This is a genomic window from Butyrivibrio sp. MB2005 (genome assembly GCF_000424285.1).
Lineage (GTDB): Bacteria > Bacillota > Clostridia > Lachnospirales > Lachnospiraceae > Butyrivibrio.
In genome coordinates this window covers 57,672-115,342 of the sequence record NZ_KE384157.1, presented here as the reverse complement: position 1 = coordinate 115,342, position 57,671 = coordinate 57,672, and the positions used below count along the sequence as shown (strand labels likewise).

Annotated in this window: 38 protein-coding genes, 1 tRNA gene, 1 pseudogene and 2 riboswitches (2 of these 42 cut by a window edge); of the genes and pseudogenes, 33 read left to right on the top strand and 7 right to left on the bottom strand. The window is 40.7% G+C overall.

All coding sequences use genetic code 11. The features are described 5' to 3' along the window. The 13 genes from rpmI to malQ form a co-directional block, all read left to right on the top strand. Positions 1–32: the 3' end of a 50S ribosomal protein L35 gene (gene rpmI / locus G610_RS0115600; RefSeq protein WP_026494948.1), read on the top strand. Its footprint begins 169 nt before the window's first position; the window shows 32 of its 201 coding nt (coding positions 170–201); the start codon falls outside the window, past its left edge; its stop codon occupies positions 30–32. A 53-nt stretch (positions 33–85) separates the two neighbouring features. Further along, entirely contained in the window at positions 86–442 is a 357-nt protein-coding gene (gene rplT, locus G610_RS0115595) for a 50S ribosomal protein L20 (protein WP_026494947.1), read from the top strand. 424 nt (positions 443–866) lie between these two features. Next, a riboswitch (cyclic di-GMP riboswitch) is annotated at positions 867–947 on the top strand. 110 nt (positions 948–1,057) lie between these two features. Beyond that, on the top strand, positions 1,058–6,865 hold the full coding sequence (locus tag G610_RS21290) for a SpaA isopeptide-forming pilin-related protein (RefSeq protein WP_035797765.1): 5,808 nt from the start codon (positions 1,058–1,060) through the stop codon (positions 6,863–6,865). Between the two features lie 130 nt (positions 6,866–6,995). After that, positions 6,996–7,082, top strand: a riboswitch (cyclic di-GMP riboswitch). Positions 7,083–7,197: 115 nt separating this feature from the next. Beyond that, complete coding sequence (locus tag G610_RS0115585; RefSeq protein ID WP_026525505.1) at positions 7,198–7,752, top strand: hypothetical protein; 555 nt, start codon at positions 7,198–7,200, stop codon at positions 7,750–7,752. A gap of 133 nt (positions 7,753–7,885) precedes the next feature. Then, on the top strand, positions 7,886–8,566 hold the full coding sequence (lepB, locus tag G610_RS0115580) for a signal peptidase I (protein ID WP_081667537.1): 681 nt from the start codon (positions 7,886–7,888) through the stop codon (positions 8,564–8,566). Between the two features lie 98 nt (positions 8,567–8,664). After that, a complete protein-coding gene (locus tag G610_RS0115575; protein WP_026525503.1) occupies positions 8,665–13,932 on the top strand; it encodes a SpaA isopeptide-forming pilin-related protein in 5,268 nt (1,755 codons plus the stop codon). A gap of 162 nt (positions 13,933–14,094) precedes the next feature. After that, on the top strand, positions 14,095–15,708 hold the full coding sequence (locus tag G610_RS0115570) for an isopeptide-forming domain-containing fimbrial protein (RefSeq protein ID WP_026525502.1): 1,614 nt from the start codon (positions 14,095–14,097) through the stop codon (positions 15,706–15,708). A gap of 200 nt (positions 15,709–15,908) precedes the next feature. Then, positions 15,909–16,781, top strand: a complete 873-nt coding sequence (locus G610_RS0115565; protein ID WP_026525501.1) for a class C sortase — start codon at positions 15,909–15,911, stop codon at positions 16,779–16,781. Between the two features lie 10 nt (positions 16,782–16,791). Next, on the top strand, positions 16,792–17,994 hold the full coding sequence (locus G610_RS0115560) for a Cna B-type domain-containing protein (RefSeq protein ID WP_026525500.1): 1,203 nt from the start codon (positions 16,792–16,794) through the stop codon (positions 17,992–17,994). Positions 17,995–18,118: 124 nt separating this feature from the next. Continuing rightward, positions 18,119–18,760: a sortase gene (locus G610_RS22405; RefSeq protein WP_051198053.1), complete on the top strand. Its 642-nt coding sequence runs from the start codon at positions 18,119–18,121 to the stop codon at positions 18,758–18,760. Positions 18,761–18,962: 202 nt separating this feature from the next. Further along, positions 18,963–20,615, top strand: coding sequence for an aminoacyl-histidine dipeptidase (locus G610_RS0115550; protein ID WP_026525499.1), 1,653 nt, complete (start codon positions 18,963–18,965; stop codon positions 20,613–20,615). A 226-nt stretch (positions 20,616–20,841) separates the two neighbouring features. Then, entirely contained in the window at positions 20,842–26,034 is a 5,193-nt protein-coding gene (locus G610_RS22400; protein WP_026525498.1) for a hypothetical protein, read from the top strand. 193 nt (positions 26,035–26,227) lie between these two features. Beyond that, positions 26,228–27,742: a 4-alpha-glucanotransferase gene (gene malQ, locus G610_RS0115540; RefSeq protein WP_035797764.1), complete on the top strand. Its 1,515-nt coding sequence runs from the start codon at positions 26,228–26,230 to the stop codon at positions 27,740–27,742. Positions 27,743–27,761: 19 nt separating this feature from the next. On the opposite strand, the gene hflX is transcribed toward malQ, so the two are convergent. Continuing rightward, entirely contained in the window at positions 27,762–29,087 is a 1,326-nt protein-coding gene (gene hflX, locus G610_RS21275) for a GTPase HflX (protein ID WP_051198052.1), read from the bottom strand. A gap of 246 nt (positions 29,088–29,333) precedes the next feature. On the opposite strand from hflX, the gene G610_RS0115530 reads away from it, so the two are divergent. From G610_RS0115530 to G610_RS0115515, 5 genes and pseudogenes are all read left to right on the top strand, one after another. Beyond that, complete coding sequence (locus G610_RS0115530; protein WP_026525496.1) at positions 29,334–29,696, top strand: hypothetical protein; 363 nt, start codon at positions 29,334–29,336, stop codon at positions 29,694–29,696. Between the two features lie 178 nt (positions 29,697–29,874). Beyond that, positions 29,875–30,372, top strand: a pseudogene (locus G610_RS23975) (macro domain-containing protein); the annotation flags it as partial. 177 nt (positions 30,373–30,549) lie between these two features. Beyond that, on the top strand, positions 30,550–31,296 hold the full coding sequence (locus G610_RS23970; protein ID WP_242829672.1) for an NADAR family protein: 747 nt from the start codon (positions 30,550–30,552) through the stop codon (positions 31,294–31,296). 45 nt (positions 31,297–31,341) lie between these two features. Then, positions 31,342–33,030 carry a GGDEF domain-containing protein gene (locus G610_RS0115520; RefSeq protein ID WP_196808026.1) on the top strand — a complete coding sequence of 563 codons (1,689 nt, stop codon included), beginning with the start codon at positions 31,342–31,344 and terminating at the stop codon, positions 33,028–33,030. Beyond that, the gene (locus tag G610_RS0115515; protein ID WP_026525494.1) at positions 33,023–34,702 is read left to right on the top strand and encodes a GGDEF domain-containing protein; all 1,680 of its coding nucleotides are present in this window, start codon (positions 33,023–33,025) and stop codon (positions 34,700–34,702) included. Before G610_RS0115520 ends, G610_RS0115515 begins: the two co-directional genes overlap by 8 nt. Positions 34,703–34,763: 61 nt before the next feature. Here the strand turns inward: G610_RS0115515 and G610_RS0115510 are convergent, their stop codons facing one another. After that, positions 34,764–35,948 (bottom strand): acyltransferase family protein, encoded by a 1,185-nt coding sequence (locus G610_RS0115510; protein ID WP_026525493.1) that lies wholly within the window; start codon positions 35,946–35,948, stop codon positions 34,764–34,766. A 207-nt stretch (positions 35,949–36,155) separates the two neighbouring features. Beyond that, complete coding sequence (locus G610_RS0115505) at positions 36,156–37,298, bottom strand: putative glycoside hydrolase (RefSeq protein ID WP_026525492.1); 1,143 nt, start codon at positions 37,296–37,298, stop codon at positions 36,156–36,158. A 158-nt stretch (positions 37,299–37,456) separates the two neighbouring features. Between G610_RS0115505 and G610_RS0115500 the strand changes: the two genes are divergently transcribed. Further along, positions 37,457–38,152, top strand: coding sequence for a metallophosphoesterase (locus G610_RS0115500; protein ID WP_026525491.1), 696 nt, complete (start codon positions 37,457–37,459; stop codon positions 38,150–38,152). A gap of 82 nt (positions 38,153–38,234) precedes the next feature. Next, a tRNA-Trp gene (locus tag G610_RS23200) sits at positions 38,235–38,306 on the top strand. A 50-nt stretch (positions 38,307–38,356) separates the two neighbouring features. On the opposite strand, the gene G610_RS22395 is transcribed toward G610_RS23200, so the two are convergent. Beyond that, on the bottom strand, positions 38,357–39,637 hold the full coding sequence (locus tag G610_RS22395) for a sensor domain-containing diguanylate cyclase (RefSeq protein ID WP_026525490.1): 1,281 nt from the start codon (positions 39,635–39,637) through the stop codon (positions 38,357–38,359). 234 nt (positions 39,638–39,871) lie between these two features. Here G610_RS22395 and G610_RS0115490 point away from each other — a divergent pair, with 234 nt between their 5' ends. The 10 genes from G610_RS0115490 to G610_RS0115425 all read left to right on the top strand — a co-directional run bounded on the left by G610_RS0115490 (position 39,872) and on the right by G610_RS0115425 (position 50,482). After that, the gene (locus G610_RS0115490) at positions 39,872–40,396 is read left to right on the top strand and encodes a hypothetical protein (RefSeq protein WP_026525489.1); all 525 of its coding nucleotides are present in this window, start codon (positions 39,872–39,874) and stop codon (positions 40,394–40,396) included. Beyond that, positions 40,397–41,161 carry a YdcF family protein gene (locus G610_RS0115485; protein WP_026525488.1) on the top strand — a complete coding sequence of 255 codons (765 nt, stop codon included), beginning with the start codon at positions 40,397–40,399 and terminating at the stop codon, positions 41,159–41,161. A 412-nt stretch (positions 41,162–41,573) separates the two neighbouring features. Beyond that, positions 41,574–42,902, top strand: a complete 1,329-nt coding sequence (locus G610_RS0115475) for an IS30 family transposase (protein WP_026525487.1) — start codon at positions 41,574–41,576, stop codon at positions 42,900–42,902. 330 nt (positions 42,903–43,232) lie between these two features. Then, a complete protein-coding gene (locus G610_RS0115470) occupies positions 43,233–44,501 on the top strand; it encodes an AAA family ATPase (RefSeq protein WP_026525486.1) in 1,269 nt (422 codons plus the stop codon). Between the two features lie 65 nt (positions 44,502–44,566). Next, on the top strand, positions 44,567–45,943 hold the full coding sequence (locus G610_RS22390) for a hypothetical protein (RefSeq protein WP_051198051.1): 1,377 nt from the start codon (positions 44,567–44,569) through the stop codon (positions 45,941–45,943). Positions 45,944–45,964: 21 nt separating this feature from the next. Next, positions 45,965–46,954, top strand: a complete 990-nt coding sequence (locus G610_RS0115460; RefSeq protein ID WP_026525485.1) for a helix-turn-helix transcriptional regulator — start codon at positions 45,965–45,967, stop codon at positions 46,952–46,954. Between the two features lie 45 nt (positions 46,955–46,999). Further along, positions 47,000–47,641 carry a 3'-5' exonuclease gene (locus G610_RS0115455; RefSeq protein ID WP_242829667.1) on the top strand — a complete coding sequence of 214 codons (642 nt, stop codon included), beginning with the start codon at positions 47,000–47,002 and terminating at the stop codon, positions 47,639–47,641. Positions 47,642–48,174: 533 nt separating this feature from the next. Then, positions 48,175–49,134 carry a cell division protein FtsZ gene (ftsZ, locus tag G610_RS21255; protein ID WP_051198050.1) on the top strand — a complete coding sequence of 320 codons (960 nt, stop codon included), beginning with the start codon at positions 48,175–48,177 and terminating at the stop codon, positions 49,132–49,134. 273 nt (positions 49,135–49,407) lie between these two features. Continuing rightward, positions 49,408–49,647 carry a hypothetical protein gene (locus G610_RS23350; RefSeq protein WP_026525482.1) on the top strand — a complete coding sequence of 80 codons (240 nt, stop codon included), beginning with the start codon at positions 49,408–49,410 and terminating at the stop codon, positions 49,645–49,647. Then, the gene (locus G610_RS0115425) at positions 49,640–50,482 is read left to right on the top strand and encodes a metal ABC transporter permease (protein ID WP_026525481.1); all 843 of its coding nucleotides are present in this window, start codon (positions 49,640–49,642) and stop codon (positions 50,480–50,482) included. Before G610_RS23350 ends, G610_RS0115425 begins: the two co-directional genes overlap by 8 nt. A 167-nt stretch (positions 50,483–50,649) precedes the next feature. Here G610_RS0115425 and G610_RS0115415 read toward each other — a convergent pair whose 3' ends face one another. Continuing rightward, positions 50,650–51,594 (bottom strand): radical SAM protein, encoded by a 945-nt coding sequence (locus G610_RS0115415; RefSeq protein ID WP_026525480.1) that lies wholly within the window; start codon positions 51,592–51,594, stop codon positions 50,650–50,652. 99 nt (positions 51,595–51,693) lie between these two features. After that, positions 51,694–53,244 (bottom strand): AmmeMemoRadiSam system protein A, encoded by a 1,551-nt coding sequence (amrA, locus tag G610_RS0115410; RefSeq protein WP_026525479.1) that lies wholly within the window; start codon positions 53,242–53,244, stop codon positions 51,694–51,696. A 336-nt stretch (positions 53,245–53,580) separates the two neighbouring features. Between amrA and G610_RS0115405 the strand changes: the two genes are divergently transcribed. Further along, positions 53,581–53,847 (top strand): hypothetical protein, encoded by a 267-nt coding sequence (locus tag G610_RS0115405; protein ID WP_155831049.1) that lies wholly within the window; start codon positions 53,581–53,583, stop codon positions 53,845–53,847. Positions 53,848–54,341: 494 nt separating this feature from the next. Then, positions 54,342–56,237: an alpha-amylase family glycosyl hydrolase gene (locus G610_RS21250; protein ID WP_035797761.1), complete on the top strand. Its 1,896-nt coding sequence runs from the start codon at positions 54,342–54,344 to the stop codon at positions 56,235–56,237. An 87-nt stretch (positions 56,238–56,324) separates the two neighbouring features. Here G610_RS21250 and G610_RS0115395 read toward each other — a convergent pair whose 3' ends face one another. Next, the gene (locus G610_RS0115395; protein WP_026525477.1) at positions 56,325–56,867 is read right to left on the bottom strand and encodes a VanZ family protein; all 543 of its coding nucleotides are present in this window, start codon (positions 56,865–56,867) and stop codon (positions 56,325–56,327) included. Positions 56,868–57,081: 214 nt separating this feature from the next. Between G610_RS0115395 and G610_RS0115390 the strand changes: the two genes are divergently transcribed. Then, positions 57,082–57,671, top strand: the beginning of a protein-coding gene (locus tag G610_RS0115390) for an InlB B-repeat-containing protein (protein WP_026525476.1). It continues 3,334 nt past the right edge of the window; only the first 590 of its 3,924 coding nucleotides appear in the window; its start codon is at positions 57,082–57,084; the stop codon falls past the right edge of the window.

The following is a 57,671-nucleotide window of genomic DNA, read 5'->3' as shown; positions in this document are numbered from 1 at the left end:
AGAACATGAAGAAGATTCTGCCTTACGTTTAATCCAAGTATTATCGTTTAAGAGCAGTACCAGAATAATTTAGGAGGAAACAAAAATGGCAAGAATTAAAGGTGGCATGAACGCCAAGAAAAAGCATAAGAGAGTTTTAAAGCTCGCAAAGGGCTATAGAGGCGCTAGATCAAAGCAGTACAGAGTAGCTAAGCAGTCAGTTATGAGAGCACTTACATCTGCATTCGCTGGACGTAAGCAGAAGAAGAGAGATATGAGATCTCTTTGGATCACACGTATCAATGCAGCAGCTCGTCTTAACGGTATGTCTTACTCAAACCTTATGCATGGTCTTAAGCTTGCAGGTGTTGATATCAACCGCAAGATGCTCGCTGAGATGGCAGTTAACGATGCAGAAGGCTTCAAGACTCTTACAGAGATCGCTAAGCAGAAGATTGCATAACTTTCACTTATTATGTGAATTAGACGCATTATCCCGTATAGGGATGATGCGTTTTTTATCTTAAAGGAATTTCTTCATAATTCCCTGTTAAAAAATATTTCTTTCATTTCCTAGTTTCTATTTTCAAAATTCCCGGAAATTGAAATTCTTATAATGTAATTATAAAAAGTATAAACAAGCATAAATTCTTTAGGAAAAAAGTCTGTAATCTATTGAAAATAGGGCGTTTTCATTATACTGTAGTATTGTAAGGGAAAACTTGTAAATTTACACTTGTAATCACAAATGAAAAAATATTTGATTATTAAAAATAAAACTTGATTTTTCTTTTCAAATGTTTTATCATAATTTTAAGAGTAAGTGTGAAAAATAATTTCAAATGTGATTTATAGGCAGTATGTCACATTTGACAACTTAATAAATTTGTTATTCAGGGCAAAACTATCGCAAGATAGTGACGCAAAGCTACAGGGTCTGCTTGCCTGGCAGACAGCCAGCTGCCTGCACGTTGTGGTGCAGTTAACGACTTGATTATTATGTGCCTTGTTTGACGCGGTTTCGGACAGGGCACTTTTTAATGCCTAAGGCGCCCTGGTAGTAAGAGAGGAACCTGATATGGCAAGAAAGAATTCAGGACAGAGAAAAGCAGAAGAGTATATTAAGAGACATGCTTTCGCAAGAAGGTGGGGCTCTGTGATGCTCGTAATGGCGATGCTGGTTACCACAGTAACGCTTTATGCTATGAATAGAGCAGCATCTGCGGTTACAGAAGAAGGCGCTGATGAAATTGGAATGATTCTTGAGAATGATGATCTTGAGATGGCCGGTCTGAACAGCGATGGCGGTGAAGAAGAGACTGTAGAAGACACTGAAGAAACATCAGACAGTGAAGATGAGTATACAGAAGAAGCTTCTGAGGATGAAGAAAGCTCTGATGATACTTACGAGGAAGAAGAGTACACTGAAGAGACTTCAGAAGCGAACTACGAAGATAATTCAGATGAGTCAAACGAAGATGCATCCGAGGAAGAGGCAAGCACAGAGGATTCTGATGATGCTGCAGAAGATTTCTCCGAAGAAGCCGAAGAAGGAACTTCAGATGATTCAGAAAACGCAGAAGGCTCAGAAGATTCAGAAGAAAGCTTTGATGAAGAACTTAACGAGGAAACTCTTGCAGGAGCCCTTGAAGATGAGCTTATGCAGGATGTGGTGCTTACTGTTTCCTATGTTGATGGTGAAGGCGAGCTTATCGTAGATGAAGCCGGCGAAGCTTTAGCTGATGAGAAGAAGATCAGTCTTATGGACAGCATGATCTTCGAAGATGATGCCAGAACAATCGATGGTTACAATTTCAAGGAAGTAATCTACGAGTACTATGATGAAGATAAAGAAGAAACAGAGAAGATCGCTATCGAGAAGATAACGGTTATGATTTACACTGCTTCTGATGATAATGGCTATAAATACTACGAAGTAGTTCCTAAGGATGATCCTGAGACTGAAGAGGATGAATCCGAAGATGTTATGGAGATCAAACTCGACACTAACCTTACATTCGTTTATGAGAAGGTAGAGGAAGAGGTTTCTGAGGAAGAAGAACAGACTGAGGAGTCCGGTTCTGAAGAAAATACAGAAAGCAGTGAGAACAGCGAAAACACTGAAAACAGCGACAATGACAGCGAGACAGGTAAGAGCGATAAGAGCGATAAGACCACAGATGCAGAAGTACCTGAGTCCGTAAATCTTGCTGAATACATAACTGAGACAGTTATCGAGAGAGAAAACGCTGACGGCACCTGGGAAGTGATCGATGAGAAAGAAATCAAAATCGGCGATCACCTCAGAATTACTGTTAACTACGTGCTCCCTGAAAAAGCAGCAGCAAGCGATGATATTTATTACAATGTTCCTGAGCAGTACGGAAATGTAATTTCCAAAGAAGAAAAGCTTAAGGAAGGTAATGGCAACTACGAAGTATCAGAAGATAACAAGATTAAGATCAATTATAGTGATGAATATAAAAAGGTAGTAACCGGCGAATCAGATGATAGTGATACCACTGATGAAAACGTTACAACTGATGATGCAACATCAGGTAACACTACATCTGAGAACGCAACATCAGATAACACTACATCCAAGAAAACTACACAGACAAATAAGGACCTTGGTAAGGCAACAGGCAGAGACGGCAAAAGGGCTGGCTCTGCATTTGCTCTATCTGGGGCAATAAACTATATTTTTGGTGGTGGTTTCCTCAAAAGCTTTGTAATAACTGCTCATGCTGCAGATGGACAGGGAACCAGCGGAAGTGTATCAGTTGAGACAATCGTTGATTCTACAGTTACAGGATCAATGGTTGTAAATGGGGCTACGCTTACTAAGAGGCCTAGTATTACATATAACAGTGACGGCACTGTTTCATATTCTGGTGGCGTTCAGATTCAGTCAGGCGCACAGGTAAGTAGCGGCGACGGAATACTGTTCCGGCTCTCATACTATGTGCCCATTGGTAAAGTTACTGAAGATAATTCAATTACCTATGAACTTAAAAAGCGCGGAGTCGTACCTGATGCATTTACTACAGGACCTGTTTATAACAACCTGAATGAAGAGGTTGGAGTTTTTGAGATAGATACTGATGGTAAGACAACCATTACTTTTTTTAAAGAATTTGCTGCGAAAAATAAAGACCAGGTCATATATGGCGACTTTTATTTCTATGCAACAGCAAATGCTGAAGGTGATCAGGAAACAACAGAGAAGACCTACGACTTTGGCGATAACTTCAAATTCAATATTACTATTATAAAGAATAAAACTAACGATCTTACTTTAGATAAGAAAGAAACAAAATATGAAAAGGCAGATGACGGTAGTGCGCTTATATCTTATTTGATCACTGTAACGACAAATAATGGTACAGGTGGCGATTTCTACATGAATGACTGGCTTGAGGCATATTGTAAGACCCAAAACGGCGATGTCTTTTCACAGGAAATAGCAGATAAAATAAATCAATCGCAAGAAACACTCGTAGAATTCAGTGTTGTTAAAAAGGATAAAAACGGGAATACTTCCAATCTAAACCTTAATCCTACAGATGGTAGCCTTGAGTATGACAGGACGGATAATAGAGGCTATAAGATATCCGGTCTTGAGGCTGGTGAGAGTTATGCGATCACATATACCTTGCGTTTTAGTAGTGATATAGTTTCACCTACAGCTCAGACAACTGTCAAGAATGTCTGCAAGGTTACTTTTGGAGAGTATAATGAAGAAAGATATGCCTATGCAAATCATACCTTTGAGGGAAAAGAACCAAAAGTAGAGAAGTATGGCGAAAAAGTAAAAGGCCAGAACAGCATTAAGTGGACTGTAAAACTTAACCAGAATCATCAGAATTTGAAGGACTTTGTTTTTACAGATGCGATTCTCAGATATTACAGCCAGGGATGGTCAAAAAGGGATATACCTTACACCGGTGTGATTACCGTATCAGCAGTAAATCCTGATGGAACACATTCAGGTGCTACATTTACGCAAAATCAGACCTTTACCATACCTGATGGCGGATACAAATTCACCGTTGATGACTACAATGCCTATGAGTTCACATATACCTATGACTTTGTATCAGCAGATCTCCTTTATGGAAGCGTATATAATGAGGCAAGAATCTACTTAGAAAACAGCACTATAGGTAACACTGCACAGTCATCTGTATGGGCAGGCGGAATTAAGCTGATTGAGAAAAAAGCCGAGGGCTTGGAAAAGGATTCAAACGACAACTATAAGGCTAGGTGGAATATAACACTTCATGCTCCTATTACACGTAATGCTGGCAAGAACCTTAATGAATACTTTATGTTGTATGAGAACGTTATTGATAGCTTTGAAGTATTCACAGATGAGGATATCAGGGCATTTAGTACAGCTTTTGATGCTGTTTACGATGGTGAGTTCTCTATAGATAAGAGCGAGCCTGCTACAGTAAACGGAATAAGTGGTTACAAGAAACTTTCTGTTAAGTGCAAAGCAGACCTTACAAAGGATATATCATTCTCCTTTACATCTACTGCAAGCATTGGCGATGGTAAAGGAACCGTAATCTATAACAACAGAGCAGCGGTATACAATCTGAATACTTACGGAAAGGATGCTACACAGTACTTTAATCCACTTGTTACAAAGTATGACGGCGAGAACCGCAGTGGCGATTCTGAATACGAATACTATTCAAAAGATCTGTACAAATGCGGAATCCTTACCTGGATAATAAGGGTAATGGTACCTGATAGCTGTAATTATGAGAACTTGTACATCATCGATGAGATACCTGAGGGACTTAATCTCATAAGCAGTGGCAAATACAATGACAGGCAGGTAAACTGGCTTGAAGTATCTTCAGATGACAAGTTCAGCAATCCTGTAGCGTTTGAAGGTGGCAGCGCAGTTCTTGATGGTGTGACTTACAGCCAAACTACTTCAGGAAATAAGGTAATTATCAGTTTTGACCCGAAGCAGGCAGCAGGTAGGAAGGTATACTTCAGGATTCATGCGCAGATACCAAGCGACTACGACTATTCAGATATTCAGAAAGCTGAGTTTGAGAATGTAGTAGTAGTAAGTAGTGACAGTAACGGAGAGGTCGAACTTGACAGATCCTCACAGAAACAGTTCGTTACTAAAACCGATACTACTGTAAGAAAGAAAGGAGAATATGCATCAGGTACCACAGATACTATTGAGTATACTCTGGACATAAATGAAAATGCAGCAGATCTTCTTCAGGAGGGTGATACCCTTACACTTACAGATGAACTTAGTGCTACATGCCCGACAGACTTTAGTATGTCCCTGGTGCCCGGATCAATTCATGTATATGAAGTTATAAGAGATGCAGCCCAGAATGAAACAGTAAAAGAGCTTGTAAACGGTACAGATTTTACATACACAGCATCTATGTATGATGTGGTTGATATCCAATATCCAAAGTATCATTCATACGGCACAATAGTATTTAAGATACCGGATAAAAAGTTCATTCGAGTTAAATACAGATACATGTATTCCGGTGATTTGAGTTCATATATAAATCTTGATAATAAGGCAAAGCTTGAAGGTATAGTTGTAGAGAATGATAATGCAAGACATGAGACGTCAGTTCAGGTTAAGGATGCAGGAGCAAGAGCTCAGATAAAGGGTATTGATCTATACAAAGTAGATGCTGAGAATAACGGTACTCTTTTACAGGGAGCTGAATTCGAACTCAGCTATTGGGATACTGGCAAAAATGACTGGACAACAGAGAATAATCCTACGTTCACATCAGATGCAGACGGACATATCCTGATATCGCCACTTGTTTACAATAGGGCATATAAACTAAAAGAGACAAATGCACCGAAGGGTTATCTGCTAAATGAGACTCCGATTATATTCTATATAGCTTCATCTGATACCAACACTTACCGAATGGAAGTGCCGGATGATTTCACATCGAAGCTTAACGGAGTAATACTTACAGCAGGACAGCCCATTTACTTCCCCAATACTAAGGAGAAGACACAGATTACAGTAAACAAGACTTGGGTTAATCCGGACAGCGCAACAAAACCCGGATCCATCACGGTTAAGATAGGAAGACGACTTGGCGCTGAGACCGATAGTTCTACTGAAGGATTCTATACGGTAAATATTGAAAGGAGAATGCCTAACGGAAAATTAGAACAAGTAAAGAGCTTTCCGTCAGTTGCCGGTGGTTCGATTTTGGAATATTCCTTCTATACATACAAACATCCAGGCTATACAAGTGCTGCAACTATTAGTATAAATGGGCAGGAGGTTGACTATTTGGACGAACTTGATGAAAGCGGATTTCAGCTTATTACCAAAAAAGTCACTATTACCGGAGATACTCAGATTGACATAAAGGATGGATGGGAAGTTCCTAAAATGGGTGATGCAGGTAATACAACGGCAACTATTTATCCTGCATCCACCGGAAGCTCGGATTCAGAAGGAACACGCGCAGCAAAGAATGCGTCAGCTGACGAAGTTCAGGACTTCATGGAAATAACACTTACTGAGGCGGATCACTGGACCAAGACAGTAACCGATCTTGACAGATTCTGCACAAAGAAAGTTGATGGTGTGGATAAGAGATATCAGTGGTTGTATTTCGTATCAGAGGTTTCAAATATGTATTATGAACCTTCATATTCTGAAAACAACAAAACAGGAATCACTTCCGGTGAGATAACGATTACAAACACCAGAAATCAGGTTCAGCCATACTCACTGCCATCAACTGGCGGATCTGGAAGACTTCCTTTCACAATCGGCGGAATCGCCCTGGTTACACTGGCACTTGTTGGAGAAGAGATTGTAAGAAAGAAAAGGCGGAAATACAATAAATAAAATTTACGTAAAATTTTCGTAAATAAAATATGTTTTAAGTTACGGCGATGTATTGATTTTTATTTTCAAAAGTTCTACTATGATTATACAAAGCATTAATCATAGTAATAGAACTTTTTGATAATAAGTGAAGAATGCAGGGCAAAGCTACCGCAAGGTAGTGACGCAAAGCTAAAGGGTCTGTTTCCGTTTTGGGAATAGATAGCCAGTTGCTGGTGCGCTTAGAATCTTAGAGATAAGAGGGCGCATCATGCATTCCTTGGCGATGCGTAGCCCTGTTTGGCCACAAACGGGCTATTTTTGTACCCTGATTTGTATTAAAGAGAGTATTTATGGCACAGAAAGAACTTAGAAAACTTAATAGAAAAGAACTACTTCAAATGATGGTTGAGTACTCCGAAGAGACTGAGGCAGCCAAAGAGCATGTAAAAGAGATGCAGGAACTCTTTGACAGGGAGAGAGAACAGCTTATAGCTCAGATGGCTGATGAGAGAGCAGAACTTCTTGCCAAATTTGATGAAGAAAAGGCAGAGATGCGTGCGAAGTTTAACCAGCAGCGTGAAGAGTATGAAGCTAAATGCAATGGCGATATTGCAGGCCTCAAGGCAAGACAGGAGAGAGAGATAAACGGCATTAAGGGTCGTTTTGAACGTGAGATAAAAGAGATCAATGAGCAGCATGAGAAAGAGTTTGAGGGCTTCAGGGCTCGCCTTGAGAGAGAGAAGGCAGCCATTAGGGCTGAAGTCGATGATAAGCTTGCCAAAATTGAGAACTCCGGATCTTTAGCTGAAGCGCTTTTGTCAATAAATGGGGTTTTTGACGGAGCGAAGAAGGCAGCGGAAGAGTTTGCAAATATCACTGAGAAAAAAGGCGGCAAGCATAAGTGATTGGCTATGTCAAGTACGAATTATGAATGAAAGTTTTCATTTTCAGTACTTTTGATGCTTGGTCATTTTGGTATAATTAGAGAGCTCGCGTCTGTGCGTGCGTACATGTTAACACATAGAAATAGTGGAGCGTATGAGTACAGAAGAAAAGATTGATCAGATAGAGATCGAAAAAGAGGAACTAAATAATTCAGATAATGTGACAGTAGAGGTCGAGGCAGAAGCAAGGCGGGACAGTAAGCCCACACTTGATGAACTCAGGGCAGAGCTGAACAGAGAGTACAGAAAGCACGATTACACAAGGACATTAAGGAATACACTGATAGTCATAGTAGTGGTTGCAGCACTTTCCGTTCTTATCTCAAGCTTTTTCATCACAGTGCTTAAAGTTACGGGAGACAGCATGACTCCTACACTGGAGACCGGACAGCTGGTTATAGCTTATAACTACAGCACCTTCGAACCGGGAGAATTGATTGCTTTCTACTACAACAACAAGGTTCTTGTTAAGCGAGTTGTAGGAAGCCCCGGGGACTGGATAAACATCGATGATGCCGGCCGCGTTTATGTAAACGGCGTTGAGCTTGATGAGCCTTATGTATCGAATCCCAGTACATACGCTAACGGAGTAGGCGAGGGCGACAAGATAGAGTTCCCTTATCAGGTGCCTGAGAACAGATATTTTGTACTTGGCGATCACAGAACGGAATCAATTGATTCCCGTTCAAGCACAGTAGGATGTGTAACTGCTGAACAGCTTATCGGACAGGTAGTATTCAGAATTTATCCGTTTGGTGTATTCGGAAAATTGTGATTTCAGATAAGACAGAGTAAGAAAAAGATTAAGAAGAATAATTTAGAAGAGTAGTGTGTAACTGTTATGTTTAAAAGATTTATGGGTGGTATGAAGTAATGTGGGGTAAAAACAATATTAAAGCTGACAAATACTTGAGAAGGCATGATACCAGAAAGAAGTGGTTGTCCGTAATGTTATGCGTGGCACTTCTCACAGGAACATTATCAATGTACATTCTCAATAAGCCTGCAACAGCTATGACTGAGGAGGGCGCCGAGAGTATCGGTGTAGTCATGGATACAGCTAACGCAGGTGGTGAAGATACAAAAGCTGATACCGGCTCAAGCTTTTGGGAGCCTATCCCGGAGGAAGAGTTACCTGCATCAGATACTGAAGCTGATAGCAGCGAGAATGCAGATGCTGAGAATACTGACAATGCCGGCGAAGCATCAGATAATGAAGATGCCACAGCAGCTGATAGCTCAGAGGCAGCTTCAGATGCAGTAGCTGCAGAGGGCAGTGAAAGCGCCGATGCAACTACAACAAGCGAAGATGCAGCAGCTGCAGAGGGCAGTGAAAGTGCTGATGCTTCTGAGGCAGCAGGTGAAGAAACATCCGATAATGGCGATGTTGCGCAGGAAGGTACTTCCGATGATTCCGAAATCGGTGCATCAGATGCAGCTCAGGATGGCATTTCAGATGCTGCGGATACTTTATCTTCAGATGCTGAGGTTAAAGAATCCGAAAAAAAAGCTTCCGATATTACAACTGAGATTCCTGAATCTGTTGATCTTGCAGAGTATGTAACAGAGACTATCATCGAGAGACTTAATGAAGATGGTGAGTGGGAAGTAATTGATAAGGAAGACATCGTAGAGGGCGATCAGCTTAGAATAACAATCAATTACGTATTACCGGCACAGGCAGCAGCCAGCGAAGACATCCATTATGATCTTCCTAAAATGTATGGAACAGCTGATGAACAGAAGTCAGAGCTCGAAGATGGCAATGGTAATTACGAAGTAAAAGAAGATAACCAGATAACTGTAGAGTATAACGAAGAATACATCAAGGAAGTTACAGAGTCTGAAAGTACTGATACTAATGACAATGCAGACACTAATGAGAGTGCCGATGCAGTAAATGATGCAGCAAATGATTCTGCAGCTTTATCAGGAGTAAGCGGTTTTTTTCAGGCATTTATCGGAGGATTTTCGATAGTAGCTCACGCGGCCTCTGAAAATGATAGTCAACAGATGATACCCGGCCAACTCAGACTTACTGCTACAGTAACCAACATGGTTGTTGATAGCGCTGATGTATATAAGGCAGAGTATAAATGGTACGATGATGGACAGTATTTACTTAAGCCTGTTGATGAACTTGAGAAAGTAGCACCACCCAACGATGTTGTAAATAAAGGACAGAAGCTTTATTTCTTGTTGAAGTTCCACGTGCCGGAAAATACTCTTAATGATGGTAACAAGACCATAACCTATGATCTTGGTAAGGCAGGCTTCGACAATGTTGAACCTGAGATTGACAGACCGATAAAGGATTCTGAAGGAAATACCATCGGTACATATACTATCGCGGAAGACGGCAAAGTTACTTTCTATCCGAATGATGAATATATTGCCAAGAATAAGACTGGTACTTTGTTAAAGGGTGAATTTGATTTTATTACACAGGCCAATTCATCGAGCGAAAAAGAAGAAGATACAAAAGAATATACATTTAATGAAAATATAAAGGTTACGGTAAGGATACTTAATAAAGTAAGCTACACCGCAAATGTTTATAAGCAGGAAAACAGATATGATCCTGCTACTGGAAAGATATCTTACGTAGTAAGAATAAGCACAGGAGAAAACGGAACCGGTGGACCGATCAATTTCAAGGATGAGATAAAAGTCCTTAAGCCGAATCAAAGTGAAGATTCAGAACTTTCAGAAAATCTGAATTTTGATGACAGCTCACTTACAGAATTTAGTCTTGTAAAGAAAAATGAATCCGGAGCAAGTGAGACAATTAACGGTTATGCGCCTGTAAAGAATGGTAAAGAATTTACAATAAACAACTTACCGGCTCTTAACAAGGGTGAATATTATGAGATGGTTTACTCATATACAGTGCCCGATAAGATAAGAACTTCAATTAAGTCAGTTCTTGCCAATAAAGCTTCAATAGAAGTTGAAAATGTTGAGACACAGCCGTTTACAGTTACTCATGAATTTGACAGCATACCTAAAATAGACAAGTCAGGTACAGCTGATACTACGAACAAAACGGTAACTTGGACCATAACTCTTAATGAGAATCATCAGGACCTTGGCGGATATATTTTATCAGATGAAAAGATATCCAGGGGTGCTAATGGCTGGGAAATCATTAAGACTCCTGAAAAAGAAGAGATGTCATACATAAAGTATGATGCGGCAGGTAATGAGACCGGAAGAGGAACCTTTAAGCTGGAACTTCAAAGCGATGGAACCTATGGCAAGAGATTTAGTTCAGGTGATACTGACAAGTACGTAATCACATATACAAGAGATTATTCTGTACTTGATGTGGAATACAACGGCCTTAAGAACCATGCGGAGATTAAGCTTGCTACGGATCCACAGTATAAAAACGAAAAAGATGCAAATGTTCCTATTGAGAAATATGACGTTGTTGAGAAGAAGTCAGATGGATACACTACATCGGGTTCGACCGCTACGATTACTTGGATAGTCACATTTAAGCCTAATATCTTAAGAAATGAAGGCAAAGATAATAGTGAATATTGGAAGTATGTAGATACCATAAAAGATGAAAATCAGGTCATAACAGATTCTCAGCAAAGGGCAATAAAGTCTGCGCTTTCTAGAAAGTTTGTTGGTGACTATGAGATAACATTTACTGGTTCAAGGACAGTTGGTTCCGGGAGGAATGCTATCTCTGGGGCTACAGGATTTGAACTCAAAGTAAAGCGTGACTTAAAGGAAGAATATACATTAACCTATACTACTAGTGCTCATATAGATGATGCGAATGCTGCAGTTACATATAAGAACGCAGGATATGTATATCGAGATGAATTCTCAAGTGAGGACAGCACCGGACAGGATCCATTGGTTGTTAAGATGGATGGTAATGGTACGGAAGGTCCTACTACTCATAACTATTATGAGGATGATTTAATTAGCAACGGAATCCTTACCTGGAGAATAAAGGTAACTGTTCCTAAGAACTATAACTACCAGTATTTATACGTTACTGACACCTTGCCTGAAAACATGACATTTTCACCTACATACAATGTAGATGGTAAAACAATTTATGGTTTGGAAATTGCCGATAATGACAGCTTTAATAACTCGAAACCCTTTGAGGTTAAGAGCGGTTGGTTTTCGTCAAGTTATGAGGCAACAGTGAGAATTAAAAATAGGGATGTTGAATTTTCTGCGGACTACTATCCAAATTCAGTAACTATAGATTGTGATTCCAGAAATTTGCTTAGCGTTAGTCAGATAAAGGATACGACCTTTTATATAAGAATAAGAGCTAAGATTAATGACAGAGTATTTACTGATGCGAAGTCTACGGAAACATTTGATAATACGGTAAAAATAAGCTCTCTTTTAAATAGTTCGATTGCTACCGATTCGCAGGCTCAGACCATAAATAAGGTTGAAGAGGTTATTGATAAGACAGGACATCCTACTTCAGTGGACACAGATATCACTGATGGATATCAGTATGAGGTGGATATAAATGAACATGCAGAAGATCTGCTTCAAAATGGAGATGTCCTGACATTACGAGATACGCTCCACTCATATTCACAAAATCAGTTTCAGGTAAATCTGCTACTTGATTCCGTGAAGGTATATGAGATAGGAGAGGATAACAGTCAGACAGAGCTGTCTACGGATGAGTATTCGTACATAATCGATGATTATTACTCTGATTATGAGTACTCAACCCAGAACTATAAGGTGAATCATTATTCTGTAATAGAGATGAAGATACCTGATGAAAAACATCTAAAGGTAGTGTATATCTACAGATTTACAGGATCTAAGGGTGTTCAGATTCATCTTGATAACAGTGCTGTGCTTAAGGGTGTATCTTCTGAAAATGCTGCAAGTCATAAAGAAGAAAACTTTAAGATTCAGGAAGACAGCGCACATCTTACAGCTGAAATAGAGATGTTTAAGGTAGCTGCTGAGAATACTTCTAGGAAACTGGCAGGTGCAAAGTTCAAGCTCTATAAATATACTGTTAAATCAGGTGATGGAACAGCAGATTACAGCGCAGTGTCTGATAAAGATTTCGATTATGTAACCGGTGAAGATGGCAAAATCAGCGTAAGCAATCTTACCCCGAATGTGGCATATATGCTTAAGGAAGTTGGCGAGCCGGATGGATACATGGCAGAGAACAAGGACACATACTTCCTGATAAAAGACAAGGGAACTGCATTAAAACCTGATGATTTTGCTAGAAAAGGCGGTGTCGAATATGCTGAAGGATCTGTAGTATTTATCCGAAATACAAAGAATAATACTTCAGTTAACATCGAGAAGAAATGGGAAGGCGACCTTACGAATATGCCTCAATCCATTGAGCTTATTGTAAAGAGAAAGCTGATTCCTGTGGATGCAGGTTCTGTTCAAACTTATCATAAGGTTAAGATACTGAGGAAAGACCGCAATAATCACATACAGGAATTTATTGGCCTTCCTGCAGTCGAGACAGGATCGAAGCTAACATTTAAGCTTGGCGGAATAAGACAACCGGGACCTAATGGTTATAAAGAAATTCCGGGGCTTGAGATTAACGGTGCAAGCATAGATCTTACGGATAAATTTAAAGAATCATATAGTAAACAGACTATTTATTACACAATTGAAAACATAAACTCTGACATAACTATTATGGTAAGTGGATGTAATAGCTCGCAAAATGATGTAATGCTTGATTATGTACTTGAAGAGCCTACTAATACAGGTAGTTCACAGTCCGGTGGAACTACTCAGTCAGATGACAGTCAGTTCGAAATGAAGATTACTATGACAGGTGATAAGGTTACAACCTGGAATCATGAAATAACCGGACTGAAGAAATATGTCAATATCGATGGCATCATTTATGAGTGCAAGTATTACATCGAGAGAGAAATAAAGAACCTGTATTACGATCCGGAAATCACGTTGGAAATGACAAATGACGGAACTCTGCATATTAAAAACAAAAGAAATCAAATGCAGAGTTACACGCTTCCATCCACCGGTTCCACAGGGACGATGCCATTCACAGTAGGCGGACTAGTAATGCTTGGTACAGCAGTCATCGGTAGTGGATTAGTAAATCGCAGAAAACGCGAAGAAGAATAACATTTTTAACAACACGATACTGTGGGGATAGTAATTATCCCCACAAAACCAAAAGGTTTTTGATGCCGAAAGGCATATAAAACAAAGTGCTCATTTGCACTTATAAAGAAACTCTAAACGTCTAGAACAGACAAGATTCAATCGAAAAGGAGAGAGGGATAAATGAAAGGATTTAAGAAACTATTAACAGGAATTCTTGCTGCAACTCTTATTATGGGTTCCAGCATGACAGCGTTTGCAGATGAAACTCCTGCAGCAAACGGAACCATTACTATCGAAGCACAGAAAAATGCTGATGGAACTGCTAAGGATGTGGACGTATCTAAGCAGGTTTATCATGCATGGCGTGTTTTTGACTATGTACCCGTGAATAAAGAGAACATGGCAGCTGGTGGTATATACAAACTTTCAGATAAATTCAAGAATTTTTCTGATTCATCATTCACTATCGTAAATGATGTTGTTTCCGGTACAATTACAGAAGCAGATGAGAAGGGTAATCCTACACAAGCAGCTCAGGAAGCAGCTAAGAAACTTGGTGAAGCAGCGGTAGCTTATGCTAAGGCAAATAGTATTGCTCCCGATGGAAGTAATGAAAAAGCAGACGGAACACTAGATATTACAATAACAGGACTTGCTTATGGTTACTATGTTGTAGACTCATCTCTTGGTGTTGCAGTTTCAATCAACACAACACTTCCTAATGCTCAGATTTATGAGAAGAATGATATACCTTCAACTCATAAGCAGGTTAACGAAGGCTCAGCATGGGGCGATACAAGTGATGCAAATATCGGTGATACAGTTAATTACCGCAGTTATGTAACCATTCCTAAGGGCGGTGTTCATAAAGTTACTTTCACTGATGAAATGACACTATCTCTTACTCCCCCCACGGAAGACGCTATCATGGTTGATGGTGTTGCAGCTAAATCACATAAAGCAGTTGAAGACGTTGTAGTAACAAATACAGATACAGAACACAAATTTGTTATCAAGTTTAAAGATGAGGTTACTTCTGCATTAGCTGACGGAAAAACGTATGAAATCACATATTCAGCTACACTTAATAAAGATGCGGTAATCAAGGGTAGTGAGTCTTCAGGTGCGTTTAATGGTGGTAACGACAACCGTTCAAAGATTACTTATGGTAATAATGTAGATACTGATTGGGATTTCACAAGAACTTATACTTATCCTGTAAAAATCGTAAAGATCAACAACAAGAAAGATCCACTTGAAGGCGCTGAGTTTACACTTGCAAAGACATCAGCTCCGAACACACTTATTAGTTTTGTTGCAACAAATGATGGATACAGAGTAGCTACAACAGGAGACGAGAATACTACTACAACTCTTGAAGTAGGCAAGGCTGGAATCATTATTTCAGGTCTTGATCGTGACGTATACAGACTTACAGAGACAAAAGCACCTGAAGGATACAAGCTTCTTACACCTACAAGCGACACAAACATTCATTATGTTGACTTTACTGTAGATGCCAGCCCTGTATGTACAACTGATACAAAGGCTCTTCAGGCATTAGAAGTAGGTCAGGTACCTACAGTTACTTATACAAGTGAGTATCTTATCTCTAAAGAGAATACTACCGGTTCATTTGGTCTTGAGGATGGTCTTGCCATTGTAAATACAACAGGTGCTACACTTCCTTCAACAGGTGGAATCGGTACAACAATCTTCTACATCGTTGGTGGACTTCTCATCGTTGCCGGAGTTGCATTCTTTATCGTACGCAGAAAAGGCGATGCAGAATAATATTAAAAGAGTTTGAAGAAAACAAATACAAAACATAATTACTTGAATTGAATCTTGTTTCTGAGGACTATATATAGAAACAAAAATTATTCTCGGGCAGGCTCATCTGCCTGCCCGGGTATTTTGTAAAAGCGATTAAAGCATTTAGAATAAGATTTAGACTTAGTATTTTGATTTAGAAAGATATATGGACGAAACGGATGAAGAAAAAGAAGAGGTGGTTTCACAATTTAACAAACCTCATATTCCTGGCAATTTTCATTGCAGGGCTTGCTATTTTTTTCTACCCGTCAGCAAGTAATTACATTAATTCGAAGAGTCAGTCGAAAGCGATTTCGACCTATGATGAAGCCCTCGCCAATATGTCGAAGGAAGATTATGAGCGATACTGGCAGGCAGCTTATCAGTACAATGAGAACCTTTATCAGAAGGGATCAAATTTTGCCTTATCTGATGAAGAGATGAAGGAATACTATGAAGTGCTTGATCCTACAGGGACAGGCATCATGGGACATATTGAGATTGAAAACATCGGAGTGGATTTGCCTATATACCACGGTGTCGATGAGACAGTTTTACAGGTTGGTATAGGTCATCTGCCGGGAACATCGCTTCCTGTAGGTACCACGAATTCACATGCCGTTTTATCGGGACACAGAGGACTACCGTCTTCTAAGTTGTTTTCCGACCTCGATCAGATGATAGTCGGGGATACATTTTTATTACATATAATGGATCAGACATTTGCATACGAAGTTGACCAGATCAATATAGTTTTGCCGGAGGAGACCGGAGGACTTGGAATTACATCGGGAGAAGATTATGTGACGCTGGTTACCTGTACTCCGTATGGTGTTAATACACACAGACTTCTGGTTCGTGCCAGACGTGTTGATTATAACGAAGAAACAAAGCTTATCGTGCCTGCTGATGCAACAAGATATAATTATCTTGTGGTTGCGCCTTTTATAGCAGCGCCGATGATACTGATTCTGTTTATTTGGTTCATGGTAAGCACTTCCAAGCCTAGGAAGAAGCCGGCCAAGGGGAAGAAGAGTAAGGGAAGTAATTGAGGTATTAAGTATGAAAACGACAAAGAAGCTTAAGAAAATATTATGCAGCATTGCGGCTGTCAGTACCGTTGCTATGTTGCTATTGCCTACCGGGGTAAAGGCTGAAAGCGAAGTGGAGTCAGAGACTTCAACTGAGAACGCAGGTGGATATCTTGATCCCGATAAGAAGGGAACCCTAAGCGTTTATTATGAGTATGAGGGTTACGGCAAGATGGCAGGCGTTAAGGCGCATGTATTTAAGCTTGCTTCCATAGATAAGTTTGGCAGTTTTACTGTAGAAGAGCCTTTTACTACTCTTGGACTTGAAATCGAGGACATGACGTCAATTTCAACCCATGATCAGTGGGAAGTTATTACAGACAAGGTTCTTAAGTATGTTAAGGAGAACAACGTAACACCTTATGCAGAAGCTACTTCATCAGATGACGGCTTTGCTAAGGTTGGTACTGTTGATACAGGTCTTTATTATGGATACAGTGATCCTGTAGAGATAGATGGTGTCCGTTATGTATATTACGATGTTCTTGCAGCTGTTCCCGGTCCTGTTATGCTGGATGAGAAGGGAAGCAATGATTGGGACGGCACCTGGCAGAATGCTTCTTATGACGTTGTTGTAATTCCTAAGCGTGAAGCAAGTAAGCTGGAAAGTGATCCTGAGGAATTTAAGGTTTACAAGCAGTGGGTTGACGCGGGATCAGTTATGAAGAGACCTAAGTCAATCAAAGTAAAGATTTATCGTGACGGCGAGTTGTATGAGACAGTAACTCTTGATAATAGTAACAACTGGCAGTATGAATGGAAATGTGAGAAGGGTCACAAGTTCACTGTAGAAGAGGAAGTTGACGAGAAGAATTATTCAGTATCCTATTCACAGAATGAGACAAGCTTTGTAATTGTTAACACCAAAAAAGATGAAGAAGGTGGCGGTGGAGACGAGGAAGGTGAACACGTCGACGGACATAAGGATGAGATTGAGAGCGGTGGCGGCGGTAATTCCGAAAGCGGTCAGGTAGAAGGCACAAACAGGAGCGGTGAGACTCCTTCAGTTCTTGGAGCAGTAAGAGAGTTCCTTGGAGAGCTTCCTGCGGTTCTTGGTGCAAGAAGACTTCCTCAGACAGGTCAGCTTTGGTGGCCGATACCGGTACTTGCTATTCTTGGACTGATACTTGTAATCCACGGAATAAGAAGTGAGAAGAGAAGAAAAGAGAGATAAGTTATCAGGCTCTTATTTGAAGTGTATAGAATTTAACGTGTTGTGATGAGAAGAGGGGATAGAGTTTTTGGGGGACCTGTATTGAATTATTTCGGGTTGAAGTTTACCCGGGAAGGCGGTCTTAATGATTACCAGAGGTAAGGTTTCCATATTGCTTGGCATCGTATGCTTTGCGCTTGCTTTTTATATATTCGCATATAACCGGGATGAAGATGTTTCAGCCGGTGTAAGTGCAGCGACTCTTCTTGAGGGCGTTGATGCGCAGATAACGAATGTTCCCACGGAGATGCCTCCTACCGGAGAGATGAAAGCTGTGGATGTTAACGGACAGTCCTTTATCGGTATCATAACGATACCTGCAATTGATATCAGACTTCCAATCCAAAGTGAGTGGTCATCTGAGAATGCAAGGACTTCACCCTGTAGATATAAAGGGTCTGTTTATACCAATGACCTTATAGTTGCAGGCCACAATTACCAGAGACATTTTGGTAAGCTTAATCAGTTAAACAGTGGTGACACAGTCATTGTGACTGACATTGATGGCAGAGAGTATTACTACGAAGTTACCTACACTGAGACAATCGGAACCTACGAAGTAGACAAAATGGACGAAGGTGAGTGGGATTTCACACTATTTACCTGTACCATTGGCGGTGCTAGCCGTGTAACGGTTCGCTGCGAATTTGTTAAGATAGTAGAGCCCGGTTCCGGGGATTCTGTTATCGACGAGATTGAGAATGCAATCTCAGAAGATGGCAAATAAGTTTTGAGCTTTTGAAACTGTTTGTTTTATAAATATAAAAACATAAATATATAGGCGGTACATATCATTTTGAAGATATGTACCGTTTTTTTGATTAGAGCACAGGGTGAGTTTTTTACGAGCTTAGTTGAGCTTGAACATAAATGTGGTAGAATGTATTTGATTAAATGATGGCTAATCTTTATATAGAAAGGACATAAATATGGCACTTGAAAAATTAAAACCCGCAGAAGTATTTAAATGGTTTGAGGAGATATGTAATATTCCCCATGGATCATATAACGTTAAGAAAATCAGTAATTTCCTGGTTAAGTTTGCAAAGGACAGGAACCTCTATGTGCGCCAGGACAAGGAATACAATGTAGTGATCAAAAAGCCCGGCACAAAAGGCTATGAGGATCATGAGCCCGTTATCCTTCAGGGACATATGGATATGGTCGCTGTTAAGGAAAAGGGGGCGAAGATCGATATGACCAAGGATCCCCTTAAGCTTAAGACTGACGGAGAGTTTATCTGGGCTGAGGGAACAAGCCTTGGCGGTGATGATGGAATAGCTGTTGCTTACTGCCTTGCAATTCTTGATAGCAATAAGATTCCACATCCGCCCCTTGAAGTGATCATTACAACCAACGAGGAAGTTGGTATGGACGGTGCTTTTGCCCTTAATTGTGGCGATATCGAAGGCAAGAGACTTATCAATATTGATAACGAAGAAGAAGGTGCAATGATTGTCAGCTGCGCAGGCGGCGCACGTTTCCATGGATATCTTCCTCTTACAAGAGAGAACAGAAGTGGTATTAAGGTTAAAATCCATGTAAAAGGTCTTAAGGGCGGTCATTCCGGTGAGATGATAGTCAAGGGCAGAGGTAATGCCAATAACATCATGGGAAGACTTCTTCTTGAGATCACAGATACCCTTGAAATCGGACTTATAAGCTTAAATGGTGGTGTTGCAGACAATGCTATCGCAACAGACTGCGAAGCTGAGCTTTTGCTTATGGGCCTTGCATCACAGACCCATGGAAATATAGTTGGACCGGATGTTTCATTTTTCTCACTTTACGGAAAGCTTTCTCATATAGCATATAAAGTAGAAGAAGATCTGAAAAAAGAACTTGGAAGCAGAGATCCTGATCTTTCAATTGTGGTAGAGGAAGTGTTTGACAGCAGTCTTCCGCCTGAAAAGACAGATGTTGCGCACATGGCTTCAGTAAACCTTGATTCCAGCGTGGATGCATACACTGAGGTTCATGAAAAGAGAGAAGTTATCTCAGGAATCATTCCATGCACTCAGGTTATTGAACTCGCAAGATGTATTTGTGCAATGCCTTTTGGAGTTCAGGCCATGAGCGATTCTATCGATGGACTTGTTGAGACATCACTTAATCTTGGAATTCTCAAGATTGTTGCAAATAAATCAGGAGCGGTTGAAGGAAAAGATGCTGCAAGCACCGGTGCCGGCGTCGTAGATGAGGCATTCCTTCTGGATTACTCGGTCAGAAGTTCAATCGCACCTGCAAAAGAAGCGCTTCTTCGTAAAATGGAGATCATCATCGAAAGCTTTGATGGAATCCACGAGACTTCAGGAGAGTATCCGGGATGGGCTTATCGCAAGGATTCTGTTCTTCGCGACAAGATGGTGGATGTATATAAGAAGCTCTATAAAAAGGACATGAAAGTAGAAGCGATTCATGCCGGATTAGAGTGCGGATTATTCTCTGAAAAGATTGAAAATCTTGATTGTGTATCCATCGGACCGGACATGCAGGACATTCATTCTACCGGTGAAAAATTAAGTGTGGCATCCGCCGGAAGGACTTTTGAGTATCTTTGTGCTGTACTTAAGGAATTGTAAGAAAAAAATAACAAAATTTAACAAAAGTTAGACAAATAAAATTTTATGACCGCCTGTGCTGCAAAGCCAGGCGGTTTCTGTGTTTCATGGAAATTATTACTTGTCAAGTACGAATTTTGAAGAAATTTCTTCATTTTTGGTAGTGCAAAATGAAAAATTAATTCATATACTTATAAGGTAAGTTTGTCAAAAATTTTATAATTTTTTAATATTTTATGGAGGGAATATGAGGAAGAGTATTGCAAGAAAACTCGCCGGACTGCTCGCAGCTGTTGTTCTTACATCAACATTTGCGTCCGATTACAACAGTATCGGTGCCAGAGCTTCTGAAGTAACTGAGATTACTGAAGAGACTCTTGAAGCAGAAGGCACAAACGAAGAGGCTGTTGAAGAAACAGTTCCGTCTGAACTTGAGGCAGAGACACCTGCTGAAGAGGAGAAGGAAGAGGAGACAGTTGTAGAAGAGGCTGCAGAAGCAGTAGAGGAGACACCTGCTGACGAAACACCTGCAGATGAGACTCCAGCAACTGAGGAAGCTGTAGATACAGCAGATGAGGGCTCAACTGAGGAAGCTTCTGATGCTGCAGGCGAAGGCTCCACAGAAGAGACAGGTGATGCTCAGGAAGAGACACCTGCTGAGGAGACACCTGCAGATGAGACTCCTGCAGAGGAGACACCTACAGAGGAGAATCCCGATGCAGAGCTTCCCACAGAAGAGATCGCATCTAACGCAGCAGACACATCTTCTACAGAAGAGGCACCTGCTGAGGAAGTAAGAGAAAAGGAATTCAAGGCTTCAAAGGAGATAGATGGTATTCTCGTATCTCTTTATGCTGATCCTGAAGTTCTTCCTGATGATGCTGTCCTTGATATCAAGAAGGTTGAAGATTCTGTTGAGGAACAGATCAAGGATAAGATTGATGATGATATGGGTGAGGATGTAGAGGTAGCACAGACATTCTCTTATGATATCAATATCTATTCAGAGAGCTATGATGGCTATGTACAGCCTGAGGATGGTACTGTAGAAGTTAGATTCTCTAAGATTGAAGAAGCAGCAGATAAGGATGTTGATCTTGCTGTTTATCACGTAGAGGATGATCTTTCTAATGTTGAACCCATTAAAGAGATTACAGACAGTACAGCTCAGGAAATCAAAATTGATGCAGAGCACTTCTCAATTTATTCAGTTGTATTATATGGTACATGGGGAACAAGCTATAGCTTTGATATTCAAACTGTTACCAAAGAGAATGGCGAGAACAAATCTATTGGTAATGATGGCATCAGAAAAGTAAACATTGATTGGGTATTGTTTGGTGATAGTGTTTCTGCAGAAGAAGTAGCACCTAAGATCAGTGATTATGCTTTTGATTATGCTGTAGTAGAGGTTAAAGGTAAGGAGACAAAGTTTGAGTGCTTCCGCAGACCTACACTATCAAATGAGCTTATTGTAGGCGATTGGAAGATAGCTTTTTTGTATTTTAAAGATATCGCAAGTGTTGGAAAAGATACAGTTATCAGATTCTACTATAAAAAGACGAATTTTGATAAATATGAGACATATGATCACATTGATGTTGGATTCACAGGCACAAAATTTGATGAGCTTGTAGAAAAAAGTGCTTCTGTAAGTGTTAGCATTACTCCTGAAGGAAGTGAAAATACTGCAACTTATTGCATGGAACCATTAAAGGATGCGGATCATGATCTTGGAGTTCATGAGTATCGTCTCCAGCTTGGACGTTGGGGCACACCTTATAAAGTTACTACAAAAGATAAAATTGTCTTCAATGTAGTATATGGTGACAAGAGTTACACAAATGCCAAGATCGCTTCTGAGGCTCTTAACAGAGAGGCTTATGAGAGATGTTATAACTCTCATCAGTATAGACAGGGCGTATTTGGCTTTGACTATACATTCCAGTTTACAGAGGATCAGTTCGACATACCTGAGGATGAAGAGGCTGAGTATACAATAAATTGCTTCATGGGAATTGCCGGAAAATATCCTTCCACACCTGTATTAACTCTTTCCTCTGAAAATACAGACAAGGTTAAGGTACTCGGTGATAAGACTGTAAAAGAAAAGTTTGGTACAGCTATAGTAGGTAAGAAATTTGAGCCGGTTATTGAAGAGTCAATAAATGACGGCGGTGTAGAGTACGAACTTGATAAAACAGCAAGTGGAAGTAAGTTAGTACTTGATCCTGCCGATGCGGATAAGACAAAGAATGTACTTAATGTTTATTATGCAGCAAAGGATAATCTTGCAAGCGTAGCTTTTTATGTACTCCTTCCCAATAAAACAATTCCTGAAGATTCTACTGAACAGGATGTAAGGAATTACTTCCCTAGCAAGAATAGTACAGATTACACTTATGAGAAGTGGAAGGGAACAGCTGTAGATCTATATGCTCTTGATACACTTCCAAACTATGAGTCTGATATCAAGTCTAAGATTGATAAGCATCACAACTTATGGGATCGTTCCATGAGTGGTATTATCAATACACTTATCAAGTCTATTGATAGCACAACAATAAATGAGGATCTTGAGTCATATCTTAGTAATGTACGAGTTAAGAAAGATGCGTCCGGAAAGACTACAAGACCTGCAGAACTTAGCGATATAAAGTGGTACGTATATAAGAACACAGCAGGTAACACATATAATAATGATAATCCTGCTAAGGCTTATCACATTGACGGATATATCGAGAACGCACAGATATCAGTTACCTATCATGCAAACTTTGATGGCTGTACAGAAGAGCCTGTAGAAGTTACAGGTTTATGGAGTGGTAACTCATACGATGTTCAGGAATATGCTGATACATTTACTACAGCACCTGAAGGTAAGAAATTTGTAGGTTGGACAACAGCAGCAGATGGTACAGGCGATAAGTACAAGGATCCTGATGTGGATAATGATGATGCATTATTGCTTGTTCATGAAATGGATTTCTATGCACAGTGGGAAGATATCGAGTACACAACCAAGTATTTCGATGAAGCTGATGACGAAGGAAAGCATGCTCTTCTTGGAGATAATGTTTCTGCAAAGGTTCAGCAGAAATATGGCGACAAGACATACACAATCGATGATCCTGAACCTAAGAAGGATGCTGATGGAAATGTAATTAAAGAGTTCGTTGGCTGGAAAGCAGCTGATGGCAAGACTTATTCAAGAAATTGGATCAAGGATACCCCAGTAGAAGGTGACCAGGAATTCTATGCAGTATATGAGATAGTTGGTGGATACAAGAAGTACTATATCAACTACTATTATCAGAAAGCTGATGGAACATACGAGTATAGACATGAGCAGCCCGCTGATACTTCATACAATGACAAGGGTGAGTTTACATCAGATTACTTCGATTCACTTATTTGCGGTCCTGTATATGTAAGCAAGACCGGGGTTAAGGTATCGGTTAAACCTGAGCAGAGACCTCTTACAAAGACCAAGAATAATGTTGAGTATACACTTGTTGATAAGGGTGAAGCTAACTGGTGGGAAGATACAATTAAGACAACTACTACAAAGCAGGTAGTGCTTAATGTATATTACAAGAGAGCAGACTTTGATACAGAGCTTGATGTTTATGCAGATACAGATTCCGCTGTATACAATGGTATCAAGCAGAATTCTGTAACAGGTTCTTATGACATTAACAGCACTCTTGCTAAGGACTATAACATTACTGTTGAGGCTTCAGTAAATAACGAGGGTATAACAAACGTTAGACAGAATCCTGCAACAGGAGTGAAAAACAAGAAGGTAACAAAGGTTACTCTTGTAAATAAGGTTACCGGTGAGAAGTTTGTGATTGATGCCTCAACTACAGAGGACGGAAAATATATCGTAAATGATACATTTACAAAGATCAGAGTACACGATGGTGCATTCACAATTACACCTAAACCTGTAACACTTACATCTGATGACCTTAAAAGAGAGTTTAATGCTCAGCCTCTTACAAATGCTGAAAGAAAGGTTCTTACAGGAAAAGATGGTGAGCTCCTTGTAGAAGATGGCTGGGTTGGTGAAGAAGGTGCAATATATACCTTCACAGGATCTCAGACAGTTAAAGGTACAAGTGCTAACGCATTCACTTACGTTGCAAAAGAGAACACAGACTTTGAGAACTACTCAATCACAAAGACAGAGGGTACTCTTGAGATTACTCAGCGTAGTGAGAGATTTGAGATTATCATTAAGCTTACAACTGAGAATCAGGAACAAGGTGCAGATACTTACGTTTACTACAGCGGAGTTGACCAGAAGGCTAACATGAATGTTGACGTTACTGTAAACACAGACGTTATCAAGAATGCAGCTAAGAATGCAGGTCTGTTAGGAAATCTTACACAGGGTATCGGAAGTGCTGTTGACACTCTTCTTAACAGCCTGAAGATTAAAGCTTCAGCTGAGGACGATCCTACAAAGATAGCTCTTGATCCTGTTGTTAAGGAAGTTACTGACAAGATGACTATAACAGTTGACGGACTTTACCTCACAGGTGGTCATGGAACTGTAGTAGGTGATTATCCTATTCTTCTTCATACAAAGGGTCTTGCAGTTACATTGCAGATGGATGGCAAGAACTATGATGTAAGTGATGAGTTCCAGATCAAGGTTGTCAGGGAAGGCGACAAGACTGATGTTCAGCTTCCTAAGTCATTAAATGCTGATGATGAGACTAATGCTCCTGCAGAAGATGCTAATAACAATGAGACTACAGGCGAGTCCGAAACAGAGAACGCTAAGGTAGAGGAAGATCCTACAGAGGTTATCGGTTATCTCCACGTTCTTAAGAGAGAAGTTGTTCTTACATCCGGTTCTGCAAGCAAGGTTTACGATGGAACACCTCTTACAGAGAAGACAGTTACAGCTTCAGAAGTTGGTGAGAAGACCGGATTTGTACATGGCGAAGGTGCAAACTTCGATGTAACAGGTACAATCACAAATCCTGGTTCAGTAGCTAACACATTTAGTTACACCCTTTATGATGGAACAGTAGAAGGTCAGCCTAAGACAGATATCGGTAACTACGACATTACAACTGTTGAAGGTACACTTACTGTAACAGATGATACAGAAGTTCCTGATAAGGATGATAAGAAAAAGAAGACAGATGATGATCCTGACGACGATGATGATGAGAAGAAAGTTCCAAACGGCAGCGTAGAGGATGATTCTGATGATGATGATTCACCGTCTCAGCCTTCTGTACTTGGTGTTAAGAGAGAGCCTGAAACTCCTGCAGCTGAAGAAGCTCAGGTACTTGGTGCTAGACGTGGTGGCACAGAGGATAATACAAATACTGCAAGAGTGCTTGTTCTTGTCTTCGCAGCCGGCGCAGCAGTATCACTTATGGCTATAGGCAGAAGAAAAAAGGAAGAGAATGAATAATTCAATATTCCACTCATAAATTAGCAAAAGAGCGTCACTTCGGTGATGCTCTTTTTGCGTTATACAGACCATAAAAATGTGTTTTTGCACAAATTATGGTATAGTAATATGTGTAAAATTCATGTGGGCACAACGTATTTATGTGACATCTTGATATGACTGTGTTCATTATGACTTATTGAGGAGGAATGGTATGAACAGAGAAAGTGGAATATTGATGCCTGTGTTTTCACTGGCTTCTAAATTTGGAATAGGTTGCTTTTCAAGAGAGGCTTATGAATTTGTGGATTTCCTTGAAAAGGCAGCTCAGGGATATTGGCAGGTTCTGCCTTTGGGACCCACGGGATTTGGCAATTCACCTTATCAGCCATTTTCTGCTTTTGCGGGAAATTCATATTTTATATCATTAGAGACACTGATAGAAGAAGGCCTTCTTACATGGGATGATGTAAATGGTACGGACTTTGGGAATGACCAGGAAAAGGTCGATTACGGCAAGCTTTATGAGAATAGGGCAATTGTTCTAAAGAAGGCTTTTGAACGCTTTAAAGGGGCAATTCCTGATGATTTCAAGGTATTTAAGAAGAAGGAGAGCTTCTGGCTTGAGGACTATGCTTTATTTAGAGTCATAAAGAATCTTCAGGAGGGCAAATCCTGGCTTGACTGGCCGGATGACCTTAAAGCCAGAGATAAGAAAGCTCTTGATAAGGTTAAAAAGGATCAGAAGGATGAAATAGAATTTATCTTTTTCATTCAATATAAGTTCGAGGAGCAGTGGGAGAAGCTTAAGAAGTATGCCCATGCCCATAAAGTAAAGATAATTGGTGATATGCCATTTTATGTTGCGATGGACAGCGCTGACAGCTGGTCACATCCGGAAGTGTTTATGATGGATAAAGACCTTGTACCAACTGTTGTGGCAGGATGTCCTCCGGATGCTTTTTCGCCCACGGGACAGCTCTGGGGAAATCCTATATATGACTGGGCAGGTCTTAAGAAGGATGATTATTCCTGGTGGGTTAAGAGAATAGAGAGAAACAGAGAGCTTTTTGATGTAATAAGAATCGATCATTTCCATGGCTTTGCAGAGTACTACGCTGTGCCTTATGGGGATGAGACTGCAAAGAATGGTAAGCAGGAAAAGGGCCCCGGCATGGATCTGTTTAAGACCCTTAAAAAGAAATTTGGTGAACTGAATATGATCGCAGAAGATCTTGGAAATACCACAGAAGAGAATGTGAAGCTTTTAGAGGACACGGGACTTCCGGGTATGAAGGTTCTTCAGTACGGCTTTACCAGCTGGGACAGCATCTACGTAAACCACAGACATACCAAAAACAGTGTCGTATATACAGGAACCCATGACAATACGCCTACCTTTGCCTGGGTTCAGGAGATAAATGAAGGAGAACGTGACTTTACAAGGCGTTACATCAATTCCATGAATACGGATTATGGCGCTTTTGTGTGGGATATTATCAGAGAAGCATATAGATCTGTTGCGGATCTTTGTATTGTTCCTTTGCAGGATTATCTCTGTAAAGGAAAAGAAGCGAGAATAAATACGCCAGGTACCGCTGAGGGCAACTGGCAGTGGAGACTTACACCAAACTTCCTTTCCGAGGACCTCGCCAGAAGTATCAACCTTTTGGTATCAACCTATAGCAGAGTTCCTCAGGATATACAAAATGAAGAAGAGGAAGAATAACCCTGAATAATCGCAGCAATCAAATCGTATATTGCATATAATTTACGATCATCTTCTTGCTGCATTTAACCGTAAGATGAGTGCCCTCTTCGGTGTACTCAGTCTCGATCACATCTGAGCGGGTTGAGATATCGTGGAGGGCCTGACCGTCTGAATAGGGGATAAGGAATTCAGCATTTATTCGCTCACCCTCAAGTGTTTTCTCCATGAGCGTTATCAGTTCATCAAGACCTATCATGTTCTCGGCTGACATATAGATTCTGTCATTTCGCACATGAGGTATAGTCATGGCAGTATGCTCTGAATTGCCGATTACAACATCCGCCTTATTAAAAACATAAATTATCGGAATTTCGCCAGCACCTATATCTCTGAGAGTCTTCTCTGTGACCTCAATCTGATTCAGATAGTCAGGATCTGAGAAATCTATAACCTCTACCAAAAGATCCGCATATACCGCTTCTGAAAGAGTGGAGCGGAATGCTTTTACCAAAGTGGTGGGAAGCTCATCTATGAATCCAACGGTGTCAGATAAAAGAAAAGGCTTATGTCCCGGCATATCGATTCGTCTTACAGTGGTGTCGAGGGTGGCAAAAAGCATGTCCTTTTGAAGGACCATTTTGCTCTCGGCATTGTCGGCATGGCTCTTCATGAGCATGGCGTTCAGGAGAGTTGATTTACCTGCGTTTGTATAACCCACAAGAGAGATTCTTGGTATATCCCCGGACATTCTCTTGGAGCGCTGGGTATCGCGTTCTCTTTCGACTGCTTCAAGCTCTCTTCGAAGCTCCGCCATTCTTTTCTCGATGCGACGTCTGTCCAGCTCCAGCTTTTTCTCGCCGGCACCCTTGTTGGAGAGTCTGCCGCTGCCTCCACCCTGCCTGCTGAGCTCTGTACGCATGCCGGCAAGTCTCGGAAGCATGAATTGCAGCTGGGCGTACTCTACCTGCATTCTGGATTCTCTGGTTCTGGCTCTCTTTGCAAAAATCTGGAGTATAAGACCAGTGCGGTCGATTACTTCGGTATCCAAAATTTTCTCAAGATTCCTTATCTGAATGGGAGAGAGTGTATCTCCGAAAATAACAATGTCGGCATCAAGCATATTTATCAGGTTCTTAAGCTCCTCAACCTTACCGCTGCCGATAAACGTGCCATGCTCAGGATGTGGAAGTGTCTGGGTGATTGTCCCCTTGACCTCAAGATCGCAGGCACCGGTCAGAGCTTCAAGCTCGTTCATTGATCTCTCAAATTTGGAATCACTTATATTGCCATGCATAAGACCCACAAGGATAGCACCGGGAGTTTTCATGGCTTCTTCATTTACGATTATGTTCTGTATTTTCATATAACCCTTTCAATCGGTATTAGGCAAAAATGCTCAGGAAAACAACTATTTTCATACATCTTTTTTAAAGTTATCAGAAGTGCTTAGCCTTGTAAAGCACTGATGTACTGTAAACTGATGCTCTGTTAAAGGAATTGTTTTTATAAATTTTGATTAAAAAATTATTAAATCGACTGTAGCTGCCGATATAAATTTTGTAGATGTGATAAAATATTTTATAGAAAAGGATTTCGAAGGGAGGCGCCTATGAGCTACAATTTAGCTGCTTCTATGGGCAGGTTGACAGATCTGTACCTGAATCCGGAGTCTATATCCAAGAGTTCTGGCACTAACAGTGAAAATGTTTCCAAAGCGAAAGAGGAATTTGGTGATGTTTTCGCAAAGACCTATGATTCAATGCAGGCAATGCGCACCCTTAGTGATGGAATGAGGTCAAGATATGAGTTTGACCACAAAGATGATGCGAAAAATAGTCTGCAGGACCAATCATCGGCTATGACTTTTTCCAAGGGAAGCAGTAGAATCCTGGATATGCTTTCGGAGCAAATTACGGACAGTATGAACGAAAAAGTGAATATAGCTATGAATAATGCGTTGCATAATTTATAAAAGAAGGTGAGATTTTTTGGCGGTAGTCCGTGGGGATTACCGCCTTTTATATTTTTTGCTTTATAAAAAATTAATTCTTTGAAAAAGTAGTAAAAACGTTTTTTAGTATATAATAAGAATAGTATTTCAATAAGTTTATATGATATTACGTTAATACAACCGACTTAAGGGGGATAAGATGATTCGAGTTGTTAAGGATGACATAACCAAGGTTACGGAGTTTGATGCCATTGTTAATTGCGCAAATAATTCGCTTCTTGGTGGAGGTGGTATCGATGGTCTGATTCACAGAGCTGCAGGCCCGCAGCTAAGAACTGAGTGCAGAAGACTCAATGGATGTGAAACCGGTGATTCAAGGCTGACCTACGGTTATGAGCTTCCTTGCGATTATATCATTCATTCTGTTGGTCCTGTGTGGATGGGTGGTACCGCAGGCGAAAAGGAACTTCTGCGTTCCTGCTATACAAGTGCACTGGAGCTGGCAGCTGAAAACAAAATTCGAAGGCTCGCTTTCTGCTCGATTTCTACAGGGGAACTGGGCTATCCTGTGGAGCGTGCCGCCAAGGTAGCTGTTGCCACTGTCTGCGATTATGTAAAAAAGAACCCCGATGCTTTTGATGATATATGCTGGGTTGTACCCGATGATTTGTGCCTTAAGTCTTACTCTGAGGAAATCAAGGCTGCTGTTCCAAAGAAGAAGCCTGTAAAGAAGGCTAAGGCAGCTGAGGAGACTGTAGAAGAGGTTGAAGAAGTTGATGAAGTAGCTGAAAGCGAAGAGAATTCAGAGGAGCAGGCTGTAAAGGAAACTGCTGAGGAAGTTGAAGAGCAGGCTGCAGAAGAATCTGCTCCTGAGATGGAAGAGATAGAGAAAGCTGATTCTGAGGAAGTACAGAAGGCGTCAGAAACATCTTCTGAGGAAGAAGAGGCAACCGAAGGGAAAATAGAAGCTTCTGAAAATCAGGCTGAAGATGAAGCCGAAACCACTTTCAATCAGGATAACCTTAAATACTGGAACCTCTATGACATTAACTGGCTTATTTCTGAAGAAGAGCAGGGCAACTCCCACAGGTATGTGTGCTTCTGGCATGATACCAGCGGCAGTGACAACAGCATCCTGTCAAGCTGGCATGCAGGTAAGCCCATTACAATAAACGGACGCACATACGCCACGTTGGAACAGTACATAATATCCGAGCAGGCCCTCCTTTTTGGCGATTTTGACTCCTATAAGATTATCATGGAAGAGCCGGATCCTCAGAAGTGTAAGAAGGCTGGGCGTAACATTAAGAATTATGACGAGACTAAATGGAGAGCAGCTTTTAAGGAGATTATTTTCCGGGGAGCTTACATGCGGGCTCTTTGCGATGAAGAGTTTGCAGGGGCACTTCTTGCTACCGGCGATGATGTGCTCATAGAAGCAAGCCCCTTTGATGATATATACGGAGCGGGAATGAAGGAGAGTGAACTCATCACTCCCGATGGAACCCTGAAAGTTCCTCCGCAGCAGTGGCGTGCTTATAAATCAGAAAAACAAAGCGAGAATATCCTTGGTTTTGCCCTTATGGGAGTTCGTAAATATCTTAGAAAGCTACTGAAGTAGTTTTACACAGGAAGGTTTAGGCAGTTTTTCATGAAAAAAGCATCTATGAAAAGAAAAATTATGGTGCTTTCGATACTCATGACTTTCGTTGCTACAGTTTTACTTATTTTCGGAAGCGACCTGCTTAATTCAGAAAGAACCATGCATTATAGCCAGCTTAGCTCGGGCTGGTCTGTTCAGTGTGGGGATAAAATCTATAAAGACGTTACTTTGGCAGATTTTTCTGTTGGGGACACCTACAAGGGTGAAGTCATTACGATTATAAACACGACTCCTGCCACGAATATCATTGCTCCCACTATCATGTTTAAAAACAGTCTGGCTTCGGTGGACGTATGTATAGATGGAGAGCCGGTGTATTCCTATGGAAAAGAATACAGCGATGCGGGAGAGTTTGTGCCTAAAAAGTACAACATGATAGCCTTAGAGGATGGCACAGTCCCTCATGAATTATCCATTTCTTATACTATTCCTGAAAAAAACACCTTCAATGGTATATATCCAATCTATTTTGGAACGAAGCGGGAGCTTGTCCACAATTTCTTACAATACCACAGGCTTACGATTTTTATAGGCGGATTCTTTTTTATCTATTCCTGTCTTTTGTTTGCTCTTGGAGTTTTCATGTTCCTTTATAAAAAAACAGATCTTTCTACATTCCTCAGTGCTCTTGTGTCATTGCAGCTTGGTGTGTACTGCTATGCATATAATGACATATTCTGTTTTATCAGTGATAAGAACTATTATTTTTCAATCCTGGAATACATCGTATTATTTTTCATACCGCTGGCATTCAGCGTGCTTTTATACTCGTCTCACCCTGAGATTGAGACCACAAGGCAGCGTATAATACTGGCTATAAATATTCTCATGCCAACATGTTTTATTTTACTGCACGTATTAAAGCTTGCGCATATTGAGATGTTTGTGATCCCTACTCAATTTCTCGGCGTAGTGGATATAATGGTCATTATGCCATCATTGATAGCGGGAATGATAAAAAAGCATAATGAGAAAGCTAAATCGGATACTTATACAGGTCTTGAGCCGGGTAATTACCTCCTTTTGGGTTTCGTTATAATAATGGTCTTTGGAATTTTGGAGATTATCAGATACAACATAAGCAGATTCAAGGGAACGTTTGGCGGAGAGAGCATTTTTGCCAATATCGATTATCTCGACCTGGGGATGCTGTTTTTCATAATATGCCTGTATATTTACTATTTCCTCAATGGAATCGACCATATGAATGCAGAAAGGGTTAAGGCGCAGCTTGAGGGCCTTGCCTATACTGATGCTTTGACTGGTCTTGCAAACAGGGCAAAGTGTTCACAGTATCATGCAGCCATGGAGAATCCTTATGCTGTAGTGAGTCTTGATCTGGATAAATTAAAATATGTGAATGATACCCTTGGACATCTTGAAGGGGATAAGATGATCAAAGCCTTCGCGGATATTTTGAGAGAATCTTTCATTGGAGCAAGCATCATAGGCAGGACCGGAGGAGATGAGTTTTTGGTTATCTTTGATAATCCTGCTGCTGACATCTGTGATAAGTGTATACGCGCACTTGAGAAAAATCTGGCTGCATTTAATCAGAAAGGAGAGCGGTTTACCCTGTCTGCATCTACTGGCTATGCCTACAGTAATGAACTGCAGGGTGGGAGTTTTGAAGATATTTATTATCTGGCTGATACAAGAATGTATGAAATGAAGGAGAAACACCATGCGTAGAAAAATACTTTTCCTTACAATCTCTTTCATATCATTCCTGCTGCTAACGTTGATAGGTCATTTTTGGATGAGCCCATCCGGCATCGAAAAGGTCAGTGTTTTATCTGACGGATGGGATGTCAGGTACAATGACGTGGAATTTACGGATGTAAGCCTTCCTGCACTTCGAAGGCTTATTGGCTCTGCAACTCAAAAAGGAGATCATATTGTCCTTGAAAATAAGGTGGAGGGACTTGGCATTTATACTGCGCCAACGCTTTTGTTTGAAAGCAGGTTCAGCGCCTGGAGAGTTACCTGCAACGGTAAGCTTGTTGGTGAGCACAATTTTGATCTGTATGAAATCAATGAATTCATAGGATGTGAGGATACTTTTTTAAACCTGCCATCCTGCGGAGGTGCCGAGGCTTCAGTTATAATTATTGAGTATCTGGTATCTGAAGACAGCGCATATAATTTCTACGAATCACCTGTTATAGGTGAATATATGGATGTGCTTTTATACGCTGTCTACAGTAATATGTTTGTGTTTATGACATCAGCATTTTTGATGATATTTGGTCTTATGTTTTTTGCAATTTCCATCGGATTTAGAAGTGATCTTCCTGAGATGGACATGCAGATTTATTCATCGCTTCTTTACATAATGCTTGGAGTATGGTTCCTCACACAGTTCAGGCTTATGGATATTTTCCTTGATACCGGAGGTCACCAGACGGAGATAGAGTACATTTCCCTTTATCTGCTTGTTCCATTGATGTATATGGTCATGGGATGTATGCAGGATTATTTGAAGGATAAGGTTTTTTTATTTTTCTCGGTATCAGGGACCGTAATATCACTATCACTTATAGCTATTCATTTTATGGGCCTTGTTCATATCAACAGGATGCTTATGGTATATCAGATCAATGCGCTTGCAATGTGTGTTCTGATGATAGTGTACCTTGTAAGAGACAGCATAAATCATCGCATTACCAATTCTCAGATCATACAGCTGGCTGGAGAAACTGTTCTGGCGCTGTCCTTTTTCTTTAATGTATTTTTCTACTACCTGGAGGTTGCCGGAATATCAGAACAGATTATGCTTTCAAAGAAGGCTGTTCCTCTGGGCGCCATATGTATGGTATTTGCTACCCTTGTTAACTACAGAATCTACATTTCTGATTCCTATGCAAGTAAAGTTGAGCATCAATCGCTGGCAAGACTTGCCTATGAGGACGACCTGACGGGAATCCCAAACAGATCAAGATATGAAAAATATTTAACTGACCTTGGAAAAACTGACGAGGATTACTGCGTTGTAAGTATCGATCTAAACGGCTTAAAATCTGTAAACGATACCAAAGGACATCTGGTAGGAGATAAGTACTTGTCAGAATTTACGGAAGCTTTTACAGGGTGCTTTGGAAAGAGCGGATTTATCGCAAGAATTGGCGGAGATGAATTTGTATCCATATTAAGGGGCGATGATCTCGATATGGCGGATGAGCTTATTCAGAGGCTGGATGGTGCCCTTTTAGAGATGAATAAAAAGGACCCGTCCATGGAGAGAAGCGCTGCAGCGGGATTTGCCTACAGACATGAGACAAACGGAAGTGATTGGAATTCTGTTTACCTTCTTGCTGACGAGCGAATGTATAAGAAAAAATCAGGAATGAAACACTCAAGATAAACGCCGGAATGACTTAAGGGAATGTCACTCCGGCGCATTTTTTATCTATATCTTATTCTTTTCAAGCTGCTTTTGAAACCGCTATTTTTTTATTGCTTTTATTTTTTCCAAGTATAAGATTGTGCAGCTTCTTAAGTAGAATAGCTGAAGGAAGACCAAGAACAAAAACAACAACTACATACGCAAGAAGGTTCTTGATGGGATAGATTCCCTTTGCTTTTCCGTCAAATTCGTAGGTGAAGAGCTCTACAAAAAGTCCATGGATAAGGTAGAACTCAAGGGTAATCGTGCCCATGAACTTGATGAACTTATTGCCAATTTTGAGCTTCATGCCAAGGAGTAGAATGCAGAATACGAAGTTGCAGGTAGGCAGCATCTGTGATGCAAGGCATACGCGGCGTCTGAATACTGTATCAGGAGCGCCCCAGTTCTCACCATAGTATGAGAATGTGTTGCAAATGCCGTTTGAGAAATTGATCATAGGAATCATCAGTACCAGTGCCAGGATCAGATATACCCAGTAGAACTTTTTAAGATGAGGTATGATCTTATTTTCAAACTTTGCAAAGATTATTCCGACAGCAAAAAGGTGAACACAGTTGTACCACCACTGACCTCGGATCCAGAAATCGTTGTGATCGATGGTTGTGCCATAGAGCATGTAAGCAAATACGAAGCCGCAGGTTACAGCAGTTGCAAGGCCGTCCTTTTTGATGAATCTGAAGGCAAAATAGAATGCCATGTAGAAGAACGGAAGCACGATCACGTACCATGTATTGGGATTGCAGAGCTTGATTCCTGTAAGATAAAAAATCTTAAGCTGTGTATCCATTTTTTCTTTGAGAAGAAGTCTTGCTACAAAGAAGATAAGTCCTGTTGTGTAGAAGGACAGGATAACAGGCAGAACCCTTCTTGAGAAGAAGCCCTTTAAATAGTTTTCTTTTGAATGAAAGCTTTTGTAAACACCATATCCGTTGAAGAAGAGGAATACGCCAACCAGTAGATAGCCCATGTCCACAAAAATATCAAGACCGTGGATTATACGGTTCTGTGGCCATATCCAGGATGCGCATCTTTTCTGGCTGATGTGATGAAGCATGATGCACAGTGCAAGAAATCCCTGAAGAGCTTTTGTCTGCTCAAGGGACAAGAATTCGGTGTTCCATTCTCCTCTTTTTGTCGGCTTTGCTCCCCAAAGCAAAACTACAGGCAGGATAAGGTACACCACGTAGATTAGATTATTCATTTTTTACCTCCCAAAGTTGTCAAAGAACCCCTTTATATTCTCTGACAGCAAGCTTTTTGCTTGCATTTACCCACTAATAATCTTATTATCTGCGGGGAGTTTCCTCTATATTAAAATGAACCATAATTATATGAATTCTTGCTTTTTATAAAAAGTGCCGGCTTTGACTGATTGTGATGATATCAGTCATGCCGGCAGATCCTTGATTTATTTAAATGCTTCCCAGGGATATTTACAGGATGGATTCCATATTATCCAGGAGCTTACGCCATTGTCGTTTACGGCTTTTATCTGGGCCTTTATCTCATCTGCTCCGTAGTTTTTATAGTGCTTAAGGTAGGATGCGGTAAAGCCCTGAAGCCAGGGGCGTACGCTTGCCTGAGTTCTTGTGCCCTTGGGATTAACTACCTTAAGCTCGGCATCGGAGAGCTTCATGGCAGCATCTATGGCTTCGTAAGGGTACAGATCCGGATGATCCAGGCCCAGGGTGTTGTCGTAGTAGTGTGAGGGGTAGATCATGGGAGAGAGGTAATCAGCATACATTGAGAGCTGAGAGTACTCCTGACCGACGATATCCCTGTCCACCTTGGAATTGATGATTGTTCCGAATACGTCCAGAGACAGAGGAATGTTTTCTTTTTTCAAAGTGGCGGATGCTTCCTTTACGAACTTAAGAATGGAATGCCTTCTGCCATAGCCGTTAAGATTGATGTCTTCCTCCTGTATTCCTGTGCCGTATCTTACATAGTCATATTGAACTTCGTCAAAGCCTGCCTTTTTGCAGCCCTTTGCCACTTCGATGAGATAAGCTTTCACCTCTTCATTGGTGGGATCCATCCAGGTAAAGCCCTTGCCGTCTTCATAGATTTCACCGGAGGCAGCGTGGATTACCCATTCAGGCTTAACTTCGTCAATAAAGGGATCTCTGAAAGCAACGCATCTTGCAATCACATATATACCGTGACTATGGAGTTCATCAATCAGTCCCGTCATGTCCTTTACGAGGATGTTTTCAACGCCCAGCTCATCTATAAGCTCTGAATCCATATCGAAGACCACATTTCCGTCATCATTTTTCACATCGATTACAACGGCGTTTATGTTGGTATCGTCAATGTTTGTTACGATCTCGTCCATCATGCTTTTTGTGCCTGCCACAAAGGCGCTTACATAGATGCCGTGGATTTCGGAGGCATCGGGGAGGCCTTCGCTGTCGTTTGCGGTTTCGGTAGTGCCTTGAAGGTCGGCGGAAGCTTCAGTGGTTTCCTCTGCGAGAGCATTTATAGGAAGTGATAGCGTGATAGCGGTGCATGCCATAAGTAAAAGTGTTTTTATAGTGGTTTTTTTCATGTCTTTTCCTTAATGTAATTGTGTGTGAAAATCTTAATGCATCCGATTTTAATCCGGAAAATATCTCAAACAGTATATCAGATTTTTAATGGAACATGACATGAGATTTTTTGATATACTTCTTAAAGAGACTGGATTTTTCGGAAAGGTTTATTAGTATGGCTTTATTTGCGCTAGGCGATCTTCACCTTGCTTATCAGTCGGACAAGACCATGGATATTTTTGGTAAGGTCTGGAGAGGGCATGAGAGAAAAGTAGAAAAGAACTGCAACAAAATAATGACAGATGAGGACACCCTTGTGCTTGTGGGAGATCACAGCTGGGGGAAGGGGCTTGAAAACTGTGAGCAGGATCTTCTTTTTATAGAGAATCTCCCCGGCAGGAAAATCCTTATTCGCGGCAACCATGATAATTTCTGGAGTGCCAAGAAAACCCAGCGCCTAAACGATATGTATAAGGACAGGCTCTGTTTTTTGCAGAATAATTACTATCCCTATGAAGACTACGCCATAGTCGGAACCAAGGGCTACTGCTACGAGGGCCTTGATACCAGACAGCATGCGGATATGCTGATTGAGAGGGAAGCCAAGAGACTGAAGACTTCATTTGAAGCGGCAAGAGCAGACGGCTTTGAGAAATTCATTATGTTCCTGCATTATCCGCCCACAGAGCTTGGGGAGACGGAGAGCAGATTCACCTATATGGCAAGGGCCTACGGCGCTGAGCAGGTGATCTATGCCCACTGTCACGGAAAAGAGCGTTTTCATGACAGCCTTCTTGGCAATGTGAAGGGCGTGGAATACAGTCTTGTTTCCGGGGATTACCTGGACTTTATGCCTAAAAGGATTTTGTGATAATTTTTTATAAAAAAGTATTTACATTCCACAAAATGCTGTGTTATAATTTCATTCGTTGACGACACTTAGTGTCTCATGTAGAGGAATCATACAACGGCTAGTATTGCGGTCTCCAAAACCGTTCATGGGGGTTCGAATCCCTCTTCCTCTGCTAAAGAAAACCTCTTAACCGAAATGGCTAAGAGGTTTTTGTTGTTTAAATTACTGTTCGCCTTTAAGCTTCTTTTTCTGGGCATACATTTTATCATCAGCTCTGTTAAATACTGACACTACGTTTTCGTCGTTTCCTTTGTCGAATTTTTCCATACCGCAGGCTATTACAATATCTCCTGATTGCTGTGAATTGAAATTCCTTTCTTCGAAAATATCAATAAGCTCATCGATGTGCTCATAGTCATCATTATCGGATATTGCTACAAATTCATCGCCGCCAATACGGAAAACAGGGCTGTGCTTAAATATGTCACAGATTATCTTGCAGGCGCTGCAGATATATTCATCACCGGCTTTGTGCCCTAAAGTGTCGTTGACTTTTTTCAGGTCGTTCACATCAAATATTGTAATTGCAAAGTCATTTTGCTTGTGGTCACTGATCAGCAGGTTCATTCCTTTTTCTACTTCAAGGTATGCACTTCTGTTTTTTATACCTGTAAGAGCGTCAATATTGGCATTGGTGTGCTCTTTGGCAAGCTTTTCGGCATATTCCTGCTTGATGATCATGGCATCCGTAACATCCTGGCAAAGACCAAGGAGACACTCTCTTCCTGTTTCATCAATGAATTTCAGCTTTGTGGTCTGGAACCTTCGCTGATTGCCTGCCGCATCCGGGACATCCTCATAGAAAATGTAAGGCTTATCCATCTTAAAAGCCTTTTGATCATCCTCCACAAAATGGCTGGCAGTATCAGAATCAAAAATCTCAAAATCCGTAAGCCCGACAACTCCTGCGGGTGTCTCTTTATGGGCATAATTGGCAAAAGCCTGATTGCAGGCAAGATATTTTCCTGTATTTATATCCTTTGAAAAAGACATGGCGGGCATATTATTTAGAAGCCAGGTTACAGAATCCTGAAGATCAGTGATTTTCTGGCTGGCCTCGGCACCTTCATCCATGTAGCATACGTGTATCAGGGTTACATCATTCTCCAAATACACATATTTTCCTGCAGCACGGATAAACTTGTGACCCGGTTTATTATTTACGGAAGCACGATACAGAATCTCGTATTTTCCATTAGTCTTGGCAGCAAGCTTGGATTCTTCAAGGATTTTTGCGGCATCCTCCGGATGAACATTTATGAAAATGTCCTTGTTAAGGTCAGCATAAGCCTCCTCCTGATTTTTAAAGCCGAACATTTCACAATATCCGTCAGATATTACAATGGGAACAATGCCATCATCCAGAAACTGGAAAATCGCTATAGAATTCTGCAACCGCTCGTAGGCTGTCTGAGTTTTTTCATCGAATGTGTATCTATCCATGCTTTATTCCTCAATTAAATCGCATACGGTAGAAACAATATATAATCATTATCTAATAATCACTATGTGCGCGCAAGATTATGGAAGAACTGTTCTTAAAAATTTAATATTTTACGCCATTTTAAAGGGAATATGGCTTATAATTAGGTATAGTTTATGTAAGAATTGTAAGGCCCGATTTATATTACGGCCCGGGCGTTAGATGGGGCGTAACCAGATATATCAGGAGGATGTATGGAAGAACTTATTGGCTTAGTCATATGGTTATTTATATTGCTGGCGTTTGGTAAAACAGCGAAGAAGAAGCTTAATCAGAAGGGCGGTCCTCTTGGGGGGAAAAGCGTTTCTGAGATTTCACGAAATGTACAGGAGCAGGCCGCAAGAGCAGCCCAGGCAAGTAGATCGATGCAGAGTGGCAGTGCTTCACAGGGCAGCAGACAGATTAAGGGAAGCGGTTATGCGCAGACGGGAAGACGGGAGTCTTCTTCAATGCCGCACTCACACAGGGCATCCGGTTCCTACGATACCTTCAACAGGAAATCTGCCAGGAATGATTCCGGCGCAATGCCTCATGATCATAGAGAATCAGGGACTTATGATACTTTTAATCGCAAGTCCATTTTCAATACTTCAGGTTCAATGCCCCATGTTCACAGTGAGGGGCACTATACTTCCATGACCGATGCATCCAAGCTTCCGCCGGGATATATCCTTCTAAACGGCGAGCCCGTAAGAGTTGCGGATTTGGAGGGCAAATAAATGAAGTCCCTCTTTGAACCAAAGATTCGCATTGTATGGGCAATGTTATCAGCGCTGTGTCTGCTTTATTCCGTCATGGTTTTTCTTGTTCACAGCGGAACATTTTCTTTCAGCATCTGGGTAGCAGGCGCGGCGTTTTTTGCTGCCTGCTATTTCTTTGCAGGGAAAAACAGATGGAGCAGAGTTCCGGCACTCCTTAGATATATTGTTTATGCGGTGCTTGGCGTATCGCTCTCTGTGTTTATCATCTGCGAAGCTGCCATATTGTCTCATTTTTTCGATAAGGGTGAGGAAAATCTGGATTACATAGTGGTTCTTGGAGCCCAGATGCGTGACCATGGCCCAAGCGTAATCTACAGATACAGACTTCAGAAGGCAGCGGAGTATCTTGAGGAGAATCCCGGAACCATCTGCATCACCACAGGGGCCAAGGGCAGTAACGAGAGCATTTCCGAGGGTCAGGGAGGAAAAGATTACCTGATTTCTCTTGGAGTAGATGAGAGTAGGATTATAGCTGAAACGGATTCCACGACCACCGGGCAGAACATAGAAAATGCATTTGCGATTATTGGTGAAGATAATATAAGTGGTTTAAAAATCGGCATCGTAACCAACGGTTTCCATGTTTTCAGGGGAGTCCACATTGCAAGAAAGCTCACAGATGCAGATGTTTGCGGCATCGCAGCCTACATGCAGCCCCAGTATATTCCTAACAACATGGTCAGGGAGTGCTTTGGAATTATTAGAGATTTTGTCTTTCGATAATTGATGAATATAGCGGCGTAAATGTATTATTATCGGCAGTCCCTATGGGCTGCCGATTTGTATTGATGAAGAGTGGATACCATTCTTGAAAAAGTGGCTCAGAATGAGGACGATATTGAGGACATAATTGCAGGTGTTTTCAATAAGCAGTTTTCACTTTCTATTCTTAATTCACTAAGGAACAAAGCATTAAGATAACGCAAGCAAAGGTTCTGGCAGAAATTGCTGGAGCCTTTTTTATGTACAAAAAAATGAACATCAAGCCAGGTATTGTATAGCTGTAGGAGACCCTAGATTGAAAAATTAAACCTGTACTTTGACAACTGAAAATCGCCAAAAAAGTCTAGTTTACTGTTGCAATGGCCTCTGATATATTTCATAAGTCGATTATTATCTGCGGATAGGAGCAGATATGAATTATTACAGTAGAAATGGTCAGATGGATCTGACAGATAGGGTTGCTATTGAAACAGGACTATGTCGAGGGGAATCATTCAAAAGGATTGCCAGAACAATAGGCAGACATCCTTCAACTGTCGCACATGAGGTGCTTGAAAACAGAACTTATATAAAAGGGACCTACTTTGCTGGCAAGGATTGCAAGTTTGTAAGACAATGCAAGGACACAAATCTTTGCGGAGTCTCTAAAGGAGCCTGTAACTATAAATGCAAGTTTTGTAGAGGTGTTGATTGTACAAAGGTATGTGAGCGGTATATATCAGTTGCTTGTCATAAACCGGATAAGCCTCCATATGTATGCAACACCTGCAAAAACAGAAAGCTATGCATAAAAGATAAGTATGTTTATTCAGCACCTTATGCTGATGCAGCTGTTAGTCGTAGACGATCAGAGAGTCGTCAGGGAATCAGATTGACAGATGAGCAGAAGGCATTTGTAGATGAACTGGTAACAAGACTTGTAAAAAAAGGACAGCCATTAACACATATTTATGCTGAACATGAAGCAGAAATGCCCATGTCACTTAGAAGTCTGTATAACTATATAGATGCAGGGGAACTGACAATAAGGAACATAGATCTCCGCAGGAAAACAAGCTATAAGCAACGAAGGAAAAATGCAAAAGGTTATGCAAAAGGTTTTGCGGATCAGGCATATCGAGAAGGCCGAACATACGAAGATTATGAATCCTTTATGCAATACTCCGGATTAAGTGTGGTAGAGATGGATACAGTTAAAGGTGTCAGGGAACGTGGAAAGAGGCTTTTGACCATGATCTTTCAGGATAATTCCATCATGCTTATGTTTCTTATGCCTGATGGAAAAGCAGAGTCTGTAAAGAGAGTATTTGATTTCCTTGAAAGGGGACTTGGTCTTGAACGTTTTATGAGATTGTTTCCTGTGATACTTACAGATAACGGAAGTGAATTCAAGAGACCGGGAGATCTGGAATTAACAGAAGACCTCTTAAGAAGGACAGATGTATTTTATTGTGATCCGATGGCATCATGGCAGAAACCGCATATTGAGAAAAACCATGAGTTTATCCGGTATGTGATCCCAAGAGGGAAGAGCCTTAATCCGTATACGCAGGAAGATATGACATTGCTCATGAATCATATAAATAGCACACGAAGACCAGGATTAGGAAACAAATCCCCGTATGAATTGATAAACGAAGAAGATGAAGATATGTGGGCATTGTTTAATTTATTAAAAATGGACCTCATCCCGCCAGATGAAGTCCATTTGATGCCTGACCTGTTTACAATTAACAGGTAAAACCAGATTTTGAATGCAGATAGTAATCGACCTAATAGCTATGTAAAAGACGGGTCGTGTTTACTTCTGCATAAGAAGTACCGAGTCGTCTGTTTGCCGTGCTTATATAATTACATGCTGCATTCGGATGATGGAATTATAACACTTTTTTTAGTTTGGAACACCCCAAAAAAGTATGTTATTTGGCTCTAAAAATGACTTTATGTAATTGGGCGATATTTCAGTTGGGTTTTAGTTTTTCACTCAAGGAGCTGTAGGAGACCAAGGTAACAATAAAGAAATGAGTCATGTGAATTTTAAAGTGACTGTTTACAAAGGTGGAGGTAAAGAATGAGTGCATTTGATAAAATTATTGGCTACGCAGATATTAAAGTTGAACTAATCAGGTTTTGTGATGTTTTAAGGGACTTGGACAGATATAAGAAACTTGGAGTTTCCATGCCAAGAGGAATTCTTTTATATGGAGATCCGGGTATTGGGAAGACAATGATGGCAAAAAGCTTTATTGAGGAGAGCGGATGTGAATCTTTTATTATAAGGAAGGATAAACCGGATGGAGATTTTGTAAACGAAATTCGTAATACATTCGATAAAGCAAAAAAAGAACCACGAGCGATAGTTTTCTTAGATGATATGGATAAGTTCGCTAACGAAGACTTGAACCATAGAGATGCAGAAGAATATGTGGCTGTACAAGCATGTATTGATGAATGTAAAGGATATGATGTTTTTGTGCTTGCAACAGTAAATGATAGATATTGCATGCCTGATTCACTTATCAGAGCAGGGCGTTTTGACAAAGTAATTGAAATGAAATGTCCAGAGGGTGAAGATGCAAAGAAAATTATAGGGTACTTCCTTAGTCAGAAACAGTTGATAAGAGATGTTGATGTTGATGAGATAGTAAGACTTATGGAAGGTCATTCTTGTGCGGAATTAGAGGCTGTGATTAACGAGGCTGGTATTTATGCTGGATTTGATAAGAGAGAAAAAGTTGAACAGAAAGATATTATAAAGGCTTGCATGAGAATGATATTTGATGCTCCTGAATCTGTGGATACGAACGATAAGAAATATTTAAAGCATATTGCAGTTCATGAAGCTGGACACGCTGTTATTTCAGAGGTGTTGGATCCAGGATCAGTAAGCTTGGTATCAGTTTGCCACTATTCTGGTGATAATGAAGGAGTTACTGTGATACGAAGGCCAGAAGACTATAAGATTTCTAAAAAAGCGCAGGAACATGAAGTTATCAGAAAACTGGGAGGCAAGGCTGCGACTGAGATGGTCTTTGGCACAGTTGATATGGGATGTAAAAATGATATATATGAAGCAGGTATTCTTGTTTCTGAATTTGTTGATGGATTATGCGCTTACGGTTTTGATACTACGGAAATAAATAGGCCGTCAGAATATCAGCAAGTAAAGAGGGATAGGAATATATCACAAGAGATGTCTAGATATTATCAACGAGCAAAAGAGATAATTGCTGATAATAGAGACCTCCTAGATGAGCTTACAAAAGGGTTATTGGCGAAGAAAACTCTGACATATAGAGATATAAAATTACTCTTAAATAATCGCAAATATGGGAAATAAAATTATGAGACATAATATAATTTATCCATGAGTAACAGGGATGTTCTACTATGGAGGTGACAACTATGACAGTATGGAGATTGCAGGTAAATACTGGCGGTGCTAATATAGCTGACTATTGTTTAAAAAATCATGTGGCGGCAATGGGTTGGAGCTTAGATGATATTCCGGAGAATGATAGAATTTCAATAAAAACTTTTGATGATTATGACAAGCTCGCGGAGGCAATATATAAGAATTATTCAAGTGTTGAAAGATTTTATTATGAAGTGAAGGAGAATGATATCATTTGGATGCGCTCTAGTAACGAGGGAAAATACTATTTAGGGCGTGTTAAAGCTGATAGTAAATGGATATTTAATCAAAATGCGATTGATATAGATGCTGCTAACCAGCGGATTAACATAGACTGGTATGAAGCTACAGATATGGCAGATGAGGAATCTGTCCCAGGTGCGGTGTCAACAGCTTTTATTATGGGATCAACATTACAGAGGATAAAAAAATCCGGAGTAGAAGCATATAGCCAATTACTATTAAATAAGCTTTATTCTAAATCAGGAGATCCTTTTAGGTATCCCAACCCGGATTTGTCATTAACAGAGGAATACTTTTACTCATTACTTCAGCCTGAGGATGTTGAGGATTTGCTTGCACTTTGGCTTTATGATACGAAGGGGTATGTATGCATCCCTTCAACTAATAAAATAGCAACTCCGAAGTACGAATGTGTTCTTGTAGATCCTTCTGATACAAGTCGAAAACATATATATATTCAGGTAAAAAAAGGAAATGTAGATTTAAATGCAGATGATTACTGTAATTTAAAAGGAGAAATATATCTGTTAACAACAGAAGGGAAGATTATAAATGATGGGAAATACTTAAATATTATATCAGTTGATTCCTCAACAATATTCCAGTTTGCTATTGATCCGGATAAGTCACATATAATTCCGGAGAACGTATTATACTGGGTCAAGTTTTTAACTGACGTAGAAAATGCAAAACTGCCTCAAGCAGAGTGCAAGGGTATAATGCTTGATACTAATCAATCGTACTCTGATACAAATGAGTATGAAATGCTTTCACAAAGTAAAATTTCAGCATATGGGGATGCGAAAAGGTATATAAGCAGTTTTTCAAAAGGAGACTATGCATTATTCTATTCAAAGGGGAGAGGAATAATTGCCATAGGTAGGATTTCTTCTGATACTCCGACAGATGTTAATGATGAACGTTATCACAATGTGGAAATGATTATACCCAAATCATTTTCTGGTGACATAGAGAGTTTAAAAGCTTTGAGCCCCTCTGAGATAAAAGTGGCATTAGATAAGAATTTTTATTGGGCATCAACAATAAAAACACCATTTTTGGATAAATTACAGGCAGAGACGCTTATTAAAGCATTGGAAAAGAAATATATTATGGACGTATAGATATTTTCTAAGAGGTAAAATATGTACGCAACTGGCAATAAAAAAATGCTGAATATGCTCATACTTGAGATATTAAGGAAGTATTCCGATGAAGAGCATGCCCTTACACAGCAAGATATCATAAAGCTTCTTGAGAAGAACTATGGTATGGATTGCGACCGCCGTTCCGTTAAGAATAACATTATGTCCCTTAAGGAGATGGGATATGAAATCTCAATGGAGAAAGGATACCGTCTTATTGAGAGGGAATTTGATGAGTCTGAGTTGCGCATACTAATTGATAGCGTTCTTTTCTCAAAATCTATCTCAACAAAACAGGCAAAGGGGCTGATAGATAAGATTCGAAATCTTGCGAGCAACTATTTTAATGCCAAGGTTTCGCATGTTAGCAATCTTCCGGAATTGAATCGTACAGTGAATAAACAGGCAATGTATTCACTTGATGCCATAAATGACGCAATTTCCGCGAAGAAAAAAATAGAGTTTACATATAATGAGGTGGGAACAGATTTTAAGTTACATCCCAAAAGAGAGGATCCATATAAAGTAAACCCATATCAGATTGTTGCAAATAATGGAAGGTTTTATCTCATTGCTAATTATGATAAATATGATAATGTTGCTCATTTCAGGATAGATAAAATGACTGATGTGAGGATACTGGATGAGAGAATCAAGCCAATGAGTCAAGTTCCAGAACTTGAAAAAGGGCTTAATCTTCCTAAGCATATGGCGGAACATCTATATATGTTCAGTGGAGAGAGCGTTTCAGCAGAAATAAAGGCATCGCCTGATATGATGTCTGAATTGGTTGACTGGTTTGGAATAGACTTCAGTATGGTGAAAAAGTCTGATGAATTCATTATAGTTAGAGTAAGATGCAATGCAGAGGCATTACGGTTCTGGGCACTTCAATATGGACCATATGCTGAGATTATAAAGCCAGAATCGCTGAGAGAGCAATTACAGAAAGATATTAGCATAATGGCAGAAAATTACAGAAAAAAATAGAAAGGTAGATTCAGGATGCTTGGGACCAATAAGGGGCATCATACAATGGAATATGTGCGGGATTATGTAGTGTTTGATCTAGAAACTACGGGTATTTCCTGTAATAAAGATAAGGTAGTGGAGATTTCTGCTATAAAAGTGATAGATAACCAGATGACCGATGAGTTTACAACGCTGGTCAATCCGGAATGTCCAATTCCATATTATGCGACACGTGTAAATGGAATTACAAATGAAATGGTTAAGGATGAACCTGTCTTTGAGAAAGTATTGCCGGATTTTTTGGAATTCATTGGCGACATGGTGCTGGTAGGACATAATATCCACGCTTTTGATCTTAAGTTCATTTATCGTGACTGCGATAGTTATTTTGGAAGAATTCCGAGTAACGATTATGTTGATACTTTAAAGATGGCGAGGTTGTGTTTGCCAGAGCTGTCACATCATGCTCTGGCAGATATAGCTATGTTCTATGGTATATCAACGGAAGGCGCCCATAGAGCATTGAATGACTGCAGGATGAATCAGGCAGTGTATGAAAGAATGGGAGAGATACTTCCTCAGAAGATGGAGGCCGTTAAGAGATGCCCTAAATGTGGGAATATACTTCAGCATCGTAACGGTAAGTATGGAGAATTTTGGGGATGTAGTGGGTATCCGGAATGCAGATATACTGAGAATGCTTGAAAAAGCCGCAAAAATACTAGCGGCTTTTTATTTTGTGCAAAGAAATGTACGATTTATATGCTCTAATAGTATCATCATAGGCAAAAAAGTATAGGCTTTGGCCAGACATATCAAGCTCTCTACTAAGCTGGTTTACTTGATATAGAAAAAGGTTTTCTCTGGCTGTAATAAGATCTTCATCCCCTAATACAACAAGTCCCCATTTGTCTTTTTTACTTATCATCCACATACCACTACCAAGTGGCGCTATAGAATCATACTCGTTTTTAAGCAGTGCTGCTCCGCTAGAATCTTCTATTCCTAATAAACCTAGTTAATTTTTTACTACGTAAATAGGCTGGTAAGGATCTGATGCAGCTTTTCCATGAACTTCAACTATAGAATTAATCTTTGTAACAATCATTTTTCCCTCGCGGATTTCTTATTTTTTAAGTAAATGATATTTGATTTTGTGTACAAAATAATGCACATTGCCTTTGATATCATTAAAAACAAGAAAAAATCATGAAGATTAAGTAAATGAGGTGATGGAAATGGATTTTGCAATACAGATAACGGATAAGAAAAAAGTGAAAGCTAGGATTATCGTAGTAGGTGTAGGCGGGGCTGGAAATAACGCAGTTACCAGAATGATAGACGACAAAGTCCAGGATATAGAATTATTGGGAATAAATACTGATATTAAGGCTTTGCATTGTTTGAAAACTCCGCAGGTCCAAATCGGAAAGAATTTAACGAAGGGTCTTGGAGCCGGTGCGTTACCCGACGTGGGGCGGGAGGCAGCAAAAGAAAATGCACGGGAAATAAAAGATGCCCTAAAGGGTGCTGATATGGTTATTGTCACATGCGGTATGGGAGGCGGAACTGGAACAGGGGCCGCACCTGTTGTTGCTGAAATCGCTAAAAGTATGGGAATACTTACCATAGGAATTGTAACTAAGCCATTTTCATTCGAAGGTAAAATCAGAGGGAAAAATGCCATTACGGGCATAGATGAACTTAAAAAGAACGTAGATACTCTCATAGTTATCCCTAATGATAAACTGCTAAAAATAGTGGAAAAAAGAACGTCTTTCCCAGATGCTCTGAAAAAAGCAGATGAAGTGCTTAGACAAACAGTCCAGGGAATAACTGACCTTATCAGTGTTACGGCTGATATAAATCATGACTTTGCTGATCTAAAGACGATTATGACTGACAAAGGTGTGGGACATATGGGGACTGGTACTGCTCATGGAGAGGGTAAGGCTATTGAGGCGACTCAAATGGCAATAAGCAGTCCGCTTCTCGAAACAAGTATAGACGGAGCTACGGACCTAATATTTAGTATTACAGGTGATATATCACTTTGGGATGTTGCAGATGCGGCTAATTATGTTATGCAAAAGACGGGTGATGACGTAAACCTTATTTTTGGTTATAGATATGACGATTCTATTCAGAATGTATGCAGTGTGACAATCATAGCTACAGGTATTGCAGAGGTTAAGTAAAACGCAGTTTTTTGTTACAGAGAACGCAGATTTATTGTTAAATCATATATGGTTTGAACTATATGAAGATATTCATTCTTGATAGCAATATTCAAATGGCAAATATATTGAAGCTATATTTTAGAGGCATTGATGACGTGACGGTGGTACAAGAAAAGTTCGCTAGTTTTATGGACAATACAGATGTAGATTGCAAGAGCTTTATGTGCCACCAAAAAGCTGCTGCTTCTTGATGAGCCGGTGGCGGGCCTTGACCCTGTGGTGACACAGCAGATGTACGAAACAATAAAAGAACTAAATGACTCAGGAATCACAGTTATAATGATATCCCATGACATAGGTGCAGCACTGGAGTACTCGACTCATATTCTGCATATCGGGAAAGAAGTTTTCTTTGGAACTAAGGCTGAGTATTTAAAGAGTGATAAAGGTTTTCCTGCTTCCGGAATTGAGCTGGGAACAGGGCTTAGTCAGACAGAACCAGCATTTAGAGAGGTGAAAAGCTATGCTTGATAAGATTTTCTTTTATCTGCAATATCCCTTTGTGAGATATGCGATTATCGTGGGAATACTGATTGCGCTGTCATCATCTCTCCTTGGGGTGACGCTGGTGCTAAAAAGATTTTCATATATTGGGGACGGCTTATCCCATGTGGCATTCGGGGCCATGGCTATAGCCAGCGTACTTAAGATGGCGAACCAGATGGCGCTGATTTTACCTGTGACAGTAGTCTGCGCTGTGCTTCTTTTACGAACCGGGCAGAATGCAAAGATTAAGGGTGATGCCGCTATTGCCATGATTTCTGTGGGAGCACTGGCTTTTGGCTATCTTCTTATGAACATTTTTTCCACATCATCGAATCTGACGGGAGATGTGTGCAGCACACTTTTTGGCTCCACATCGATACTCACTCTGACACTTGGCGAAGTTGTGGTCTGCGCTGTTTTGTCTGTCGTTGTGATTGGAGCTTTTGTTCTTTTATACAACAAGATTTTTGCCGTGACCTTTGATGAGAGTTTTGCAACAGCTACCGGAACGGCCGCAGGAAAATATAATACGGTGATCGCTGTTATGATCGCGGTTATCATTGTGCTTGCCATGAACCTTGTGGGATCGCTTTTGATATCAGCACTGGTAATCTTTCCTGCCTTATCAGCCATGAGCATTTACCGGAGTTTTTTCAAAGTGACGATTTGCTCTGCAATTATCTCTGTGGTATGCGCATTTGTGGGAATTATGATTTCAATCCTCGCTGGCACTCCTGTTGGTTCAACCATTGTAGCTATCGATGTTTTGGCATTTTTCTGTTCCATGATGGCAGGTAAATTTAGAGGAGCTGTGGCATGATTGTAGGCAAATTGAAGGGAGGCAGCGGCATGAAGAAGTTTAGACTAAAAAGATTTTTGGGGATGTTTCTGGTGACAGGGCTGATCTATGTCTGCGCCTGCGGGAGTGATGTAAAACTGCCTTCTGCCACAAATGCTGGCGCGCTTTGAGAAGTCTCAGAGAATATCTCAACAATTTCCTGTATAGACATACTTCAGATTTTTTCCGGCGACATCAGCGAGATGGTAGATCAGGTCAACATCCGTGGCATCTCTGTCAGTCAGATTAAAGCGCGGGAAAAATCTGCTGATATGGAGAGGAATCTCTACTCCTTTTCCTGAGTTAAGTTCGCTGATCCAGGATGAGAGCTTATCGATTTCTTCATCAGTATCGTTAAAACTAGGCACAATAAGAGTTGTAAGTTCAAGGTGACATGCAGGTGCGGACATCTCTATGAAGTCCATAACCATCTGCCTGTTACCCTTTAATATTTTTTCATAGTAATCATCTGTAAAGCCCTTGAGGTCAATGTTCATGGCATCGATATGAGGCAGCAGTTCATCGCATACCGTTTGTGATGCATCGCCGTTGGACACGAGGACGTTCAAAAGCCCGGATTCGTGGGCAAGCTTCGCAGTATCTCTCACAAATTCATAGCCCACAAGTGGCTCATTATAGGTAAAAGCAATGCCGATATTCCCTGAGTCTGTACAGGAGAGCGCAAGGGAAACAAGCTCAGAAGGCGTGCCATATCGTAAGGGAATGTCGGGGCGGGGAATAAAATTCTCGCTGTTTTCGCTTATGTGCTTGTCTGCATCATTTGAACTTGAGTTTTTATCTTCACCATCAAGAATTCTATTCACCGGAGATGTCATCTCATACCCATAAGAGATGCTGTGATTCTGGCAAAATGGGCAGCGAAGGTTGCAGCCATAGCTTCCAACTGACATGATATTGGAGCCGGGATGGAATCTGTTCAGGGGCTTTTTCTCTATTGGATCAAGAGCAATAGAAGTGATATAGCCATAATTGGCGCACACAATTTCGCCCTCCTTGCAAATCCTTGCACGGCACAGCCCAAGATTTCCTTCATTTAGATTGCAGTGATGATGACATACTTCACAAACCGGCATGGCAGCTCCTTGTAATAATATCGATTGTACATTAAAAAAAATCGGATTTATCAGAGGCGATGTACATCCTCGAAGCGTTCAAGATAGATTTTTCAATAATCAAATATGTCTTACAACTTCAAAACGCTCCAGATAGATTTCTTCTCCTGCGGGAATTCCTGCTTTTTGACAAGCTATGTTAATCTGCTGATTTACGCTGTCAACGCCGTCAAGATTGGGAAGGAGAAGACCCCGCTTTGTTCCGCTGGTAACGATAACGCCGTATTTTTTTACATCCAAAAGGTCGGTGGATGAGATTGGTTCAGGAATGCCCATTACATCTACATTTATCTCAAGCCAGGGAAGCTCATCGGCGGTTATCATGTTGAATCTTGGATCAGCTGTACCTGCACTTATGGCATTTTGGAGAATTTCCTCAGCGACACAGTCGCAGGTCGCACTTATAGTTCCGATACATCCACGCAGAGCTCCGTTTTTATGAATAGAAACAAAGGCTCCTGCTTTGGTATTAAAAAGCTCATCAGGGAGATCCTTCCATTCATCACCTGTGAGGTCTTTTTTGTGAATTGTCTTACCACCAGTTACATAGCTCTCTAGAGAGTAGCGGGCAAGCTTAACATAAGGGTCAGAGGTTGCCTGTCTTTTTTGAAGTTCTTCAAGCTTTTCTTTTCTCCATATATCCAGGAAGTGTCTGCTCTCATCAAGGCCGCCAACTTCAAAGCGGCATATTCCATAACCAACACCGAAGGTTGCTTCATGCGAGAGCTTTTCTGCTTTTACAGACAGACCATCCAGAGCCCCTGCCATCATCACAAAGGAGCGGTGGCCGCACTCAGCAGCCTTTGAGCAGAAATCATCATCGAATTCAAAGAGCTTTTTAAAGTCGCCGCTTCCGCAAACATCCATGATTCGCTCATCATATTCAGGACCTTCCTTAGCAAAGCCGTAAGGGCCGTCTTCTTTCATTTTGTGGGACAGATCGCCGCTTGCGATATAGACAACTTTTCTTCCGGTTTCCTTTATTGCCTGCTGAATGATCTGACCCATCTGATAGTGGAGAGCCAGTGGCAGACCGGAGAGACCGATTCTTATGATTTTAAAATCCTGGTATTTTTTGCAAATATAATATAGAGGAATCAGGGTTCCGTGATCGAGATTCGGATCGCGCTCGCCCATGGTGCCTGCCGGGAATTCAGATGGCGCAGTGCCACCGTGACCTTCTCTTTTTGATTTTGACGAAGCATTGCCATTTTCATCATCTGCATTGGTAGCGTTTTGCCCTGTCACATCAGGATCGCCATCCTCAGCTGATCTATTATGGCTTAGTGCATCAGGACCGCCATCCTCAGCTATTCTGCATATCGCATCCACAAGCTCAGTGTCATATTCTGCATCAAAAGATACTTCCCCTGCCTGGAATCTGGACATATCTCCGTAAGCAGACTCACCGGGTGAAATATGAAAATAGTCAGCATACATCACGCTGTGCGGGCTTGAGATGATGATTGTCTCAGGCTTAAGCTCAGCGATTTCGTCAGCTACTTTTTCATATGCAGCAGTTGTAGCACTTATTTTTTTCTCCTCGCCGTTTCCGACTTCAGGAAGCATGATTGGTGGATGTGGAACCATGAAAGCACCTAGAATTGGCATAATTATTTTCCCCCATAATATTTATGAATCTAACGAATTGTGCATGGTTATTGTTGAATAGTTCGTGGCTATCAACGAGTAGTGCGTGGTTATTGTTGAATAGTTCGTGGCTATTAACGAGTAGTGCATGGTTATTGATAAATGATATTTTGCTTTCTATTATATATTATTCCGCGCTCCATAGTAAGGAGCAAAAGTGAGTGGACAATTCTAATGTGTACTAGACAGTTGTGGGATATATGGTTGATGGAGCTTGCTCTATCCCTGATTTGTACGGGTGTTTTCTGCGATAGTGTTTTATGGAAAACGTTTTTTGCTATGTATTGAGGTTAATGTGTGATAATATTTTTAAATGGAAAGTTCGAAATAATTAGAATAATCACCAAGGAAAGAATATGCGAACTGACCAGCGCATCGGGTATGACGAATTCGGTACGTTTGGTACCAGAGAGGGCAAGAGGTGGCTGCGCCACTATTTTGAGAAAAATAGTAGATTTCTCTGCGCAGACACAGGTAATGAGATTGCTCAAAAGGGTTTTCACGCCACTATTTTGGGAAAAACAAGCAATTTCTCTGCTTGAAAACGGTTCAGGAGAGTATTAAAGGGAATTCCGCGCCTCTATTTTGAGGAAAATAGGAAATTTCTCTGCGCGAGAACTGTTCAGTTTTATTACAATTGGATAATTGTCAACTGCATTTAGGATGTATTACGTGGATGAAGTGGTAAATGCTATTTGTCCCCGTAAGAGAAGCAGAAAATGTGGACCAGATTACGTGGATGAAATATGGAAACACTATTTATCCCCGTAGGAAAGAGCGGAAAAATGGCTTAGATAACGTGGATGGAACAGAAAAACGCTATTCATCCCCGTAGGAAAGAGCGGAAAAATGGTTTAGATAACGTGGATGAAATAGGGAAACACTATTCATCCCCGTAGGAAAGAGCGAAAAAATGGCTTAGATAACGGGGATGGAACAGAAAAACGCTATTCATCCCCGTAGGAAAGAGCGGAAAAATGGCTTAGATAACGTGGATGGAGCAGAGAAACACTATCTATCCCCGTAAGTAAGGCAGGGAACAAAAGGAGGATATGGAAATGTTCAGGAAAAATCAATTTGCGGCAGGGGCAGCCGCAATGGCTTTAATAATAGCAACAGCTACAGGTTGCGCAGGGAAAAGTGGACCTGATAATACAGATAAGTCAGTAGCAACAGAAGCAGACCAGGCAGCACCGGAAAATCAGGAGACAACTGAAGCTGACAATCAGGAGACAACCGAAGCTGACAGTCAGGAAATAGCCGAAGCTGACAATCAGGAGGCAACCAAAGCTGACAGTCAGGAAACAACCGAAGCTGATAGTCAGGAGACAACTGAGACGTCAGAACAGGCAATAGATAGCCGGAAGGCATCAGAACCGGACCGGGCAGCAGCCATTTCCCAAATGGATGAGATAAACTCCCAGCACCCCCTCAACGTAATAGATGACAAATACCGTACCACCTATGAGATCTTCGTATACTCTTTCTATGACAGCGATGGTGATGGTATTGGGGATATTCAGGGGGTAATAGACAAGCTGGACTATGTGAATGACGGAGATGATGCAACAGATACAGACCTTGGATGCAACATGATCTGGCTGATGCCGGTTTGTCCATCACCTACTTATCATAAATATGACGTGACAGATTACTGTGATATCGACCCACAGTATGGCACGATCGACGACTACAAAAAACTCCTCGAGGAAGCCCACAGCCGCGGAATAAAAGTCATCAACGACATGGTTATGAATCACACTTCATCCCAGCATCCCTGGTTTAAAGAGGCAGTAGCTTATCTGAAGGACCTGCCGGAGGGAGCTGAGCCTGATTCTGCACAGTGTCCTTACTATGACTACTACAATTTCTCCAAAGAAGAGCAGACCGGTTATACAAGGGTAAGCGGAACAGAATGGTTCTATGAATCCAGGTTCTGGTCAGAAATGCCTGATCTTAATCTTGATAACGAAGCTGTTCAGAAGGAATTTGCTGATATCGCTAAGTTCTGGCTTGACCTTGGCTGCGATGGCTTCAGAATGGATGCGGTTACTTCTTATACCACAGATAACACAGGTAAAAGCACAGACGAGCTCAAAGTATTCTGTGACGCTGTTTATGCTGAGAATCCTGATGCTTACATAGTAGGCGAAGCCTGGGCCAACTCCTCTGAGTATTCCCAGTATTATGGAAGCGGAATTGATTCACTCTTTGACTTTGATTTCTCAGGAAGCGAAGGCAAGATTGTGAAATGCGCCAAGGGCAAGATGGCTCCCGCCAAATTCTTTGAAGAGCTTGTAAAAGAAGATGAGCTCTATTCAGGAATAAGTGAGACCTACGTCAACGCACCTTTCTATACAAATCACGATATGGCCAGAAGTGCAGGCTACTATGTGGGAAAAGGCGCATCGGATTCGATTAAGCTTGCCGGTGCTCTGAACCTCATGATGAATGGTAATGCCTTTATCTACTACGGCGAAGAGATTGGTATGAAGGGCTCAGGAAAAGATGAGAATAAGCGAGCTCCTATGCAGTGGACTATGGACCAGACAGCAGATGGAATGTGCAAGGGACCTTCTGATATGGAAAAAATCGAGATGACTAACGGCAGTTTAGAAGATCAGGAAAAAGATCCCTATTCTATCTATAACTACTATAGAAATGCAGTCAGACTAAGGAATATGTTCCCTGAAATCGCCCGCGGTCAAATAACAATACTCGATAAGCTTTCCACTGATGATTTTGGTGTATGCATGAAGGAAGCTGATGATAAAATACTAATCGCATTGAATAATTCAAATGAGACGGTGACAGAAGACCTCTCTTTAGATGAGAGAACAGACGGGTTCAGGACTCTTTCAGGCCTCTTACTTACAGGAGAGGAAACAGCCGCTTTAGAAGGAGATAACTTAACACTTCCGGCTCACGGGATTGCAATTATAACGGTCAGGTAATTTCACATGTCGTTATCTATATACCGATATGTATTTGGCACACCAAACATGTAAATAAGAATACAACCAAAAGGGGAAAGACAGATCTCAATGTCTTTCCCTTTCTTTATACATCAGAGGATGGAAGATGGTCATCATTCCGGTCCAGCTGACTATTCTTGTTATTATTATTCCGACAAGCGCCCCGCAGCTGTCGATCACGACGTCCTTTTTGGATGGTGATCTGCCATCAATGAAGCTCTGGTGATATTCATCAAGACAGGCATAACCAGCGCATATCATCCCTGCCACAATTACAAGAGGAATGCCGCGTAGTCCGTACACATAAAGCGGAAAAGCTACCGTTATTGCCAATATCAGGTACTCCGTAAAGTGAGCGGCTTTCCTTATATAATGCTGATATTCTTCACTCATCTGTCTGATCCTTGTGAGGGACCAGCCCTTATCCAGCACATCATTTGTAACTGTCAGCACCTCAACGCCCACTTTATAGCTAAGAGCCGAGCTGTTATCTGCAGTCTGATCTGAAAAGTTGAAAATCACTATCATCATTACGACTGCCGGTACAAATGACAGCGGCTTTAATACAAATCTAAGCGTTTGTTTTATATATAAAAGAAAATACTTCATTATTAAATCCCCAAATCAAAACTCTTATTTCATACATACAGTGCAATCAAAAATCTTATTCACAAATATGTTAGCAACAAGTATAGCGCAAAAACACTATGTCTAGCAAATTTTTCAAGGAATGTTAAATAAGACTTGTATAAAATCATATAAAGTGATACTGTTGAAAATGGTGTTTAGATTATGATTTATTTATGAGAGGTAGTTATTTAAAATGAAAACCGGTCTTTGTCGTGCATTTTTAGTGGCTGCATGCTGTGCTTTGTTTATGCCTGCGTCTTACAGCGTAAGCGCATCTTCTTATGAAAATGCTTTTGATACAGCTTCTATAGATGATTCTATCGATGAGATTTCACTGGAAAATTATATCGAGTCTCTGCCTGCAGGGGATATGCCTGTTGTTAAAGAGCCTCAGGTGGATGAGATAGAGATTTCTGAAGAAGAATTTGATGAATTGATGAATGCCGGTTTCGAATTGAAACCAGTATATTCAGGAAGCTCAGATAATAACAGCTTTTATTATAAACAGCTTACTGAAATTGATAAGATTTATTACGATGGAATACTCGAACTTTGCAGACAAAACAAAAGTCCTATCACTGGCGAATTTAGCACTGATAAAGCAGGCGATGCAGTACTTTTTTATTCGGGGATAAAAAGCCTTGAAAGACCAGACTGGTCAACAATTATTCACGCTTTATGGTATGATCATCCGGAAGAACTGGAGACCATACTTTTTTCGCAAAAATACAGCACTGTTACAGCCTACTCCGGAGGGGTGTCGCATTATAGTTTTTATATGTA

Excerpts from the sequence above, each read along its gene's own strand:
- rplT (WP_026494947.1), top strand. The coding sequence starts at position 86 with ATGGCAAGAATTAAAGGTGGCATGAACGCCAAGAAAAAGCATAAGAGA.
- G610_RS21290 (WP_035797765.1), top strand. The coding sequence starts at position 1,058 with ATGGCAAGAAAGAATTCAGGACAGAGAAAAGCAGAAGAGTATATTAAG.
- G610_RS0115585 (WP_026525505.1), top strand. The coding sequence starts at position 7,198 with ATGGCACAGAAAGAACTTAGAAAACTTAATAGAAAAGAACTACTTCAA.
- lepB (WP_081667537.1), top strand. The coding sequence starts at position 7,886 with ATGAGTACAGAAGAAAAGATTGATCAGATAGAGATCGAAAAAGAGGAA.
- G610_RS0115575 (WP_026525503.1), top strand. The coding sequence starts at position 8,665 with ATGTGGGGTAAAAACAATATTAAAGCTGACAAATACTTGAGAAGGCAT.
- G610_RS0115570 (WP_026525502.1), top strand. The coding sequence starts at position 14,095 with ATGAAAGGATTTAAGAAACTATTAACAGGAATTCTTGCTGCAACTCTT.
- G610_RS0115565 (WP_026525501.1), top strand. The coding sequence starts at position 15,909 with ATGAAGAAAAAGAAGAGGTGGTTTCACAATTTAACAAACCTCATATTC.
- G610_RS0115560 (WP_026525500.1), top strand. The coding sequence starts at position 16,792 with ATGAAAACGACAAAGAAGCTTAAGAAAATATTATGCAGCATTGCGGCT.
- G610_RS22405 (WP_051198053.1), top strand. The coding sequence starts at position 18,119 with ATGATTACCAGAGGTAAGGTTTCCATATTGCTTGGCATCGTATGCTTT.
- G610_RS0115550 (WP_026525499.1), top strand. The coding sequence starts at position 18,963 with ATGGCACTTGAAAAATTAAAACCCGCAGAAGTATTTAAATGGTTTGAG.
- G610_RS22400 (WP_026525498.1), top strand. The coding sequence starts at position 20,842 with ATGAGGAAGAGTATTGCAAGAAAACTCGCCGGACTGCTCGCAGCTGTT.
- malQ (WP_035797764.1), top strand. The coding sequence starts at position 26,228 with ATGAACAGAGAAAGTGGAATATTGATGCCTGTGTTTTCACTGGCTTCT.
- hflX (WP_051198052.1), bottom strand. The coding sequence starts at position 29,087 with ATGAAAATACAGAACATAATCGTAAATGAAGAAGCCATGAAAACTCCC.
- G610_RS0115530 (WP_026525496.1), top strand. The coding sequence starts at position 29,334 with ATGAGCTACAATTTAGCTGCTTCTATGGGCAGGTTGACAGATCTGTAC.
- G610_RS23970 (WP_242829672.1), top strand. The coding sequence starts at position 30,550 with ATGGAAGAGATAGAGAAAGCTGATTCTGAGGAAGTACAGAAGGCGTCA.
- G610_RS0115520 (WP_196808026.1), top strand. The coding sequence starts at position 31,342 with ATGAAAAGAAAAATTATGGTGCTTTCGATACTCATGACTTTCGTTGCT.
- G610_RS0115515 (WP_026525494.1), top strand. The coding sequence starts at position 33,023 with ATGCGTAGAAAAATACTTTTCCTTACAATCTCTTTCATATCATTCCTG.
- G610_RS0115510 (WP_026525493.1), bottom strand. The coding sequence starts at position 35,948 with ATGAATAATCTAATCTACGTGGTGTACCTTATCCTGCCTGTAGTTTTG.
- G610_RS0115505 (WP_026525492.1), bottom strand. The coding sequence starts at position 37,298 with ATGAAAAAAACCACTATAAAAACACTTTTACTTATGGCATGCACCGCT.
- G610_RS0115500 (WP_026525491.1), top strand. The coding sequence starts at position 37,457 with ATGGCTTTATTTGCGCTAGGCGATCTTCACCTTGCTTATCAGTCGGAC.
- G610_RS22395 (WP_026525490.1), bottom strand. The coding sequence starts at position 39,637 with ATGGATAGATACACATTCGATGAAAAAACTCAGACAGCCTACGAGCGG.
- G610_RS0115490 (WP_026525489.1), top strand. The coding sequence starts at position 39,872 with ATGGAAGAACTTATTGGCTTAGTCATATGGTTATTTATATTGCTGGCG.
- G610_RS0115485 (WP_026525488.1), top strand. The coding sequence starts at position 40,397 with ATGAAGTCCCTCTTTGAACCAAAGATTCGCATTGTATGGGCAATGTTA.
- G610_RS0115475 (WP_026525487.1), top strand. The coding sequence starts at position 41,574 with ATGAATTATTACAGTAGAAATGGTCAGATGGATCTGACAGATAGGGTT.
- G610_RS0115470 (WP_026525486.1), top strand. The coding sequence starts at position 43,233 with ATGAGTGCATTTGATAAAATTATTGGCTACGCAGATATTAAAGTTGAA.
- G610_RS22390 (WP_051198051.1), top strand. The coding sequence starts at position 44,567 with ATGACAGTATGGAGATTGCAGGTAAATACTGGCGGTGCTAATATAGCT.
- G610_RS0115460 (WP_026525485.1), top strand. The coding sequence starts at position 45,965 with ATGTACGCAACTGGCAATAAAAAAATGCTGAATATGCTCATACTTGAG.
- G610_RS0115455 (WP_242829667.1), top strand. The coding sequence starts at position 47,000 with ATGGAATATGTGCGGGATTATGTAGTGTTTGATCTAGAAACTACGGGT.
- ftsZ (WP_051198050.1), top strand. The coding sequence starts at position 48,175 with ATGGATTTTGCAATACAGATAACGGATAAGAAAAAAGTGAAAGCTAGG.
- G610_RS23350 (WP_026525482.1), top strand. The coding sequence starts at position 49,408 with ATGTACGAAACAATAAAAGAACTAAATGACTCAGGAATCACAGTTATA.
- G610_RS0115425 (WP_026525481.1), top strand. The coding sequence starts at position 49,640 with ATGCTTGATAAGATTTTCTTTTATCTGCAATATCCCTTTGTGAGATAT.
- G610_RS0115415 (WP_026525480.1), bottom strand. The coding sequence starts at position 51,594 with ATGCCGGTTTGTGAAGTATGTCATCATCACTGCAATCTAAATGAAGGA.
- amrA (WP_026525479.1), bottom strand. The coding sequence starts at position 53,244 with ATGCCAATTCTAGGTGCTTTCATGGTTCCACATCCACCAATCATGCTT.
- G610_RS21250 (WP_035797761.1), top strand. The coding sequence starts at position 54,342 with ATGTTCAGGAAAAATCAATTTGCGGCAGGGGCAGCCGCAATGGCTTTA.
- G610_RS0115395 (WP_026525477.1), bottom strand. The coding sequence starts at position 56,867 with ATGAAGTATTTTCTTTTATATATAAAACAAACGCTTAGATTTGTATTA.